Source organism: Arthrobacter sp. 3Tela_A, assembly GCF_049311025.1.
In the GTDB taxonomy this organism is placed as follows: domain Bacteria; phylum Actinomycetota; class Actinomycetes; order Actinomycetales; family Micrococcaceae; genus Arthrobacter_B.
Genome location: NZ_JAXIOM010000002.1, coordinates 56631 through 114301 on the forward strand (window position 1 = coordinate 56631; position 57671 = coordinate 114301).

47 protein-coding genes and 1 pseudogene (2 of these 48 cut by a window edge) are annotated in these 57671 nt (G+C 64.9%); 21 read left to right on the top strand and 27 right to left on the bottom strand.

Going from position 1 to position 57671, the window contains the following annotated elements; translation table 11 throughout:
* The 3 genes in view from sufD to TVC13_RS01340 are tightly spaced (each overlapping or abutting the next) and all read right to left on the bottom strand, a layout consistent with a single transcriptional unit that may run on beyond the window.
* Window positions 1-1326, bottom strand: the 5' portion of a protein-coding gene (gene sufD, locus TVC13_RS01330; RefSeq protein ID WP_422399440.1) for a Fe-S cluster assembly protein SufD. The gene continues 30 nt to the left of window position 1, outside the view; only the first 1326 of its 1356 coding nucleotides appear in the window; the start codon lies at window positions 1324-1326; its stop codon lies off the left edge, out of view.
* Window positions 1326-2798 (bottom strand): Fe-S cluster assembly protein SufB, encoded by a 1473-nt coding sequence (sufB, locus tag TVC13_RS01335; protein ID WP_422399441.1) that lies wholly within the window; start codon window positions 2796-2798, stop codon window positions 1326-1328. The genes sufD and sufB overlap by 1 nt, the downstream gene beginning before the upstream one ends.
* On the bottom strand, window positions 2798-3607 hold the full coding sequence (locus TVC13_RS01340; protein ID WP_422399442.1) for a helix-turn-helix transcriptional regulator: 810 nt from the start codon (window positions 3605-3607) through the stop codon (window positions 2798-2800). Before TVC13_RS01340 ends, sufB begins: the two co-directional genes overlap by 1 nt.
* Before the next feature lie 116 nt (window positions 3608-3723).
* Between TVC13_RS01340 and TVC13_RS01345 the strand changes: the two genes are divergently transcribed.
* Genes TVC13_RS01345 through TVC13_RS01355 form a run of 3 tightly spaced genes read left to right on the top strand, consistent with a single transcriptional unit; the run spans window position 3724 to window position 6424 of the window.
* Window positions 3724-4683 carry an ABC transporter ATP-binding protein gene (locus TVC13_RS01345; protein ID WP_422399443.1) on the top strand — a complete coding sequence of 320 codons (960 nt, stop codon included), beginning with the start codon at window positions 3724-3726 and terminating at the stop codon, window positions 4681-4683.
* Entirely contained in the window at window positions 4680-5423 is a 744-nt protein-coding gene (locus TVC13_RS01350) for an ABC transporter permease (protein ID WP_422399444.1), read from the top strand. Before TVC13_RS01345 ends, TVC13_RS01350 begins: the two co-directional genes overlap by 4 nt.
* Window positions 5424-5428: 5 nt before the next feature.
* Window positions 5429-6424: a COX15/CtaA family protein gene (locus tag TVC13_RS01355; RefSeq protein ID WP_422399445.1), complete on the top strand. Its 996-nt coding sequence runs from the start codon at window positions 5429-5431 to the stop codon at window positions 6422-6424.
* A gap of 504 nt (window positions 6425-6928) precedes the next feature.
* On the opposite strand, the gene TVC13_RS01360 is transcribed toward TVC13_RS01355, so the two are convergent.
* Complete coding sequence (locus TVC13_RS01360; protein WP_422399500.1) at window positions 6929-7828, bottom strand: heme o synthase; 900 nt, start codon at window positions 7826-7828, stop codon at window positions 6929-6931.
* A 420-nt stretch (window positions 7829-8248) separates the two neighbouring features.
* Between TVC13_RS01360 and tkt the strand changes: the two genes are divergently transcribed.
* From tkt to pgl, 6 genes are read left to right on the top strand one after another with little or no spacing between them, the layout of a single operon-like run.
* A complete protein-coding gene (gene tkt, locus TVC13_RS01365) occupies window positions 8249-10438 on the top strand; it encodes a transketolase (protein ID WP_422399501.1) in 2190 nt (729 codons plus the stop codon).
* A gap of 22 nt (window positions 10439-10460) precedes the next feature.
* The gene (tal, locus tag TVC13_RS01370; RefSeq protein WP_422399446.1) at window positions 10461-11576 is read left to right on the top strand and encodes a transaldolase; all 1116 of its coding nucleotides are present in this window, start codon (window positions 10461-10463) and stop codon (window positions 11574-11576) included.
* 5 nt (window positions 11577-11581) lie between these two features.
* Entirely contained in the window at window positions 11582-13198 is a 1617-nt protein-coding gene (locus tag TVC13_RS01375) for a glucose-6-phosphate isomerase (protein WP_422399447.1), read from the top strand.
* A gap of 3 nt (window positions 13199-13201) precedes the next feature.
* Window positions 13202-14746 (top strand): glucose-6-phosphate dehydrogenase, encoded by a 1545-nt coding sequence (gene zwf, locus TVC13_RS01380; protein WP_422399448.1) that lies wholly within the window; start codon window positions 13202-13204, stop codon window positions 14744-14746.
* The gene (locus TVC13_RS01385; RefSeq protein ID WP_422399449.1) at window positions 14743-15678 is read left to right on the top strand and encodes a glucose-6-phosphate dehydrogenase assembly protein OpcA; all 936 of its coding nucleotides are present in this window, start codon (window positions 14743-14745) and stop codon (window positions 15676-15678) included. Before zwf ends, TVC13_RS01385 begins: the two co-directional genes overlap by 4 nt.
* Window positions 15675-16496 (top strand): 6-phosphogluconolactonase, encoded by an 822-nt coding sequence (gene pgl, locus TVC13_RS01390; protein ID WP_422399450.1) that lies wholly within the window; start codon window positions 15675-15677, stop codon window positions 16494-16496. Before TVC13_RS01385 ends, pgl begins: the two co-directional genes overlap by 4 nt.
* Before the next feature lie 104 nt (window positions 16497-16600).
* On the opposite strand, the gene secG is transcribed toward pgl, so the two are convergent.
* The 15 genes from secG to TVC13_RS01465 all read right to left on the bottom strand — a co-directional run bounded on the left by secG (window position 16601) and on the right by TVC13_RS01465 (window position 34691).
* Window positions 16601-16852 carry a preprotein translocase subunit SecG gene (gene secG, locus TVC13_RS01395; RefSeq protein WP_422399451.1) on the bottom strand — a complete coding sequence of 84 codons (252 nt, stop codon included), beginning with the start codon at window positions 16850-16852 and terminating at the stop codon, window positions 16601-16603.
* Between the two features lie 53 nt (window positions 16853-16905).
* Window positions 16906-17721: a triose-phosphate isomerase gene (gene tpiA / locus TVC13_RS01400; RefSeq protein WP_422399452.1), complete on the bottom strand. Its 816-nt coding sequence runs from the start codon at window positions 17719-17721 to the stop codon at window positions 16906-16908.
* 89 nt (window positions 17722-17810) lie between these two features.
* Complete coding sequence (locus TVC13_RS01405) at window positions 17811-19037, bottom strand: phosphoglycerate kinase (RefSeq protein ID WP_422399453.1); 1227 nt, start codon at window positions 19035-19037, stop codon at window positions 17811-17813.
* Window positions 19038-19073: 36 nt separating this feature from the next.
* Complete coding sequence (gene gap / locus TVC13_RS01410) at window positions 19074-20078, bottom strand: type I glyceraldehyde-3-phosphate dehydrogenase (protein WP_422399454.1); 1005 nt, start codon at window positions 20076-20078, stop codon at window positions 19074-19076.
* Between the two features lie 221 nt (window positions 20079-20299).
* Complete coding sequence (locus TVC13_RS01415) at window positions 20300-20926, bottom strand: superoxide dismutase (RefSeq protein WP_422399455.1); 627 nt, start codon at window positions 20924-20926, stop codon at window positions 20300-20302.
* A gap of 107 nt (window positions 20927-21033) precedes the next feature.
* Complete coding sequence (whiA, locus tag TVC13_RS01420; protein ID WP_422399456.1) at window positions 21034-22014, bottom strand: DNA-binding protein WhiA; 981 nt, start codon at window positions 22012-22014, stop codon at window positions 21034-21036.
* A 10-nt stretch (window positions 22015-22024) separates the two neighbouring features.
* Window positions 22025-23050 (bottom strand): gluconeogenesis factor YvcK family protein, encoded by a 1026-nt coding sequence (locus TVC13_RS01425; protein WP_422399457.1) that lies wholly within the window; start codon window positions 23048-23050, stop codon window positions 22025-22027.
* On the bottom strand, window positions 23051-23950 hold the full coding sequence (gene rapZ, locus TVC13_RS01430; RefSeq protein ID WP_422399458.1) for an RNase adapter RapZ: 900 nt from the start codon (window positions 23948-23950) through the stop codon (window positions 23051-23053).
* Window positions 23951-24034: 84 nt separating this feature from the next.
* Window positions 24035-26038 (bottom strand): excinuclease ABC subunit UvrC, encoded by a 2004-nt coding sequence (gene uvrC, locus TVC13_RS01435; protein ID WP_422399459.1) that lies wholly within the window; start codon window positions 26036-26038, stop codon window positions 24035-24037.
* A gap of 136 nt (window positions 26039-26174) precedes the next feature.
* The gene (locus tag TVC13_RS01440) at window positions 26175-26843 is read right to left on the bottom strand and encodes a lysophospholipid acyltransferase family protein (RefSeq protein ID WP_422399460.1); all 669 of its coding nucleotides are present in this window, start codon (window positions 26841-26843) and stop codon (window positions 26175-26177) included.
* Window positions 26830-27525 carry an HAD hydrolase-like protein gene (locus TVC13_RS01445; protein WP_422399461.1) on the bottom strand — a complete coding sequence of 232 codons (696 nt, stop codon included), beginning with the start codon at window positions 27523-27525 and terminating at the stop codon, window positions 26830-26832. Before TVC13_RS01445 ends, TVC13_RS01440 begins: the two co-directional genes overlap by 14 nt.
* Window positions 27526-27618: 93 nt before the next feature.
* Window positions 27619-30513 carry an excinuclease ABC subunit UvrA gene (uvrA, locus tag TVC13_RS01450; protein ID WP_422399462.1) on the bottom strand — a complete coding sequence of 965 codons (2895 nt, stop codon included), beginning with the start codon at window positions 30511-30513 and terminating at the stop codon, window positions 27619-27621.
* Window positions 30514-30567: 54 nt separating this feature from the next.
* Window positions 30568-30945, bottom strand: coding sequence for a GntR family transcriptional regulator (locus TVC13_RS01455; RefSeq protein ID WP_422399463.1), 378 nt, complete (start codon window positions 30943-30945; stop codon window positions 30568-30570).
* Window positions 30946-31041: 96 nt separating this feature from the next.
* Complete coding sequence (locus tag TVC13_RS01460) at window positions 31042-32955, bottom strand: ABC transporter ATP-binding protein (RefSeq protein ID WP_422399502.1); 1914 nt, start codon at window positions 32953-32955, stop codon at window positions 31042-31044.
* Window positions 32956-32957: 2 nt separating this feature from the next.
* Window positions 32958-34691 carry an ABC transporter ATP-binding protein gene (locus TVC13_RS01465; protein ID WP_422399464.1) on the bottom strand — a complete coding sequence of 578 codons (1734 nt, stop codon included), beginning with the start codon at window positions 34689-34691 and terminating at the stop codon, window positions 32958-32960.
* Window positions 34692-34825: 134 nt separating this feature from the next.
* On the opposite strand from TVC13_RS01465, the gene TVC13_RS01470 reads away from it, so the two are divergent.
* Window positions 34826-35473: an MBL fold metallo-hydrolase gene (locus TVC13_RS01470; protein WP_422399465.1), complete on the top strand. Its 648-nt coding sequence runs from the start codon at window positions 34826-34828 to the stop codon at window positions 35471-35473.
* A gap of 10 nt (window positions 35474-35483) precedes the next feature.
* On the opposite strand, the gene TVC13_RS01475 is transcribed toward TVC13_RS01470, so the two are convergent.
* Complete coding sequence (locus TVC13_RS01475) at window positions 35484-36266, bottom strand: trans-aconitate 2-methyltransferase (RefSeq protein WP_422399466.1); 783 nt, start codon at window positions 36264-36266, stop codon at window positions 35484-35486.
* 84 nt (window positions 36267-36350) lie between these two features.
* Here TVC13_RS01475 and TVC13_RS01480 point away from each other — a divergent pair, with 84 nt between their 5' ends.
* The 4 genes from TVC13_RS01480 (at window position 36351) to TVC13_RS01495 (ending at window position 41987) form a co-directional block, all read left to right on the top strand.
* Window positions 36351-38891: a DEAD/DEAH box helicase gene (locus tag TVC13_RS01480; RefSeq protein WP_422399467.1), complete on the top strand. Its 2541-nt coding sequence runs from the start codon at window positions 36351-36353 to the stop codon at window positions 38889-38891.
* A gap of 10 nt (window positions 38892-38901) precedes the next feature.
* The gene (locus tag TVC13_RS01485; RefSeq protein WP_422399468.1) at window positions 38902-39384 is read left to right on the top strand and encodes a GNAT family N-acetyltransferase; all 483 of its coding nucleotides are present in this window, start codon (window positions 38902-38904) and stop codon (window positions 39382-39384) included.
* Window positions 39381-40682, top strand: coding sequence for an alpha/beta fold hydrolase (locus tag TVC13_RS01490; protein ID WP_422399469.1), 1302 nt, complete (start codon window positions 39381-39383; stop codon window positions 40680-40682). Before TVC13_RS01485 ends, TVC13_RS01490 begins: the two co-directional genes overlap by 4 nt.
* A gap of 111 nt (window positions 40683-40793) precedes the next feature.
* Entirely contained in the window at window positions 40794-41987 is a 1194-nt protein-coding gene (locus tag TVC13_RS01495) for a hypothetical protein (protein ID WP_422399470.1), read from the top strand.
* A gap of 24 nt (window positions 41988-42011) precedes the next feature.
* Here TVC13_RS01495 and TVC13_RS01500 read toward each other — a convergent pair whose 3' ends face one another.
* The 4 genes and pseudogenes from TVC13_RS01500 to coaE form a co-directional block, all read right to left on the bottom strand.
* Complete coding sequence (locus tag TVC13_RS01500; protein WP_422399471.1) at window positions 42012-42389, bottom strand: hypothetical protein; 378 nt, start codon at window positions 42387-42389, stop codon at window positions 42012-42014.
* A 426-nt stretch (window positions 42390-42815) separates the two neighbouring features.
* Window positions 42816-43811: pseudogene (locus TVC13_RS01505) on the bottom strand (TerC family protein); the annotation flags it as partial.
* A 98-nt stretch (window positions 43812-43909) separates the two neighbouring features.
* On the bottom strand, window positions 43910-45997 hold the full coding sequence (gene uvrB, locus TVC13_RS01510) for an excinuclease ABC subunit UvrB (RefSeq protein ID WP_422399472.1): 2088 nt from the start codon (window positions 45995-45997) through the stop codon (window positions 43910-43912).
* A gap of 65 nt (window positions 45998-46062) precedes the next feature.
* Entirely contained in the window at window positions 46063-46686 is a 624-nt protein-coding gene (gene coaE / locus TVC13_RS01515) for a dephospho-CoA kinase (RefSeq protein WP_422399473.1), read from the bottom strand.
* Window positions 46687-46786: 100 nt separating this feature from the next.
* Here coaE and TVC13_RS01520 point away from each other — a divergent pair, with 100 nt between their 5' ends.
* The 7 genes from TVC13_RS01520 to TVC13_RS01550 all read left to right on the top strand — a co-directional run bounded on the left by TVC13_RS01520 (window position 46787) and on the right by TVC13_RS01550 (window position 54711).
* Complete coding sequence (locus TVC13_RS01520; protein ID WP_422399474.1) at window positions 46787-47461, top strand: IMPACT family protein; 675 nt, start codon at window positions 46787-46789, stop codon at window positions 47459-47461.
* The gene (locus tag TVC13_RS01525; RefSeq protein ID WP_422399475.1) at window positions 47458-48618 is read left to right on the top strand and encodes a class I SAM-dependent methyltransferase; all 1161 of its coding nucleotides are present in this window, start codon (window positions 47458-47460) and stop codon (window positions 48616-48618) included. The genes TVC13_RS01520 and TVC13_RS01525 overlap by 4 nt, the downstream gene beginning before the upstream one ends.
* A gap of 245 nt (window positions 48619-48863) precedes the next feature.
* Window positions 48864-50192, top strand: a complete 1329-nt coding sequence (locus tag TVC13_RS01530; RefSeq protein WP_422399476.1) for an ABC transporter substrate-binding protein — start codon at window positions 48864-48866, stop codon at window positions 50190-50192.
* Between the two features lie 62 nt (window positions 50193-50254).
* Entirely contained in the window at window positions 50255-51241 is a 987-nt protein-coding gene (locus TVC13_RS01535; protein ID WP_422399477.1) for a carbohydrate ABC transporter permease, read from the top strand.
* The gene (locus TVC13_RS01540; protein WP_422399478.1) at window positions 51238-52152 is read left to right on the top strand and encodes a carbohydrate ABC transporter permease; all 915 of its coding nucleotides are present in this window, start codon (window positions 51238-51240) and stop codon (window positions 52150-52152) included. The genes TVC13_RS01535 and TVC13_RS01540 overlap by 4 nt, the downstream gene beginning before the upstream one ends.
* On the top strand, window positions 52152-53621 hold the full coding sequence (locus tag TVC13_RS01545) for a GH1 family beta-glucosidase (RefSeq protein ID WP_422399479.1): 1470 nt from the start codon (window positions 52152-52154) through the stop codon (window positions 53619-53621). Before TVC13_RS01540 ends, TVC13_RS01545 begins: the two co-directional genes overlap by 1 nt.
* A gap of 58 nt (window positions 53622-53679) precedes the next feature.
* Window positions 53680-54711 (top strand): LacI family DNA-binding transcriptional regulator, encoded by a 1032-nt coding sequence (locus tag TVC13_RS01550; protein ID WP_422399480.1) that lies wholly within the window; start codon window positions 53680-53682, stop codon window positions 54709-54711.
* Between the two features lie 35 nt (window positions 54712-54746).
* Here TVC13_RS01550 and TVC13_RS01555 read toward each other — a convergent pair whose 3' ends face one another.
* The 3 genes from TVC13_RS01555 to TVC13_RS01565 form a co-directional block, all read right to left on the bottom strand.
* Window positions 54747-55460 carry a hypothetical protein gene (locus tag TVC13_RS01555; protein ID WP_422399481.1) on the bottom strand — a complete coding sequence of 238 codons (714 nt, stop codon included), beginning with the start codon at window positions 55458-55460 and terminating at the stop codon, window positions 54747-54749.
* A gap of 153 nt (window positions 55461-55613) precedes the next feature.
* Complete coding sequence (gene rpsA / locus TVC13_RS01560) at window positions 55614-57086, bottom strand: 30S ribosomal protein S1 (RefSeq protein WP_091605081.1); 1473 nt, start codon at window positions 57084-57086, stop codon at window positions 55614-55616.
* Between the two features lie 333 nt (window positions 57087-57419).
* Window positions 57420-57671, bottom strand: the final stretch of a protein-coding gene (locus TVC13_RS01565; protein ID WP_422399482.1) for a GNAT family N-acetyltransferase. Its footprint extends 1059 nt past the window's final position; 252 of the gene's 1311 nt are visible here — the last part of the coding sequence; its start codon lies beyond the right edge, outside the window; it ends in the stop codon at window positions 57420-57422.

Here is a 57671-nt window from a genome sequence, read left to right on the forward strand (position 1 = left end):
GACGGCGGCGGTCAGGCGCTCTTCCAGTTCCGGAACCTTGATCTGCTGGATGATTTCGTTCAGGAAGCCGCGCACCACAAGGCGGCGTGCGATGTCCTCGGGGATGCCCCGGGCCATCAGGTAGAACAGGTGCTCGTCGTCGAACCGGCCGGTGGCGCTGGCGTGGCCGGCGCCCTCGATCAGACCGGTTTCGATCTCAAGGTTGGGAACGGAGTCAGCACGGCCGCCGTCGGTGAGCAGCAGGTTCCGGTTCACCTCGTAGGTGTCGGTTCCTTCAGCTTCCTTGCGGATCAGCACGTCGCCAACCCACACGGTGTGCGCGTCCTTGCCCTGCAGGGCACCCTTGTACATCACGCGGGACTTGCAGTTGGCCACGGCGTGGTCAACGAAGAGCCGCTGCTCCAGGTGCTGGCCGGCGTCCGCGTAGTACAGGCCGAACATCTCGACGTCGCCGCCGGTTGCGGTGAACTTCGAAGACGGCGTGACGCGTACCAGATCGCCGCCGAGGCTGACCGCGACGTGCTTGAAGCGCGCGTCACGGCCGATTCGGGCGTACTGGGCGGACGCGTGAACGGCGTCATCATCCCAGTCCTGGACGGTAATGACGGTGAGTTCAGCGCCGTCACCGACCAGGATTTCCACGTTCTGGGAAAGCGTGGCGGAACCCTTGTGGTCCAGCACAACGACGGCCTTGGAGAAGGCGCCGGCCTCAATGACAATGTGCTGGGCTGCGGGCTCGGTACCGGCACCGGTGATGGACAGCGTGACGGTGCCCTCTGCCTGGGTGTCCTTCGGAATGCTGACCAGGGTGGCCTCGGTGAAGGCTTCCCAGGCTGCTGCTGCAACCAGGTCTTCCGGAATGCCGGCAGTTCCGATGCGGGAGTCGTCCCGGCCGATCCCGGCCACGGTGACACCCTCAGGGGCGACGACGGCGACCTCGGGAGCGGTGCCGGTCAGCTCCTGGGTGTGCAGGCCGCGCAGGCGCTTGAGCGGGGTGAACCGCCAGTCCTCTTCGCGGCCGGTCAGCTTGCCGAAGTCGGCGCGGTTGAAGGAGGTGAGGCGCCCGGCGCGGGAGCTGTCGGGAATGCCTGCCCCGCCGCCGTGGCTGTGGGACTTGCTGCTGTCGCCGCCCAAAACGGGGGAAGAATCGTTCAGCGGGGAGAGGTTTTCGCCTTCCTCGGTGAAACCGTCAATGCGGACCCGGCGGTCCCCTGAGGGAGCCCCGATGCGTGCCTTGACGCCTTCCAATGCATTGCTGACCTTCTCGGCTACGGTTTCAGCGACGTTCTCGGCTGTGTTTACTACGGCGTCGTTAAGCTTCGACATTAACCGACGGCTCCTTCCATCTGGAGTTCGATGAGGCGGTTGAGTTCAAGGGCGTATTCCATCGGCAGTTCACGCGCGATCGGCTCGATGAAGCCGCGCACGATCATTGCCATTGCCTCGTCCTCGGGAAGGCCGCGGGACATCAGGTAGAACAGCTGCTCCTCGCTGACCCGCGAGACAGTTGCTTCGTGGCCCATGGTCACGTCGTCCTCGCGGATATCCACGTAGGGGTAGGTGTCCGAGCGGGAAATGGTGTCTACCAGCAGGGCGTCACAGCGGACGGTGTTGGCGGAGTTCTTCGCGCCTTCGCGGACCTGGACCAGGCCGCGGTACGCAGCACGGCCGCCGCCGCGGGCAACGGACTTCGAGATGATCGAGCTCTTGGTGTTCGGCGCGATGTGCACCATCTTCGAGCCGGTGTCCTGGTGCTGGCCCTCGCCGGCGAAGGCGATGGAGAGGGTCTCGCCCTTGGCGTGCTCGCCGACCAGGTAGACAGCCGGGTACTTCATGGTCACCTTGGAACCGATGTTGCCGTCGATCCACTCCATGGTGGCGCCTTCGTGTGCAATGGCGCGCTTGGTCACCAGGTTGTACACGTTGTTGGACCAGTTCTGGATGGTCGTGTAGCGGACGCGGGCGCCCTTCTTCACGATGATTTCGACGACGGCGGAGTGCAGCGAGTCCGAGGTGTAGATCGGAGCGGTGCAGCCTTCGATGTAGTGGACGTAGGAGTCCTCGTCAGCGATGATCAGCGTGCGCTCGAACTGGCCCATGTTTTCCGTGTTGATGCGGAAGTAGGCCTGCAGCGGAATCTCGACGTGGACGCCCTTGGGAACGTACACAAAGGATCCGCCGGACCAGACGGCGGTGTTCAGCGAACCGAACTTGTTATCGCCAACCGGAATGACGGTGCCGAAGTATTCCTGGAAGATTTCCGGGTGTTCCTTCAGTGCGGTGTCCGTGTCCAGGAAGATGACGCCCTGGCGTTCCAGGTCCTCGCGGAGCTGGTGGTACACAACTTCCGATTCGTACTGCGCAGCGACACCGGAAACCAGGCGGCCGCGCTCAGCTTCGGGGATGCCGAGCTTCTCGTACGTGTTGCGGATGTCTTCGGGGAGGTCTTCCCAGGTGTTTGCCTGCTTCTCCGTGGAGCGCACGAAGTACTTGATGTTGTCGAAGTCGATGCCGGAGAGGTCTGCACCCCAGGTGGGCATGGGCTTGCGGTCGAAGTACTTCAGCCCTTTCAGGCGCAGGTCCAGCATCCATTCCGGCTCGTTTTTCTTCGCCGAAATGTCACGGACAACCTCCTCGGAGAGGCCGCGGCGGGCGTTGGACCCGGCGACATCTGAGTCGGCCCAGCCGTACTCGTAGGTGCCAATGCCCTCGAGCTCGGGGTTCTTTTCCAGAATGTCTGAAATCACGGAATCGGGCACCGCAGGTGCCTCTGCCTTCCGGGTTACTTGATCCGTCATCACGGCCTTTCTTGCTGATGAGTGGATGTGGACTGGGTGGTTGCGGAGCCCACCGGCTGGTGAGGCGCAGACTTCGAACGGCCCACGGGGATGTGGGTCGTACAAACGTGCCCGCCGCGGGAAAGCGTGGACAGCCTGCGCACGTCCACCCCCAGCAGCCGGGAGAAAACTTCGGTCTCCTTGTCACAGAAGACGGGGTAGGCGCTGGCAAGCGCCTGAATGGGGCAGTGCCCCTGGCACAGCTGGATGCTCAGCAGGGTGCTGGGTGTCCGGCTGGTGCCGATCATGGTTGTGGACGCCACGAAGCCGTCCTTCGTCAGTTCGGCGGAGAGCGCCTGGGCTCGGTCCTCCAAAGAGGGGCCGGCGGCGTCGAGCACCGGGCGGTAGCGTTCTTCCATCTTCCTGAACCGTGCCGCAGCGAAAGCCTCAATCGCTTCCGGTCCCGCAGCGGCACCGAGTGCCCGCAGTGCTTCCGTGGCTATGGTCAGATAGTCGTTCCCCAGGTAGGACTGGCCCTGCTGGCTCACCACGTAGCGGCGGGCCGGGCGTCCTGCTCCCGCTCCGGGGCTGGAGACCCGCTTGACCTCGATCAGGCCCTGGCGTTCCAGTGCATCAAGGTGCCGCCGCACGGCAGCCGGCGTAAAGCCGAGCCGCTCGCCAAGCTCCGCAGCGCTGACTGGGCCATGTTCCAGTACCGAACCGAGTACGCGGTCCCGGGTGCGCTCTTCCGACTCCCTGGCAGCAGGCTGCGGGGCGGGTTTCACCGCCCCGTTGTCCGCCGGAGAGGTCTCCGTCTCTGAACTCTTCACAGAATACACAACACAATCATGACCTAATCCATTCCTCAAGGCTACTAAGGCGATGCTTCCCACGGCCCCGCAATGGGCGGCCGCGGACCGGAATGGACTACTACCTAACGTAGAATATGGGGGTGCCTAACGACGAACCCTGCCTGACTATCACCGGCCTGGTCCGGGACCTCGGTCCCGTGCCGGGACTGGACGGCAAAATGATCCGTGTTCTGGCCGGGGTCGACCTCACCGCGAGGCGGGGCCAGGTAACCGCACTGCTCGGTGCCAACGGTGCCGGAAAGACGACCACTCTGGAGTGCGCACAGGGTCTGCAGCCAATCGACGGCGGCGAAGTCCGGCTGCTCGGCGAGGCTCCCTGGGGTGCCGGCGCAGAGCTGCGGGCCCGCGCCGGTGTGATGCTCCAGGAGGGCGGGCTTCCCCCGGCTGCCCGTCCGGTGGCACTGCTGCGGCACATCGCCAGCATGTACAAGGACCCGCGCGACGTCGATGAGCTGGTCCAGCGGCTGGGCATCCATACCTTTGCCAAGACCGGCATCCGCCGGCTTTCCGGCGGCCAGCGCCAGCGGGTAGCCCTTGCGGCGGCCCTGGTGGGCAATCCCGAGGTCCTGTTCCTGGACGAACCCAGTGCCGGCCTGGACCCCCAGTCCCGCCAGATTGTCTTTGAGCTTATCCAGGAGCTGCGGGATGACGGGCTGGGGATCGTCCTCACCACCCACCTGCTCGACGACGCCCAGCGCCTGGCCGACTATGTCTACATCATCGACGACGGCCGCACCGTCGCCCGGGGCACCGTAGCTGAGCTGACCGCACGGTCCGCTGCCCACGCCTCCGGCAGGGAACTGTCCTTCGAGGCGCGCCCCGGACTCCAGCCGGCACTGCCCGGACTGGAACACCTGGCCTTTGCTGAAGACTCCCCCGGGCGTTATGTGCTCCGCGGGGAATTCACGCCCGGGGACCTGGCGCTTCTGGCCGCCTGGTGGAGTGAGGCAGGCATCCTGCCGGACAGTATCCATATGGCTTCACGCACGCTGGAGGACGTTTTCCTCGAACTCTCCGGAAAGGAGATCCGATGAGCGCCCCGGCTTCGCTGTCCGTGCGGGTCCTAAACCAGGGCAAGTACGAGGCCGAGACCATGCTGCGCAACGGCGAGCAGCTGATTCTCGCCGTCGTGCTTCCGCTCCTGGGGCTGATCGCCCTGAGCGTCACCCCCGTCCTGGATGCCTACGGCCCTTCCCGGATCGACACCGCCACACCGGGCATCCTTGCCCTGTGTGCCCTGTCCACCGCTTTTACCGGCCAGGGCATCGCCACCGGCTTTGACCGGCGCTACGGCGTACTGCGTTTCCTCTCCACCACCCCCCTGGGCCGGGCCGGCCTGATCGCCGGCAAGGTCATTGCGGTGCTGTCCGTGCTGGCCATCCAGGTGGTGCTGGTCAGCGTCGTCGCGCTCTTCATCGGCTGGCGTCCCTCGCTGCCGGGCCTGCCGCTGGCCCTGGTGCTGCTGGTCCTCGGCGCCGTGGCCTTCACGTCGCTGGGCCTGCTCGTCGCCGGAACCGTCCGGCCCGAGGCAACCCTGGCGATTACCAACCTGCTCTGGATCCTCCTCGCCGGGGTGGGCGGTATTATTCTTCCCGCCGCCGGTCTTCCGGCCGATATGGAGCCGTTTGTCCGGCTGCTGCCCTCGGCTGCGCTGGGCGACGTGATGAGATCAGCCCTGATAGATACGCAGTTCAACCTTTCCGCCACGCTCATCCTGCTGGCGTGGACAATCCTGGGCAGCCTCGCTGCTGTCCGCTGGTTCAAATGGAGTTAGTTCCCGTGTCCAACACCCCCGCACCTGCACCTGCGACCCGGAAGGACGCGCCCTCCGGCTCTCCTGCCACCGGCAGGCTGGTCCGCTCCCTGTCCGTAGCCACGCTGGTAGCCAACATCCTGATTGTGGTCACGGGCGGTGCCGTGCGGCTGACGGCCTCGGGCCTCGGCTGCCCGGAATGGCCGCTCTGCACCGCTGATTCCCTGGTGACGACTCCGGAGATGGGCGTCCACGGCATTATCGAGTTCGGCAACCGGCTGCTCACCTTCGTGCTCGCAGCCATCGCATTCGGCATGCTTGCCTCCGTGTGGAAGTCCCGCCGCACCCGGCCGGACCTCATGGGGCTTTCCGCCGCAGCGCTGGCCGGCATCCCTGCCCAGGCCTTTATCGGCGGCATCACTGTCTGGACCGGCCTGAACCCGTGGGTAGTAGGCCTGCACTTCATCGTTTCAATGGTGATCATCAGCGTGGCAGTGGTGCTGGTGAACCGGGCCTGGCTCAGCCCCGCCGGGGTCAACGCTGTCCATGCGCCCCTGGCTGACCGTCCGCTGCGTCCGGTTATCTGGGCGATCGGCATTCTCTCGGCCATCACGGTGGTACTCGGTGTTATGGTCACCGGTTCCGGCCCGCACGCCGGCGACCACGGAGCGGCCCGCAACGGCCTGAACCCGGACCTCATTACCCGCCTTCACGTGGTTCCGGTCTACTTGCTGGTCTTTGCCACAGCCGTGGCCCTGTACCTCGTTTACCGGCGGACCGCCGATAAACGCCTCCGCTCCTCGCTGGTGCTCTTCACCGCCGTCGTACTCGCACAGGCCGTGATCGGATACGTACAGCACTTCCTGCACCTGCCGGTTGTGCTGGTTGCCCTGCACATGCTCGGCGCGTCGCTGCTGACCGCTGCTGCTGCCCACGTTGTCTACACCGCGCTTTCCCGGAAGGTTCCGGGGAAGGCGCCGGCTGCTGCGAAAACTGACGCGGTGTCGGCGACTGCGAAGTAGCGGATGGCTTTTAGCGGCTGCGGGCGCCGCGGGTGACGCCGAGGCTGCGGCTGCGGGCAGCTTCCCCGCCCAGAGACCGGAAAGACCCCATGGGACCGAGGTTCCATGGGGTCTTTCGTGTTCCGGCGTGCCTGTTTATTTGCTGGAGGCCGCGTGTGGGCGGCTCTAACCGGCTGATGGGCTCGTTGCATCTCTCCACGCAGGACGGGCACCCGCCCATCCTGTGGGGAGATAACGCTGCATTGGCGGTCCCCCGCCCATCCTGTGGGGAGATAACGTCGCTAACCGCGGCTCAAAGGGACCGCAAGTCACCGAAGGATGCGCGGGACAAGCTCAGAGTGACCGCAAGTCACCGAAGGATGCGCCGTGACCGCAAGTCACCGAAGGATGCGCCGGACAAGCTCAGAGGGACCGCAAGTCACCGAAGGATGCGCCGGACCCGCCAGAGCCTGGAAGGTCTGCACTGTGATGAGGTCTGCACTGCTGGGCGGGCGGACGCCGTGCTTAGGCCAGGACCGCCCCGCCGACGAAGGGATCGACAGCCAGGGCTACGAACAGGATGGTGAGGTAGCTGATTGAGCCGTGGAAGACCTTCATGGCCGATTTGTCCGAGACCTCGCCGCGCTGGGCACGTGAGTGCAGGCGGTGCGTCTCGGCGAGGAACCAGGCGCCGCTCAGCACGGCACCGGCGGTGTAAACCCAGCCGGCACCGCCAACCGGAATCAGCAGCAGGGAGCAGGCCACGGTGGCGTAGGCGTACAGGACAACCTGCACGGAGACCAGCTTGGCGCCGGCAACGGCGCCAAGCATGGGAACCGAGGCGTTGCGGTAGTCCTCTCCGTACTTCATGGACAACGGCCAGTAGTGCGGCGGGGTCCAGAGGAAGATCACGGTAAAGAGAATGACGGCGGGCCACTCAACCGTGTTTGTCACGGCGGCCCAGGCGATCAGCACCGGCATGCAGCCGGCGATTCCGCCCCAGACAATGTTTTGGGTGGTGCGGCGCTTCAGGATCAGGGTGTAGAACACGACGTAGAGCAGGATGGCGCCCAGGCCGAGCAGGCCGGTAAGCGGGTTGGCACCGAACCAGAGCAGTGCAATGGAGACGATGCCCAGCGCCCAGCCGAAGACGAGGGCTTCGCGGGGGCTTACTTCTCCGGTGACGAGCGGACGCTTCTCGGTCCGGCGCATCAGCCGGTCCATGTCGCGGTCGATATAGCAGTTGAAGACGCCGGCGCTGGCAGCAGCCAGGGCGCCGCCGACCATGGTGGCGACCATCAGCCAGACCGAAGGCACGCCTCCGTAGGCAAAGAACATGGTGGGCAGGGTGGTGACCAGCAGAAGCTCAATGACGCGCGGCTTCGTGAGGGCCACATAGGCCCGGAGCTTACGTCCCACGCTCATTTTTCCGGCGTAAACCGGAACCTCGGCGGGGGCATGCTGCGTACTCACGAAACGATCACTCAGTCCTGTCTGGAATCCTGTCTGGGCCATAAAAGTCCACGCTCATCATAACCTCTATCCCCTGTAGAAAACGAAGCACAGACCCGCTGTCCGGGCAATTGGACCCCGCACCGGAATCCGGTGGCCTCAACAAGGCGCAGATTGCGGCGCCCGATAGGCCCAATGACGTGGGCTTCGGGATAAGGTTGAACCGGACATTTCCTGCAGGGCCGGCAGGTGAACCGCACGGCCCCGGCAGGAAATTTGTGCATGTCGGGTAACGATTGCGCACAAAACCCGGTTGTAGTGGTGAGAACAACGAACCCGGCGCGCCAAGCGCCGGTAATCCGTACAGAGAGGGGCCCGGTAAACGTGCCACATTTGGAAGAGCAGAAGCTGACCTGGAGCGAGACGGACAGCAAGGCAGTGGACACAGTCCGCGTGCTGGCCGCCGACGCCGTTGAGAAGGTTGGCAACGGCCACCCCGGAACTGCCATGAGCCTGGCTCCGGCCGCCTATCTGCTGTTCCAGAAGGTGATGCGCCATGATCCGGCTGACCCGCACTGGCTTGGCCGCGACCGGTTCGTCCTCTCCCCCGGCCACACGTCGCTGACGCTCTACATCCAGCTCTTCCTCTCCGGCTACGGTCTGGAACTGGATGACCTGAAGGCGCTGCGCACCTGGGGATCAAAGACGCCGGGCCACCCCGAATACCGCCACACCGACGGCGTCGAGATCACCACCGGCCCGCTGGGCCAGGGCCTGGCCTCCGCGGTTGGCTTCGCCTACGCACAGCGCCGCCTGCGCGGCATGTTCGACGCCGATGCCCCCGCCGGCACCAGCCCGTTCGACCACACCGTCTGGGTTATCGCCTCCGACGGCGACCTGCAGGAAGGCGTCACCTCCGAGGCATCCTCCCTGGCCGGACACCAGGAGCTGGGCAACCTCGTGGTGATCTACGACGAGAACCACATCTCGATCGAAGACGACACCGACATTGCCTTCACCGAAGACGTGCTCAAGCGCTACGAGGCCTACGGCTGGCACACCCAGCGGGTGGACTGGACCGAGAGCGGCGAGTACCGCGAAGACGTCAACGGCCTTTACGACGCACTGGCCGCAGCGAAGGCCGAGACGAACCGCCCCTCCATCATCTCCCTGCGCACGATCATTGGCTGGCCTGCCCCCAACAAGCAGAACACCGGCAAGATCCACGGCTCGGCACTTGGCCGCGACGAGGTTGCCGCATTGAAGGAAACCCTGGGCTTCGACCCGGAGAAATCCTTCGACGTCGATCCCGACGTCCTGGCGTACACCCGCGAGGTTCGTTCCCGCGGCGCCGAGGAACACGCACTGTGGAACGACTCCTTCACGGCCTGGCAGGAAACCAACCCGGAAGGTGCCCGGCTGCTGGAGCGCATCCAGGAAGGCAAGCTGCCCGAAGGCTGGGAGGAATCCCTCCCTGTCTTTGAGGCAGGCAAGGACGTCTCCACCCGAGCCGCCTCCGGCAAGGTCCTCAGCGCCATTGGCCCGGTACTGCCTGAGCTGTGGGGCGGTTCAGCGGATCTTGCAGAGTCGAACAACACGACCATTGAAGGTGCCCCGTCCTTCGTTCCTGCGGGCCGGCAGACGTCGGCCTGGTCAGGCGGACCGTACGGGCGCGTGCTGCACTTTGGCATCCGCGAGCACGCCGCAGCGGCGATCGTCAACGGCATCACGATGTCCAGCAACACCCGTGCCTTCTCCGGCACCTTCCTGATCTTCAGCGACTACCAGCGCCCGGCCATCCGGCTTGGTGCACTCATGGGCGTCCCGTCCATCTACGTGTGGACGCACGACTCGATCGGACTCGGCGAAGACGGCCCGACGCACCAGCCGGTGGAGCAGCTTGCCTCCCTGCGCGCCATCCCGGGACTCGACGTCGTCCGTCCCGCAGACGCCAACGAGGTGGCCGTAGCCTGGCGCACCATCCTTGAGAACACAGAGAACCCGGCCGGCATTGTTCTCACCCGCCAGAACGTTCCCACCTGGGAGCGCGGCACCGGCCCAGCCGGCGCCGGATCGTTCGGGTCCGCCGACGGCGCGGCACGCGGCGGCTACGTGCTGGCCGAAGCCGTACGCGACGGCAAGGCCGTTACGCCGGACGTCATCCTGATCGGCACCGGTTCCGAAGTCCAGCTGGCTGTGCAGGCCCGTGAGGCGCTTGCCGCAGAGGGTGTCGCCGCCCGCGTGGTTTCAATGCCCAGCGTGGAGTGGTTCAACCGCCAGGATGAGGAATACCGCCAGTCCGTCCTGCCCCGCTCGGTCAAGGCACGTGTATCGGTGGAGGCCGGCATCGCCCAGGGCTGGCGCGAATTCGTCGGCGACGACGGCCGCATGGTCTCCCTGGAACACTTCGGCGCCTCCGCCGACTACAAGACCCTGTTCAACGAGTTCGGCATTACTGCCGACGCCGTGGCCCAGGCAGCGCGGGATTCCCTCGCCGCCGTAAACGGCCGGGACGCAGCCCCCGCGGGCACTCCCGCAGCACCTTCCGGCGCGGACTCCACCGAGACCGGCGACCAGAAGTAAACGTTAAAAAGGAGCACAAAACATGACTTCCACACCCACCGCAGCGCTTTCCGAAGCCGGCGTATCCATTTGGCTTGACGACCTTTCCCGGGAGCGCATCACGTCCGGTTCCCTCAAGGACCTGATCTCCTCCCGCAACGTCGTCGGCGTCACCACCAACCCGAGCATTTTCGCTGCGGCCCTTGCCAACGGCGAGTCCTACGCAGCCCAGGTCCAGCAGCTCGCTGACACCGGAGCCGACGTGGACAAGGCTGTCTTCGAGATCACCACCGACGACGTGATCCAGGCGTGCGACGTCTTCGCCCCTGTTTTCGAAGCCACCGGCGGAGTTGACGGACGGGTTTCCATCGAAGTGGATCCCCGCCTGTCCCGCGATACCCAGGGCACCATCAACGAGGCCAAGGAACTCTTTGACAAGGTTGGGCGCAGCAACGTCCTGATCAAGATTCCTGCCACCGCGGAGGGCCTGCCGGCCATCACAGCCGTGCTGGCCGAAGGCATCAGCGTCAACGTGACCCTGATCTTCTCCCTGCAGCGCTACCGCGAGGTCATCAACGCCTTTATGGCCGGCATTGAGCAGGCCAGGGAGAACGGCCACGACCTCTCCAAGATCCACTCCGTGGCATCCTTCTTTGTCTCCCGCGTGGACACCGAGATCGACAAGCGACTGGACGCCGCCGGAACCGACGCTGCCAAGGCCCTCAAGGGCAAGGCAGGCCTGGCCAACGCACGCCTGGCCTACCAGGTCTTCGAGGAGTCCTTCGCCTCTGAGCGCTGGCAGGTCCTGGCCGCAGCGGGGGGCAATGCGCAGCGTCCGCTGTGGGCTTCCACGGGCGTCAAGGACCCGGCACTGCCGGACACCCTGTACGTCACCGAACTGGTGGCCTCCGGCGTCGTGAACACCATGCCGGAAAAGACCCTCGAGGCAACGGCAGACCACGGCGTCATCACCGGTGACACGATCACCGGGACGTACGCCGAGTCCGCTGCCCTGCTCGACGAGCTGGACGCCGCGGGCGTGGACTACAACGACGTCGTGGAGGTCCTGGAGACGGAAGGCCTGGAGAAGTTCGTTGTCTCCTGGGGCGAACTGCTGGAAACCGTAACCGCCGCACTGGAAACCGCACGGAAGGCATAGCACCCATGACGACCCTGTCCTTTGAAGCCGCAGGAGCCGCCCGCGATGCGGTGGAGGCGCATGTCCCCGCCCTGGTCCGCGACGAGGTGGCCACACGGCTCCTCGCCCAGGACCCGACGCTGTGGGGGCCGGACGCCGAGGCCGAGGCCTCGATCCGGCTCGGCTGGCTGAACCCGGCACCGGCTTCCCGGCCGCTTCTGGGACAGATCCGGGCGCTGCGCGAAGAACTCGCTGCCGACGGCGTGGACCGGGTTGTCCTGGCCGGCATGGGCGGTTCCTCGCTGGCCCCGGAGGTCATTACCCGCACTGCAGGCGTGAACCTGACGGTGCTTGATTCCACTGACCCGGACTCGGTTGCGGCCGCCCTGGCGGAAGACCTTGCGTCCACCGTCCTGGTGGTTTCCTCCAAGTCCGGGTCCACAGTGGAAACGGACTCGCAGCGCCGTGCCTTCGAGGACGCGTTCACCAGGGCCGGTATCGACGCAGCCTCGCGGATCGTCGTCGTCACCGACCCGGGGTCGCCGCTGGACGCAGCCGCCCGGGAGGCCGGCTACCGGGCAGTGTTCAACGCCGATCCCAACGTGGGCGGGCGCTACTCGGCGCTGACAGCCTTTGGACTGGTTCCTTCCGGCCTGGCAGGCGCGGACATCGAAGAACTCCTCGACGCAGCCGAAGACACGGCCGAAATCCTCAGCGACAATGCCGAAGACAACATCGGCCTGGCCCTGGGCGCGGCGCTGGGCGGAACCAATCCGCTGCGCAACAAGATCGTGATTGTGGACGAAGAATCCGGCCTCGCCGGCTTCCCGGACTGGGCCGAGCAGCTCATCGCCGAATCCACCGGCAAGCTGCAGACGGGCATCCTGCCGGTTGTTGCCGAGGCGGGCGCTCCCGAAGTGCTTGGCGGCGCGCCGGACGTCCTGGTGGTCCGCATTACTGCCCCCGATTCCGAAGCCATGCCCGAGGGCGACCAGGTGGTGGTCTCCGGCAGCCTGGGTGCCCAGATGATGCTCTGGGAGTACGCCACTGCCGTAGCCGGACGCCTGCTGGGCATCAATCCCTTTGACCAGCCCGACGTCGAGGCCGCCAAGAAGGCTGCCCGCGGCCTGCTCGACGCCCAGCCCGAGCCGGCAGCGCCGTCGTTCGTCGACGGGTCCATTGAGGTCCGCGGCGACGCCGCCCTCCTGGGCGGGGCAACTACCCTGGCCGATGCGCTGCAGGCGCTGCTGGGCCAGCTGGGCGAAGACAGCTACCTCAGCGTCCAGGCCTACCTGGACCGGGCAGCGCAGTCCGAACTCGAGCAGCTGCGGCCGGAACTGGCCCGCGTTACCGGGCGGCCGGTCACCTTTGGCTGGGGACCGCGCTTCCTGCACTCCACCGGTCAGTTCCACAAGGGCGGCCCCGCACAGGGCGTCTACCTTCAGCTGACCGGTAATTCGGAACAGGACGTTCCCATCCCCGGGCGTCCCTTCACCTTTGGTGAGCTCATCGCGGCACAGGCAGCCGGCGACGCCCAGGTCCTCGCGGACCACGGCCGGCCCGTGCTGCGCCTGAACCTGCTCGAAAGGAAAGCCGGGGTGGCGCAGCTGGCCGCAGCGGTCGCGGACCTGGGTGGTAAATAACTGATGTTCCATGAGCACGACAACGCATCGGCATCCCCGCTGCGGGATCCCCGCGACCGGCGGCTGAGCCGGATCGCGGGGCCGGCCTCGCTGGTGATCTTTGGTGTTACGGGAGACCTGGCACGCAAGAAACTGATCCCTGCCGTCTACGACCTGGCCAACCGCGGCCTGCTGCCTCCGAGCTTCTCGCTGGTGGGGTTTGGCCGGCGCGAATGGAGCGACGCCGATTTCGTGGACTACGTCAAGGAGGCTGTCCAGAACGGTTCGCGCACCAAGTTCAGTGAGAGCGTGTGGGACCAGCTGGTGGAAGGCATCCGCTTTGTCCAGGGCGGCTTCGACGACCATGGCGCCTTCGACACCCTGCGCAGCACGCTGCAGGACCTCGATGAAAAGCGCGGGACCCGGGGCAACGTGGCGTTCTACCTGTCGGTGCCGCCCAAGAGCTTTGAACAGGTCTGCCAGCAGCTCTCCAGCCACGGCCTGGCCGAGTCCAGCGACGGCCGCTGGCGGAGGGTGGTCATCGAGAAGCCGTTCGGGCACGACCTGCAGTCCGCGCGGGACCTGAACGACGTCGTCGAATCGGTCTTCCCGGCAGACTCGGTGTTCCGCATCGACCATTACCTGGGCAAGGAAACCGTCCAGAACATCCTGGCGCTGCGCTTCGCCAACCAGCTTTTCGAACCGATCTGGAACGCCAACTACGTTGACCACGTCCAGATCACCATGGCCGAGGACATCGGAATCGGTGGCCGGGCAGGCTATTACGACGGCGTCGGCGCAGCGCGTGACGTCATCCAGAACCACCTGCTGCAGCTGCTGGCCCTCACTGCGATGGAGGAACCGATTTCCTTCGACGCAGCGCACCTGCGGGCGGAGAAGGAAAAGGTCCTGGCCGCTGTCCGGCTGCCGGAGGACCTCTCCCGGCATTCCGCCCGCGGACAGTACACCGGAGGCTGGCAGGGCGGCGAGAAGGTAACCGGGTTCCTTGAGGAAGAGGGCTTTAACCCCGACTCCCGGACTGAGACGTTCGCCGCGGTCCGCCTGGACATCAACACCCGCCGCTGGGCCGGTGTGCCGTTCTACCTGCGGGCCGGAAAACGTCTGGGCCGCCGGGTCACGGAAATCGCCGTCGTTTTCAAGCGTGCCCCCAACCTGCTCTTCCGCGACCATGCCGAAGACGACTTTGGCCAGAACGCCGTCGTCATCCGGGTCCAGCCGGATGAGGGCGCAACGATCCGCTTCGGCTCCAAGGTTCCCGGTACGCAGATGGAGGTGCGTGATGTGTCCATGGACTTTGGCTACGGTCACTCTTTCACTGAATCCAGCCCGGAGGCCTACGAACGGCTGATTCTGGACGTGCTGCTCGGTGAGCCGCCGCTCTTCCCCCGGCACCAGGAAGTTGAACTTTCCTGGAAGATCGTGGACCCGTTCGAGGAGTACTGGGCTTCCCTGGACGAACAGCCCGAGCCCTATGCCCCCGGAAGCTGGGGACCTGCCTCCGCCGATGAACTGCTTGCCCGCGACGGAAGGACCTGGAGAAGGCCGTGATAGTAGACCTGCCGGACACCACCACGTCCAAGGTGTCCAAGAAAATCGTCGCGATGCGGGACAAGGGCGGCGTCATCGCCCTGGGCCGGGTGCTGACCCTGGTCATCGTGACTGAGCCCGATTACGTCGAGGAAGCCATCGAAGCTGCCAACGACGCAAGCCGGGAACATCCCTGCCGGGTGATTGTACTGGCGGCAGGCTCAGCAGAAGAGCCGTCGCGCCTGGACGCACAGATCCGGGTCGGTGGCGACGCCGGTGCCTCCGACGTGATCCTGCTCTACGGGTACGGGGAACTGGCTGCTGAAAGCGAATCGCTCGTCTCGGCGCTGCTGCTGCCTGACGCTCCGATCGTGGTGTGGTGGCCGCATGGCCTCCCCCGCTCCGCGGCCTCCACCCCGCTGGGCCGCATTGCCCACCGCCGCATCACTGACGCCGCGAACGAGCCCGATCCCAAGCAGGCGCTGCTTGACCTCAGCAAGAGCTATGAAGCCGGTGACACGGATCTGAGCTGGACCCGCCTGACCCACTGGCGGATTCAGCTTGCGGCCGTGGTGGAGCAGTACGGTGCCGAGGGGATCACCTCCGTTGTGGTGGAAGGGGCGTCCGATTCGGCCAGTACCTTCCTGCTGGCGGCGTGGCTGAAACACGCCCTGAAGGTTCCGGTTGAGATCATCGAGGACCCGGCCGGCGCGGGAATCCGGAGGGTACGCATTGAGCGTGAAGGCGGAGCGCTGGAACTTCGGCGCCCCGAGGGCAGCACCGCTTACCTGACCCAGCCCGGACAGCCGGAGCAGCGCATTGCACTGCCGCTGAGGAACCTGCATGAGTGCCTCGCGGAAGAGCTGCGCCGGCTGGACCCGGACGAAGTATTCGGAGAAGTACTGACTCAGGGGCTGGCCGCGTGCCTGGCCCCGGAAGGGAACGCCGCATGAGGCACTCCCCCAAAGGCGTGACGATCCACCCTGACTTTGATGCCCTGGTTAAGGCCACCGCAGCCCGGCTTGTCACCAAGCTGGTGGACGTGCAGAGCAGGCGCGGGGAAGCCACTGTCGTCCTTACCGGCGGCAGCGCCGGCACCGCCGTACTGGCTGCAGTGGCCGCCGGGCCGGCCCGGACCGCAGTGGACTGGACGCGGGTTAATTTCTGGTGGGGAGACGAGCGGTTTACAGCCCCGGATTCCCCTGACCGCAACGCCCTGGGCGCACAGGAAGCGCTCCTGCGCCCGCTGGGCGCTGACCCGGCGCGTGTCCATGAGATGCCCTCCACAGCTGACTTCGCCACCGTGGAAGAAGCGGCAGACGCGTACGCCGCCGAGCTGGCCGGCGCCGCGGAAGCCGAGGTCCTGGCAGAGGGCTTCGAGGCCGCGGATCCCCGCCTCCCGCGCTTTGACGTGCTGCTGCTTGGTGTGGGACCGGATGCCCATGTGGCCTCGCTCTTCCCGGAGATGGCCGGCATCCGCACCACGGGCCAGACCACGGTCGCCGTAAGGAACTCCCCCAAGCCTCCGCCCGAGCGGGTGTCGCTTACCCTCGAAGCCATCAACAGTGCCGAGGAAGTCTGGCTGACGGTGTCCGGCGAAGACAAGGCCGGTGCAGTGGGACTGGCCCTGGCCGGGGCGGGCCCGGTCCAGGTACCTGCCGCAGGTCCGCGGGGCCAGCTCAAAACCCGCTGGCTGATTGACCAGGCCGCTGCGTCGCAGCTGCCCGGCCGGCTGCTCGAAGAGCAGGAAACAGAAGAAGCCGGCAGCTAGCTTCCCTCCTGCGGCTCAGGAAACAGCACACACCATAAGGAAGGCCCCGGTCCAGCGACCGGGGCCTTCCTTTTACGTCTTGGTTTGTGCGCCTGCCGGCGGATCTACGATTCGCCGGAGAACCGCTGGATGAGCCCCAGGGCAACAATGATCAGGCCCCAGGAGATACCGAGGATCACGGTAAAGCGGTTGAGGTTCTTCTCAGCGACGCCGGAGGAACCCATGCTGGTGCTCATGCCGCCGCCGAACATATCCGACATGCCGCCGCCACGTCCCTTGTGCAGGAGGATCAGGAGGGTCAGCAACAGACTGCTCAGCCCCAGCAGGACAAGCAGGATGATCTTCAGAATTTCCACTTACGGCCTTTCACGGGTGACACATGAGATTGGAGACCTTGCCGCTGTGCAGGTCAGTCGGTCACCAGATGTTCTTCAAACCTGACAATATTAGCAAATTCGGCAACATCCAAACTCGCCCCGCCCACCAGCACGCCGTCCACATCGCGTTCCTTGAGGATGCTGGCAGCGTTGGCGGCCTTGACCGAACCGCCGTAGAGCAGGCGCACCTTCGCAGCGACGGCGTCGTCGTACAGGTCTGCCAGTTCGGTGCGGATGGTGCTGCACATTTCCTGGGCATCATCCGGGCCGGCTACCTCGCCCGTGCCGATGGCCCAAACGGGTTCGTAGGCAATGACAAGCTTGGAGACTTCCTCCGCGGAGAGCCCCACGAGGTCGTTGCGGACCTGCCGGAGGGTGTGGAGCAGGTGCTCGCCGGCCTGCCGCTCGGCGAGGCCTTCCCCGACGCACAGGATGGGAGTCAGGCCGTTGCGGAACGCTGCCTTGAGCTTGGCGTTGAGGAGCTCATCGCTTTCCCCGTGGACACTGCGGCGCTCACTGTGACCCACCAGCACATAGCTGCAGCCGAGCTTGGAGAGGAACTGCCCGGAAATGTCACCCGTGTAGGCGCCGGAGTCCTCCGGGGAAAGGTCCTGGGCTCCGTAGCCGATCTTCAGCTTGTCGCCCTGAACCAGGGTCTGGGTGCTGCGCAGGTCGGTGAACGGAGGGAAAACCACTACCTCGACCCGGCTGTAGTCATGCCGGGCATCGCTCAGGGTCCACGCCAGCTTCTGCAGCAGCGTGATGCCCTGGACGTGGTCCATGTTCATTTTCCAGTTGCCCGCGATCAGCGGTGTGCGGTCATACTTGCCGTTGGTCGAGGTGGTCATCTCTGCTCCGGTTTCGTTGTGGTTTGGATAAAGTTTCGCGGACACGCAGACGGGGCCGCCGGAGCAGCTCCGGCGGACCCGTTCGCGGCCTACTTGTCGAGGACGGCGATCCCCGGAAGTTCCTTGCCTTCAAGATACTCCAGGCTCGCCCCGCCGCCGGTGGAGATATGCGAAAAGTCGCTGTCGGAGAAACCAAGTTTCCGCACGGCGGCGGCGGAATCTCCGCCGCCGACCACCGTAAGTCCGGTGCACTCCTTCAGGCCTTCCGCTACTGCCCGGGTGCCGCCTGCAAAGGCATCGAACTCGAAAACACCCATCGGGCCGTTCCAGAAGACGGTTTTGCCCGAGCGGATGCGGTCGGCGAAGGCCGCGCCGGAAGCGGGTCCGATGTCCAGGCCAATTCCGGACGCGCCGAACTGGCTGTCTTCCATCGCATCGGCCGGAACAACCTGGTGCCCGGCGTCGGCGGCGAACTTGTCTGCCACCACAATGTCGGTGGGCAGGACGAATTCGCAGCCGACGTCCTTGGCGCGCGCCAGATAATTCCTGACGGTCTCGATCTGGTCCTCTTCCAGCAGGGAAGCCCCCACCTTGTGGCCCTGGGCCGCGAGGAAGGTGAAGACCATCCCGCCGCCCACCAGCAGGTAGTCGGCGCGGGTCATCAGGTTCTCGATGACGGCCAGCTTGTCGGAGACCTTGGAGCCGCCCAGGACCACCACGTACGGCTTCTCGGGATCCTGGGTAAGGCGGGAGAGGACCTCCAGCTCGTTGCGGACCAGGTTGCCCTCATAGGCGGGGAGGGCTTCGGCGATGTCGTAGACGCTGGCATGCCTGCGGTGAACCGCGCCGAAGGCATCGTCAACGAACGCTCCGCTGCCACCGGTCAGGGAAGCCAGCTCGCGCGCCAGCTCCTGCCGCTGCGCGTCGTCCTTGGACGTCTCCCGGGGGTCGAAGCGGATGTTCTGCAGCACCAGCACGCTGCCGGAAGCCAGCGAACCCGCCAGCTCCCTGGCACTGGAACCCACGACGTCCTCTGCGAATTCAACGGCAAACGGAGCGAGTTCATCCAGCCGGTCCGCGGCGGGGCGGAGGTTGTACTTCTCATCCGGCTTGCCCTTGGGGCGGCCCAGGTGTGCCATGACGATTACCTTGGCACCGTGCTCAACCAGCAGCTGCAGCGTGGGAATGGAGGCACGGATCCGGCCATCGTCGGTAACGCGCCCGTCATCCAGGGGCACGTTCAGGTCGGAGCGGACCAGAACGTACCTGTTGTCAACGCCGTCGCTGATCAGTTCGTCGAGTGTCTTGATTGTCATGTCAACCTTTGTTTCTTAGCCGTTCGGGCGGGGGTCCTAGAGCTTCGAGGCTACGAGCGTGGTGAGGTCCACCAGCCGGCAGGAGTAGCCCCATTCGTTGTCGTACCAGCCAACAACCTTGACCTCATTGCCCATCACCCGGGTGAGCGGGGCATCGAAGATGCAGGACGAAGGGTCGGTCACGATGTCGGAGGAGACGATTGGTTCGTCGGAATAGCGCAGGTATCCGTTAAGGTTCCCCTCGCTGGCGGCCTTGTACGCGTCGTTGATTTCCTCGACGCCGGCCTCGCGCGCCAGGGTGACGGTCAGGTCCGTGACGGACCCGGTGGGAACTGGGACACGGAGGGCGAAGCCGTCCAGCTTTCCGTCGAGTTCGGGAATGACCAGGCCGATTGCCTTGGCGGCGCCGGTGGTGGTGGGAACAATGTTCAGCGCTGCGGCGCGGGCCCGGCGCAGGTCCCGGTGCGGGCCGTCCTGCAGGTTCTGGTCCGCCGTATAGGCGTGCACCGTGGTCATCAGGCCGCGCTCAATGCCAAACGCATCATGGATGACCTTGGCCAGCGGTGCCAGGCAGTTGGTGGTGCAGGAGGCGTTGGAGACGATGCTGTCAGTTGCCGGGTCGTACTCGGAGTCGTTCACGCCCATGACGATCGTGCGGTCCGCTCCCTTGCCCGGAGCGGAGATCAGGACTTTCTTGGCCCCGGCGTCGATGTGCTTGCGTGCGTCATCCGCCTTGGTGAAGAATCCGGTGGACTCAATGACAATGTCCACGCCCATGTCTTTCCAGGGCAGGTTGGACGGGTCCCGCTCGGCGAGAACCCGAATGGTCTTGCCGCCGACAACAAGGTTGCCGTCCTGTACCTCGACGCTTTCGCCGATGCGCCCGGTGATGGAGTCGTACTTGAGCAGATGGGCGAGGGCCTCGGGACTGGTCAGGTCATTGACTGCGACAATGTCCAGGTCCGCGTTCTGCTCGAGTGCTGCCCGAAAGTAGTTGCGTCCGATACGCCCGAATCCGTTGATTCCAACACGAGTAGTCACTTTTCTTCTCTCCTTGATAGCGGTCGTTCGAGAATCAGTGACCTCAGTGGTAAAAGGCCACTTCAGTTGACTTCACAGGAGCGGCGCATTCCGGACCTGCATCAGCGCACGGATTGCCGGTCAGGCACTGCATGAGCCGTTGCTTCATCTTACGCGCAGGTGCCGCCGGCGTGTGACCGGCGGCACCTGATAATCGGCGTCGTGGACGCAATTAAGGCGTGTTACGCGGGCAGGATCAGCCCGGCTGCGCCGGTGCGTGCAGCGTCGAAGCGGGCTGCGACGTCGGCCCAGTTGACGATGTTCCAGAAAGCCTTGACGTAGTCGGCCTTGACGTTGACGTAGTCCAGGTAGAAGGCGTGCTCCCACATGTCCAGCATCAGCAGCGGGATGGTGCCAACGGGGATGTTGCCCTGCTGATCGTAGAGCTGCTCGATGACAAGGTTTCCGCCGAGGGGCTCGTAGGCCAGGATGGCCCAGCCGGAACCCTGCAGGGAGTTGGCCGCTGCGGTGAACTGGCCGCGGAAGGCATCGAAGGATCCGAAGAAGTCGTCGATGGCTGCCGCCAGCTCGCCAACCGGCTTGTCGCCGCCTTCCGGGGACAGGTTGTTCCAGAAGATGGAGTGGTTGGTGTGTCCGCCGAGGTGGAAGGCGAGGTCCTTGGAGAGCTTCGGGATGTTGCCGAACTCGCCCTTTTCGCGGGCTTCAGCCATCTGTGCCAGTGCGGTGTTGGCGCCGGCGACGTAGGTGGCGTGGTGCTTGTCATGGTGGAGTTCCATGATGCGTGCGGAGATGTGGGGCTCAAGGGCTGCGTAGTCGTACGGCAGTTCCGGCAGTGTGTATTCGTTCACGAAAATCCTCCGTTGATGCTCGGATCCATATTTCCGGATGGCGGGTCCATCCGGACGTTTGATAGTGCTGCATAAATCAGCACGCTTAGTCCATCCTATGCAAGACCCTACTGGTCTAGCATTTCAGGGGTCACATTGGCTTCAGTACCGGGGATGCCCAGTTCGGCAGCACGCTTGTCCGCCATGGCCAGCAGGCGGCGGATCCGTCCGGCAATGGCGTCCTTGGTCATGGGCGGATCGGCCAGCCGTCCCAGTTCATCGAGGCTTGCCTGCTTGTGTGCCACCCGCAGTTCACCGGCGTAGCGCAGATGGTCCGGTACATCTTCACCGAGGATTTCCAGGGCACGGTCCACACGGGCGCCGGCAGCAACGGCAGCCTGCGCCGATCGCCGCAGGTTCGCGTCGTCGAAGTTTGCCAGGCGGTTGGCGGTGGCGCGTACTTCCTTGCGCATCCGGCGCTCTTCCCACACCATCAGGGCGTCATGGGCGCCCATGCGGGTCAGGAGCGCGGCGATGGTGTCCCCGTCGCGGATCACCACGCGGTCCACGCCGCGTACTTCCCGGGCCTTCGCCTGGATTCCGATGCGGCGGGCGGCGCCCACCAGGGCCAGGGCGGCCTCCGGTCCGGGACAGGTCACTTCGAGGGACGAGGAACGGCCGGGTTCGGTGAGGGAACCGTGGACCAGGAACGCGCCGCGCCAGACTGCCTCGGCGTCGGCGGCAGAACCGTTGACGACGACGGACGGCAGTCCGCGGACAGGCCGCCCGCGGGCGTCCAGCAGGCCGGTCTGGCGGGCGAGGGATTCACCGTCCTTCACCACGCGGACCACGTACCGGTTGCCCCGCCGCAGGCCGGACCCGGAAACCACCACAATGTCGCTGGCATGGCCGTAGACCTCCGCTATGGCGGCACGCAGCCGCCGCGCGGTGGAGGCCAGGTCCACCTCCGCCTCGATCACGATCCGGCCCGAGATGATGTGCAGGCCCCCTGCAAAGCGCAGCATTGCCGATACTTCGGCTTTACGAACCGAGGATTTCTTCACGCTCAGGCGCGAAAGTTCCTCTTTGACTGCAGCAGTCAGCGCCACTAAAACACTCCTAGTTTTCCCCGAAAATATCGTGATAGGCGGCCGCCAGCCGCAGCGGATCATGGATCGGCCGCCGGGCCGCTGCCCCTACCTTACCGAAGACGGCACGGGCCCCCATTTCCGCGGCCGCGGCAGTGAAGGAGTCCTTGTCCTCCACGACGGCCGGGTCGGCCAGCACTGCGTCCACCTTGAAGCCCGGCGGGTAGCGCGGGATGGCATGCAGATGGTCGATGGCGCTCATGCCCGCCGTCTCTTTGGTTTCATTGCGCAGGTTCATGGTCAGGCAGCGGCGGGCACCCGTGGCGCACAGCGCGTCGCGCATCTGCGGCAGCAGCAGGTGCGGCAGGACTGAGGTGTACCAGGAACCGGGCCCCAGGATCACCCAGTCCGCCCGTTCAATGGCGGTGATGGCGTCCTGGCAGGCGGGAGCATCCGAGGGCAGCAGACGGACGTTGACCACATTGGAGCTGGTGCCGGCCACGGCAAGTTCGGCCTGCCCGGTAACCGTCTCGTGGCGCAGTCCGGTCTCGGTCTGCCGCAGCACATCACCCTGGATGGTCAGCGGCTGCGTGGACATCGGCAGGACCTGGCCGCGGGCACCAAGCAGCGCTCCGGCCCACTGCAGGCCGGCCACCGGATCCCCCAGCAGCTCCCAGAGCGTCACTATCAGCAGGTTGCCGAGGGCATGGTTATCCAGTGACCCTTCCACACCCCGCTTGGACTGGAAACGGTGCTGCATAACGTCCCGCCAGGTACGTCCCCAGTCGGTGTCGTCGCAGAGCGCAGCCAGCGCCATCCGGAGGTCGCCGGGCGGCAGAACATCGAGTTCCTCGCGCAGCCGGCCGGAGGAGCCCCCGTTATCCGCTACCGTGACCACTGCGGTGAGATCGGTGGTGAGCAGGCGGAGGGCAGAGAGAGTGGCCGAAAGCCCGTGCCCGCCGCCAAGCGCGACGACGGCCGGAGGCTTGGTTCCGTTCGGTGTTGGCAGGTTGGTTCCGTCGGGAAGAACCGGGATGGGCCCGGTCAGGAACCCCACTTACTCCCGCCCCAGGTCACGGTGGTGTGCGCTGACAGTCACATGCGGGAGCTTGGCGAGCCGCTTGGCCAGCTCCTCCGTGACCGCCACGGAGCGGTGCTTGCCGCCCGTGCAGCCGACGGCGATGGTGGCGTAGTGCTTGTTTTCCCGGCGGTATCCGTCAATGACCGGTGCCAGCGCTTCGACGTACCGGTCGAGGAAGTCAGCGGTGCCGTGGGCGCCCAGCACGAAATCGCGGACGTCGGCGTCCTGTCCCGTGTGGGGGCGCAGCTGGGGAACCCAGTGCGGGTTTGGAATAAAGCGGACATCGGCCACGAAGTTCGCGTCCACCGGCAGCCCGTACTTGAAACCGAAGCTCATGACATTCAGCCGCAGCACAATGGGCCCCTGCTCCGTGAAGAGTTCGGTGATCGCCGTGGCCAGGGCGTGCACGTTGAGCTTGGACGTGTCGATGATGATGTCGGAGGCGTCCCGCAGTTCCTTCACCACATCGCGTTCGGCGGCAATGCCGTCAAGGATCCTGCCGTCGCCCTGCAGCGGGTGCGGCCGGCGGCCGGATTCGAAGCGCTGGACCAGCGTCTGGTCGGAGGCATCCAAGAAGAGGACCCGGTAGGTCACGCCGGCGGCACGCAGGTTGTTCAGTGCCTCACGGATGTCCTGGAAGAGCCCCTTGCTGCGCACATCCATAACGACGGCGAGCTTGGGGATCGAGTGCGGCATCCGGGAGACGAGCTCGGTCAGGGTGCCCAGCATCAGCGGCGGCAGGTTCTCCACTACGTACCAGCCGTGGTCTTCCAGTGCGTTGGCAGCAGTACTGCGGCCGGCACCGGACATGCCGGTGACAACAAGCAGCTCGGACTCGGCAGGCTTGACGCTTTGCAGCCCGTCCACTTCAGTCATCTTTTCCTTGTTCCCGTCACTCGCGAGGGCCCCGTAAGCCGGGCAGCGGCCTGCATTCGCCGCAGTCCGGCCTTCCCAGCCTAACTAAGATTCAACTATTTCGCCGGTTGCCATGTTCACGGCCGGCGCCGAGTCCGCACCGGCGTCTGCCAGCGCTGCCTGCAGTGCGGCGGCCATCGACGGTCCGATTCCGGGGACTTCCTGCAGCTGCGCGGCATCGGCCTGCTTCAGCCGGCGCACAGAGCCGAAATGCTTCAGCAGGGCCTTCTGCTTGGCCGGACCCAGGCCGGGCACGGAGTCCAGCACCGACGCCGTCATGGACTTTCCGCGCTTCTGGCGGTGGAAGGTGATGGCAAAGCGGTGTGCTTCGTCGCGGATCCGCTGCAGCAGGAACAGGGCCTGGGAGGATCGGGGCAGGATCACCGGGAAGTCACTCTCCGGGACCCACACTTCTTCAAGCCGCTTGGCCAGGCCCACGACGTACACATCAGTGATGCCCAGGTCCTCCAGCGCGCGGGAAGCAGCCGTGACCTGGGGCTTGCCGCCGTCGACCACCACCAGATTGGGCGGGTAGGCAAACTTGGCCCTGGGGGCAGCCGTGAGCGTATCCGCCACCGGTGTACCAGGCTCCTGTACCTCCGGACCGGATCCGGGTTCGGCGTCGGGCACCTGCGCGGCAGGATCAAAGTTCTCGGCAAGATAGTGCTTGAAGCGCCGGGAGATGACGTCGTACATCGACGCGGTGTCGTCCCGCGCCGCCTCGCCGGTGATGGAAAAGCGCCGGTAGTCGGACTTTTTCATCAGTCCGTCCTCGGCTACCACCATGGAGGCCACCACGTTGGTGCCCTGGACATGGGAGATGTCGTAGCACTCGATGCGAAGCAGCGGAACCGGCAGTTCCAGGGCTTCCTGCAGTTCGGAGAGCGCGGCCGAGCGCGTGGTGAGGTCCCCGGCACGGCGGCTCTTGTGCAGCCGCATGGCGTCTTCGGCGTTGCGGGTGACCGTTTCCATCAGGGATTTCTTGTCCCCGCGCTGGGGAACCGAAATCTTCACCTTGGATCCCCGCAGCCCCCGGAGCCAGACCTGGAGCTCCTCGGCGTTCTCGGGCAGCACCGGCACCAGCACGCGGCGTGGAATGCTGTCCGCCATGGACGCTTCGCCGTAGACCTGCTGGAGCAGATGCTCCACGATCTCACCGGTGTCCATGTCCTCCACCTTCTCCACCACCCAGCCGCGCTGGCCGCGGATCCGGCCGCCGCGGACGTGGAAGACCTGGACAGAGGCCTCAAGCTCGTCCTGGACCATTCCAAAGATGTCAGCATCGGTATCTTCGGCCAGAACCACGGTGTTCCGCTCAAAGACCTTCTTCAGTGCTGCGATGTCATCGCGCAGCCGTGCGGCCGATTCATAGTCAAGGTCCGCGACGGCGGCCTGCATCTGCTTCTCCAGGTCGTGGATGAAGCGTTTGCCTTCACCGGACATAAAGGAGCACAGCTCCGCGGCCAGCGCACGGTGGTCTTCGGCGCTGATACGTCCGACGCAGGGGGCGGAGCACTTATCGATGTAGCCCAGGAGACACGGGCGGCCGGTGCGTTCTGCACGCTTGAAGACGCCGGCACTGCAGGTGCGGACCGGAAAGACGCGCAGCAGCGTATCCAGGGTCTCGCGGATGGCCTTGGCGGGGTAGAACGGACCGAAGTACCGGGTGTCCTTGCGGCGTTCACCGCGCATCACCTGCGCCCGGGGGTACTTCTCCCCCATGGTCACCGCCAGGTAGGGGTAGGACTTGTCATCCCGGAACATGATGTTGAACCGGGGATTGAATTCCTTGATCCAGGTGTACTCGAGCTGCAGCGCTTCGAGCTCGGTGCCCACCACCGTCCATTCCACGCTGGTGGCGGTGAAGACCATGGCGCGGGTCTTGGGCATCAGCTGCCGGGGGCTGGCGAAGTAGGAGTTCAGCCGGGACCGGAGGTTCTTGGCCTTGCCTACATAGATGACCCGCCGGTGTTCATCGCGGAAACGGTACACCCCGGGTTCGGTGGGGATTTCCCCCGTCCGGGGCCGGTAAGTTGCTGGATCTGCCACTTTTCCATCCTACGGCCCCGCCTCCCGCAGCCGGGGCCGGGTTCGCCCCCCCCCCCAAGCCCCGCCCCCCGGGGCCCGGGGGGGCGAGGGGCGGCCCGCCCCGCCCCCCCCCCCCGCCGGCGGGAGCCGGGCGGAGCTAGGCGCCGTCGGGCTTGTTCTGGTTGTAGCTGCCGGCACGTTCCTGGCCCGAGAGCTCGGCGATTGCGTCCATGACCTGGTCAGTGACCCGGCGGCGTTCCGGCAGGGCGTGCGCCGGCCCGGTCTTGGCGAAGTACAGCGGGCGCCCCACGCTCATGGTGAAGGAATGCGGCTTGACCCATTTCTTGCCGGCCGGTTGCAGGCGTTCCGTGCCGATCAGGCCCACCGGAACCACTGGCGCACCGGAGGTCAGCGCGAGCCATCCCACACCCGTGCGGCCGCGGTACAGCAGGCCGTCACGGGACCTGGTGCCTTCGGGATAGATGCCAATGCCGCCGCCGGTTTCCAGGACATCAAGGAGGGACTTGAGGGCGGCCACGCTGGCCGCCTGCTGCCCGCGCTCCACCGGAATGGACCCGACGCTCTCAAAGAAGTTGCGCATGGCAGCGCCCTTCAGGCCCGGAGTGGTGAAGTACTCCGCCTTGGCGAAGAACCCGACCCGGCGCGGCATCAGGGCTTGGATGAGCACACTGTCCAGGAAGGACAGGTGGTTGGCGGCCACGATAAACGGCCCGCTGGTGGGAACGTTTTGAAGGCCGGTGATGGTGGGCCGGCAGAGGGAGATCAGTCCCCGCGTGCTGGAGCGGGTGAGGTTATAGAGGCCCATGGGCACCTGCCGGATGTGCGGCCGCGTGGACAGCGGCCGGAAGCTCCGCAGCTGACTGTACGACGGCGGCGGCACCGGCCGCTTCAAGCTCACCGTCCTGAGCGAAGCCCCAGGCAACGCCAATGCAGGGAATGCCGTTGGCTGCGGCGCCGTGCACGTCGTGGGAACGGTCACCGATCATCACGGCTGCGGAATACCGGCCGTTGTGCTCAGCCAGAGCGGCCCGGACGATTGAGACCTTGCCGTCCGAGGCTGCCTGGCGTTCATCAGCCGGGGATCCGTGGATGGAATCAAACAGGGTGTCCAGGCCCTGGACGGCGAGCAGTTCACGGGCAATCGGTTCAGGCTTCTGGGTAGCAACGGCCACCAGGGCGCCGTCCGCCCGCAGCCTCCGGACAGTGTCGGCAATGCCGGGGTAGGGCCTGCTGGCTGCCATGCCGGTTTCCCGGTAGGTCCGGCGGTAACTGGCAATCACGGTTTCAAGCTGCTCGGCGGGCACACCGGCAATACCGGTCAGTGAGTCCTTCAGCGCCGGTCCGACCATTGCCTGCAGGTCCGTGGCCGGCGGAACCGGAAGTCCGGAGGCGGCCAGGGCGGCTGCGATGCCTCCGGTGATGCTGCCGGCGGGGTCCACGAGGGTGCCGTCCAGATCAAAGAGGACCAGGAGCCTTGAATTCGTCACCGGGCAAGTTTCGCACAGAGAACCCAGCCAGCGTAAAAACGTATTACCGCCGGAGAATATGTCTGCCGGATTTGCCGGACGAACCGTCGCGCCCTAGCCGAGGATCTCGGCCAGGAACCTGCCGGTGTGGCTGTCCGGTGACTTGGCGACCTTCTCCGGGGTTCCCTGGGCAACAACCATGCCGCCGCCGGTACCGCCGTCGGGCCCCAGATCGATGATCCAGTCTGCACTTTTGATGACGTCCAGGTTGTGCTCGATGGTGATCACGGTATTGCCCTTCTCCACGAGCCCCTGCAGCACCAGCAGCAGCTTGCGAACGTCTTCGAAGTGCAGGCCAGTGGTCGGCTCATCGAGGACGTAGACGCTGCGGCCGTTGGACCGCTTCTGCAGCTCGGCCGCGAGCTTTACCCGTTGGGCTTCGCCGCCGGAGAGCGTAGTGGCCGGCTGGCCCAGGCGCACGTAGCCAAGTCCGACGTCCACCAGTGTGTTCAGGTGCCGGGCAATCGGCGCAAAGGCCGCGAAGAACTCGGCGGCCTCAGCGATCGGCATGTCCAGGATCTCGGCAATGTTCTTGCCCTTGTAGTGGACCTCAAGGGTTTCCCGGTTGAACCGCGCACCGTGGCAGACTTCGCAGGGCACGTAGACGTCCGGGAGGAAGTTCATCTCGATCTTCAGGGTGCCGTCACCGTGGCAGGCTTCGCAGCGCCCGCCCTTGACGTTGAAGGAGAAGCGGCCGGGGAGGTAGCCGCGTACCTTCGCCTCCGTGGTCTCGGCGAAGAGCTTGCGGATGTGGTCGAAGACGCCCGTGTAGGTCGCCGCGTTGGAGCGCGGCGTACGGCCGATGGGGCTCTGGTCCACGTGGATGACCTTGTCCAGGTGTTCCAGGCCGTCCACCCGGGTGTGCCGGCCGGCAACGTGCTTCGCACCGTTGAGCTTGCTGGCCAGGACGCGGTACAGGATGTCATTGATCAGCGTGGACTTGCCGGAGCCGGACACGCCCGTGACCGCCGTAAAGACGCCCAGCGGCACGCTTACGTCGATGTTGCGCAGGTTGTTCTCGCGTGCGCCCACAATCTTCAGCTGCCGTGACTTGTCCACCTTGCGCCGCTTGGCGGGGATTTCGATCTTCCGCCGGCCGGAGAGGTAGTCGCCGGTCACCGAACGCGTGTTGGTGAGCAGCTCGGACAAGGGCCCGGAGTGGACGATCTCGCCGCCCTTCTCCCCCGCCCCGGGTCCGACGTCGACAATCCAGTCGGCTTCATGGATGGTGTCCTCGTCGTGCTCCACCACAATCAGCGTGTTGCCGAGGTTGCGCAGCCGGGCCAGGGTTTCGATCAGCCGGCGGTTGTCCCGCTGGTGCAGGCCGATCGAGGGTTCGTCCAGGACGTACAGCACACCCACCAGGCCGGAACCGATCTGGGTGGCCAGGCGGATGCGCTGGGCTTCGCCGCCGGAGAGCGTTGCAGCCGGACGGTCCAGGGAGAGGTATTCCAGGCCGACGTCGAGCAGGAAGGTCAGGCGGGCCTTGATCTCCTTGAGGACCTGCTCGCCGATCTTGGCCTCACGGTCCGTCAGTTCGAGGTTCTCGAAGAAGGCAGCTGCCTCGCGCAGCGGCATGGCGCTGGCTTCGGCGATGTTGCGCTTGTTGATCAGCACCGACAGGGACGCAGGGTTCAGCCGGGCGCCGCCGCACTCGGGGCACGCGATTTCCCGCATGTACTCCTCGTACCGGTCCCGGGAGCTCTCGGACTCGGTCTCCTGGTGCTTGCGCTTGATGTAGCCGATGACGCCTTCGAAGCCGGTGGTGTACTTCCGTTCCCGGCCGAAGCGGTTGCGGTACTGGACCACTACCTTGTGGTCCTTGCCGTGCAGTACGGCCTCGCGGGCCTTGGCCGGCAGCTTCTTCCAGGGAACGTCCATGGAGAAGCCCATGTCCTTGGCAAGGCCAGCCAGCAGGCGGTTCCAGTACTCGGTGGTGGCGGTGCCCATGGACCACGGCGCAATGGCGCCGGCGGCGAGGCTGAGGTTCGGGTTGGGAACCACCAGCTCCTCGTCCACCTCCAGCCGGGAGCCGATTCCGGTGCAGACGGGGCAGGCGCCGAACGGGTTGTTGAAGGAGAAGGACCGCGGCTCGATCTCATCGATTGCCAGCGGGTGCTCGTTCGGGCAGGCCAGGTGTTCGGAGAAGCTCCTGGTCCGCTCAGGGCTGTCCTCGGGCAAGTCAACGAAGTCTGCCAGGACGCGGCCGTCGGCCAGCCCCAGGGCGGTTTCCACCGAGTCTGTGAGCCGCTGGCGGATGCCGTCCTTGGCTACCAGGCGGTCGATGACCACTTCGATGGTGTGCTTGTACTGCTTGCCGAGCTTGGGCGGATCGGAGAGCTGGACGGTCTTGCCGTCCACCTTGGCGCGGGAGTAGCCCTTGGCTGCGAGGTCCTTGAACAGGTCGACGAATTCGCCCTTGCGTCCGCGCACGACCGGCGCCAGGATCTGGTACCGCGTGCCCTCTTCGAGTTCGAGCAGCTGGTCGGTGATCTGCTGCGGGGTCTGCCGGCTGACCGGCTCGCCGCAGACCGGGCAGAAGGGGGTGCCCACGCGCGCCCAGAGCAGGCGCATGTAGTCGTGGATTTCGGTAATGGTGCCGACCGTGGAGCGCGGGTTCCGGCTGGTGGACTTCTGGTCGATGGAGACTGCCGGGGACAGGCCTTCGATGAAGTCGACGTCGGGCTTGTCCACCTGGCCCAGGAACATCCGGGCGTAGGAGGACAGGGATTCAACGTAGCGCCGCTGGCCTTCGGCAAAGATCGTGTCGAATGCCAGGGAGGACTTCCCGGAGCCGGAAAGCCCGGTGAAGACAATCATGGCGTCGCGCGGAAGGTCAAGGTCCACGTTCTGCAGGTTGTGTTCCCTTGCACCCTTGACCACGAGGCGGGAAAGATCGCCGGCGGTATGGGGATTCTGGCCAGAAGTCAGTGAAGTCGCGGTAGACACGCTTTCCACTCTAGATCAAAGCCAATTCGAAGACGTATTCGAGGGCGGGTGTGTTCACCGCTGGCGTAGGGCCGCCTGGACGTAGGCCACTGCATCGCTGTGGTCCACGCCGTTGGCCCGGACCGTTTCGGCGAAAACCCGGGCGGCTTCAGCGACGCGCCGCCGTCCGTTGTCTCCCGCAGCGGCCACGACGGTGCCTGCCCGGGAACGGGTGGTCACAACTTCGGCCTGCTCAAGTTCGCGGTAGGCGCGGGCTACGGTGTTGACCGCCAGACCCAGCCGTGCGGCCAGGGCACGCACCGGAGGCAGCCGGGTTCCCACCGGTAGGGTGCCGTCATTTGCGGCGTCGAGGATCTGCAGCCGGAGCTGCTCAAACGGGGGCACCGAACTAGCCGCATCGATCCGTACCCAGGAGAGCACGCCGTCGTCCATGCCACCGCTTTCTTAGTCCCTGCTGCCCGAACGCGTGTGCGGCCGGTTCGGAATCCATCTTGCCACGGACCGGGCGCGTACGCCGGGACGGCGGCGCTATTCGGCGGCGTCTGCGCCGGCAGCAGGTTCGCTGAACTGGGACTGGTAGAGCTGGGCATAGAATCCGCCCGCGTCCAGGAGCGCCTCATGGGTCCCCTGCTCCACGATCCGGCCGTCCCGCACCGCCAGGATGACGTCGGCATCGCGGATGGTGGAGAGCCGGTGGGCGATGACAAAGCTGGTGCGCGCCTCGCGCAGCGCTCCCATGGCCAGCCGGATGGCAACTTCCGTACGTGTGTCCACCGAACTGGTGGCTTCGTCCAGGACCAGAATGGACGGGTTGGCCAGCCAGGCGCGGGCAATGGTGATGAGCTGGCGCTGCCCCTGGCTCAGTGACCCGCCGTCGGCGCTCAGGACGGTGTCATAGCCCTCCGGAAGGGACCGGACAAAGTGGTCCACGTGTGTGGCCTTCGCTGCCTCGACTATCTGTTCGTCCGTTGCGTCGGGAGCCCCGTAGGCCAGGTTCTCCCGCACGGTGCCTTCGAAGAGCCAGGCGTCCTGGAGGACCATGCCGATGCTGCGGCGGACGTCGTCGCGGGTCATGGTCATGGTGTTGACGCCGTCCAGCAGGATTTCCCCGGAGTCCACATCGTAGAAACGCATCAGCAGGTTCACCAGGGTGGTCTTCCCTGCTCCGGTGGGCCCGACGATGGCCACGGTCTGGCCGGGTTTCGCCTCGAAGGAAAGGTCCTGGATCAGCGGTGAGTGCGGCGAGTAGGAGAAACTGACGTGGCGGAAGGCGACGTCGCCCCGCACCCGGCCCAGCCGCACCGGATCCCTGGGGTCGGGTTCGATTTCCTTCGCGTCGAGCAGGGCGAAGACGCGTTCCGCGGAGGCAAGGCCCGACTGGAGCATGTTGATCAGTCCGCCGAGCTGGCCCAGCGGCTGGCTGAACTGCCGGCTGTACTGCACGAACGCCTGCACTCCACCGATGGACAGGGCGCCGCCGGCGACCTGGATGCCGCCCACGACGGCAACTGCCACATAGTTCAGGTTCGCAATGAAGGTCATGGTGGGCATGATGACGCCGGAAACGAACTGGGCCCGGGAAGACGATTCATAGAGCCGTTCGTTGCCCGGATGGAAGCCTTCCACCACACGTTCCTGCTGGCCGAAGGCCAATACCGCGTCCTGGCCGGTGAACATCTCCTCGATGTAGCCGTTCACCTCTCCGGTGGTCTTCCACTGTGCCTTGAACTGCACCTGCGAGCGCCTGGCGATCAGGACCGTCACCAGCGCCGAGACGGGGACGGTGAGCACGGCGATCAGGGCCAGCAGCGGGGAGATCCAGAGCATCATGCCCAGTACCCCCACAATCGTCAGCACCGACGTGATGACCTGGGTGATGCTCTGCGAAAGGGTCTGGGCGAGATTGTCGATGTCATTGGTGACCCGGCTCAGGACATCTCCGCGGGACTGCTGCTGGAAATGGGACATGGGCAGCCGGAACAGTTTGGCATCCACCTCCCGGCGCAGGCGGTACATGGCGTTCTGCACAATCCGCGCCGTTACCCGCGCCTGTGCCCAGCCGAAGAAGAAGGAGGCCAGGTAGATGGCCAGCACTGCCGTCAGCAGCATGCCCAGCGAGGAGAAGTTGATCCCCTCACCAGGCACCGCGTCCATGGCGGCGAGCATGTCTGCCAGCTGGGTCTCCCCCGCAGCCCGCAAAGCCTCCACCTGGTCCGCCTTGGAGACCCCCGGAGCCAGGGAAGCGCCGATCACGCCGTCGAAGATCACGTTGGTGGCATCGCCCAGGACTTTCGGAGCGGTGACTGCGAGCGCCACGGAGACAACACCAAAGAGCAGTACCGCTGCAACGCGCCAGGTGTCCGGTGACAGCAGCCTCAGCAGGCGTGCCGTGGCGGCCTTGAAGCTGGCGGGCTTTGCTGCCGGAGCCCCGCGCCCGTGCATGCTCACCGTGCCTCCTCCGGGGTGTACTGCGAGGAGACGATCTCGCGGTAGGCGGTGTTGGATTCAAGCAGCTCGGCATGTGTGCCTATTCCGGCGATCCGCCCTTCCTCCAGGACGATGATCCGTCCCGCGTCGGTAATGGTGTTGACCCGCTGGGCCACCACTATCACCGTGGCGTGCGCAGTGCGCTGTTTCAGGGCTGCCCGGAGGCGGGCGTCCGTGGTGAAGTCCAGTGCGGAGAAACTGTCATCGAAGAGGTAGATGTCCGGCTGGACCACCAGTGCCCTGGCAATGGCCAGCCGCTGGCGCTGTCCGCCGGAGAAGTTGCCGCCGCCCTGCTCCACTTCATGGTCCAGCCCGCCCTCTGCGGCCCGGACAAAGTCGGCAGCCTGGGCAATCTCCAGCGCTTCCCACAGTTCCTCATCCGTGGCGGCGGGCTTGCCGAAACGCAGGTTGGAGGCAATGGTGCCGGAGAAGAGATGGGCACGCTGCGGCACCAGCCCGATGCCGGAGCGCAGGGAGTGCAGGGTGACCCCGGCCGTGTCCTGCCCGTCAATGCTGATGCTTCCCCCGGTTGGATCCAGCAGCCGCGGCACCAGGTTCAGCAGCGTGGACTTCCCTGCCCCCGTGGAGCCGATGATGGCGGTGGTCTGTCCGGGCTCGGCTTCGAAGCTGATGTCCCGGAGAACCGGATCCTCGGCACCGGGATAAGTGAACCCCACCCCCGTAAAGACGAGCCGGCCGCCGTCGTACACCAGCTCGCTGGCATCCGGGGCGTCCCGGACGCTGGTACGGGTATCCAGCACCTCGTAGATCCGTTCCGCGCAGACGGCGGCCCGCGGCAGCATCATGATCATGAACATGGACATCATCACGGCCATGAGGATCTGCATGATGTAGGCGATGAACGCCGTGAGGGCGCCGATCTGCATCTGCCCCGCGTCGATGCGGAAGGCTCCCAGCCAGACCACGGCGACCGTTGCCAGGTTCGCCACGAGCATGGTGGCCGGGAACAGCAGCGCCAGATACTGGCTGACCCTCAGCTGCGTGCCGGTGAGGTCCTGGTTGGCGCCGTCGAACCGCTGCTTCTCGGTGCGTTCGCGCACGAAGGCGCGGATGACGGCGATTCCCATGATCTGTTCGCGCAGGACGCCGTTGACCCGGTCAATCTGTTTCTGTGCCCTGCGGAAGAGCGGAACCAGCCGGCGCAGCACCAGCCCGATGATGATGACCAGGACCGGGAGGATCAGCAGCAGGATCCCGGAGAGCGGGATGTCCTGGTTCAGGGCCAGCAGCACCCCGCCCACACCCATGATGGGAGCGGACACCATCATGGTCATGGTCAGCAGCAGGGACATCTGCACCTGCTGTACGTCATTGGTGGTCCGGGTGATGAGCGACGGCGCACCAAAGAGGCCTATCTCCCGCCCGGAGAAGGTCTCCACGTTGGTGAACAGGGAACGGCGCACGTTCCGTCCAACGCGCATGGCGGTGCGGGCAGCGTAATAGGTGGCGGCAACGGAACACACCACCTGTGCCGCCGTGACAGCCAGCATCCAGGCGCCGATGTTCATAATGGTGGCCGTGTCCCCCTTCACTACGCCCTGGTCAATGATGTCGGCATTGAGGGTGGGTAGGAACAAGGTGGCGGCGGTCTGCAGGAACTGCAGGATTACGACGGCGGCGACCGCACCTTTGTACGGGGCCAGGTTTTCGCGAACGAGCCGAAGAAGCACGTATCCTCCCGGAACTGCCGGGGCGTTCCGGCACCATCTGAACGTACGCCGGGCACGGCCCGGCGGCAAGGGATCACCGGACACGCAGCGCTGATGCCCTGCGGTGGGAAGCTGCCGCCGTTTAGACTGGCGCCATGCTGGATACCAGGAACGTTTCGATACGCAGTGCCTCCGTCGGCTCCATGGACAACAATGTCTACGTCCTGACGGCCAAGAACTCCGGGGCGCAGGTCCTCATTGATGCCGCAGATGATTTCCCGCGCATTCAGGAACTGCTCGACGCCGCTGCGGCGGACCTCTACGGCGGCTCGGGCGAGGCGTCGGTGCAGATGATCATCACGACGCACAGCCACTGGGACCATGTGCGGGCGCTCGCTGAAGCCAAGGCAGCCACCGGCGCACGCACTGCTGCGGGAGCTCCGGACACCGCGGACATCGAGGTGCCCACGGACGTCCCGCTCTCCCATGGGGATGTGCTCGACTTTGACGGGTTTGACCTGGAAGTCATTGCCCTGCGCGGCCACACCCCCGGCTCCGTTGCCCTGGTTTACCGGGATCCCGAGGGTCCGGCCCACCTGTTTACCGGCGATTCCCTCTTCCCCGGCGGGGTGGGCAACACCCAGAAGGATCCCGACCGCTTCAACGCCCTCTACAACGATGTAGTCGAACGTATATTCGAACAGTTCCCGGATGACACCCTGGTCCACCCCGGGCACGGCGCCGGAACCACACTCGGCGCGGAGCGGCCGCACCTGGCCGAATGGAAGGAACGCGGCTGGTAGCACCGGTCCCCTACGGCTTGTGCGCCACCATAAAGATCCGGCGGAACGGCATCACGGTTCCCCACGGCTTTGGTGGATACGCCTCCCGCAGCAGTGCACCGTACGCGGATTCGAATGCCGGGTATTCTTCCGGATCCAGGGCTGCCATGACGGGACGCAGGGCGGTGCCGCGCACCCAGTCAAGCACGGGGTCCGGGCCGGTGAGGACCTGCGAGTAGCTGGTTTCCCAGACATCGGCGTCGAATCCGGCGTTCAGCAGCAGCTCCAGATATTCCTCGGGCTCTGCCACGGAATCGGTACCCCGTAGAACGCCTGCGAGCGCCCGGGCATACCGCGGGCTGCCGGCCAGTTCCCGCATGAGGGCGTGGGACGGGGCTCCAAAGTTCCCCGGTACCTGTACAGCGATCCAGGAGCCGGAGACGAGTGCCCTGGCCCACCGGGCGAGCAGTTCCTCGTGGCCCGGCACCCACTGCAGGGCGGCGTTGGAGAGCAGGACACCGGCTCCTGGCGCAGGCTCCCAGTCCTGTATGTGCCCTTGGGTGAAGCTGAGGTTGTTCCCGGAGCGGGACTTCGCTTCACGGATCATGTCTTCTGAGGAGTCGATGCCGGTTACCGGGCTCCCCGGCCAGCGTTCGGCCAGTACCGCAGTGAGCGCCCCAGTCCCGCAGCCCAGGTCGGCGACCCAGGCCGGGTCCCTGACCGGTTCTCCGGCTCCGATCCGGGCGGCGAGGTCGAAGAACGGCCTGTCGCGGTGGTCCGCGAACTGGATGTAGCGCTCGGGATCCCATTTCATGCCCGCGAGCCTAGCAGCGCCGTCATACGCTCCCCTGGAGGCAATATCGGTGATTTTTGCTGCCGGGCTAGGCTGGTAGGTGAGATGAAACTACTTGATCAGCTGCCTGCTGCCGCCGCCGGAACCACAACCATCGACCCCGACGAGGTCTACACCTCCTTCCTTGAGTGGGTGGAAGGCCGCGGGATGTCCCTCTACCCTGCCCAGGACGAGGCAGTAATGGAGCTGGTCACCGGAAACAACGTAATCCTGGCCACACCCACCGGTTCGGGCAAGTCGATGGTGGCAATCGCCGCGCACTACTACGCCATGGCCCTGGATGAGCGCAGCTACTACACCGCACCCATCAAGGCCCTGGTCTCAGAGAAGTTCTTTGCCCTCTGCGACATTTTCGGGGCCGAGAACGTGGGCATGGTGACCGGTGACTCCTCAGTGAACAAGGACGCCCCGATTATCTGCTGCACCGCGGAGATCCTGGCCAACATCGCCCTGCGCGAAGGCGCGGACGCTGACCTGGGCACGGTCATCATGGACGAGTTCCACTTCTACTCCGATCCGCAGCGCGGCTGGGCCTGGCAGGTGCCGCTGCTGGAACTGCCGCAGGCACAGTTCCTGCTGATGTCCGCCACCCTGGGCGACATGACCCGCATCGCCAACGAACTCAGCGAGCTCACCAACCGGGACACCGTCACGGTCTCCTCCGTGCAGCGGCCCATCCCCCTGCACTACTACTACGTGGAAACGCCCATCCAGGAATCCCTGGAAGAGCTGCTGGCCACCAAACAGGTCCCCGTCTACGTGGTGCACTTCTCCCAGATCGAAGCGATCGACCGGGCCCAGGCGCTGATGAGCATCAACGTCTGCACCCGTGAGGAAAAGGACCGCATCGCCGAGCTGATCGCCGGGTTCCGGTTCGCGCCCGGGTTCGGCAAAACACTCAACCGGCTGGTGCGCCACGGCATCGGCGTGCACCACGCCGGCATGCTGCCCAAGTACCGCCGCCTCGTGGAACAGCTGGCGCAGGCCGGGCTGCTGAAGGTCATCTGCGGCACCGACACGCTGGGTGTGGGTATCAACGTCCCCATCCGTACGGTGCTGATTACCGCCCTGTCAAAGTACGACGGCACCCGCACCCGGCCGCTGAAGGTCCGCGAATTCCACCAGATCGCGGGACGTGCCGGCCGGGCAGGCTACGACACGGCCGGGACCGTCGTCGTGCAGGCACCGGAACACGTGATCGAAAACGCCAAGGCCATGGCCAAGGCGCAGGCAAAGTTCGGTGACGACCAGAAGAAGCTGCGCCAGGTGGTGAAGAAAAAGCCGCAGGCCGGTTTTGTGTCCTGGGGCAAACCCACCTTTGAAAAACTCGTAGACGGCACCCCGGAAGCCCTGACCTCCAGCTTCAACATCACCCACTCCATGCTGCTGAACCTGCTGGAACGCCCGGGCGATCCGTTCGCCGCAGCGAAGAAGCTGCTGACCAGCAACCACGAGACACGCTCCTCACAGCTGGCCCTGATGAAGAAGGCGCTGAGCATCTACCGCGAGCTGAAAACCGCGGGCATCGTGGAGGTGCTGCCCGAACCGGACGCCGACGGCCGCACCGTCCGGCTGAAGGTGCACCTGCAGCCCAACTTCGCCCTGAACCAGCCGCTGTCCCCGTTCGCGATGGCGTCCCTGGAAATCCTGGACCCGGAAAGCCCGTCCTATGCCCTGGACGTCGTCTCGGTGATCGAGGCGATCATGGAAAAGCCGCGCCAGGTGCTCTCCGCCCAGGAGAAAAAGGCCCGCGGCGAAGCCGTGGCGGCCATGAAGTCCGAAGGCATCGAATACGAGCAGCGGATGGCGCTGCTCGAAGAGGTCACCTATCCGCAGCCGCTGGCCGAGCTGCTGGAACAGTCCTTCGAGGTCTACCGTTCCGGTGCCCCGTGGCTGGGCGAATTCGAACTCAGCCCCAAGTCGATTGTCCGGGACATGTACGAACGTGCCATGAGCTTCGGCGAGTATGTGGCCTTCTACTCGCTGGCGCGCTCCGAGGGTGTGCTGCTGCGCTACCTCTCCGACACCTACAAGGCCCTGCTGCACACGGTCCCCCCGGAACGGCTGCGCGAAGACCTCTCCGACATCATCGAATGGCTGGGCGAGCTGGTGCGCCAGACCGACTCCTCCCTGCTGGACGAATGGGAGGAACTGGCCGCAGGAATCGATTCGTCTGCGGGCAGCGAACCGGTCCTGCCGCCGGCACCGGAAAAGCTCACCGGCAATACCCGGGCCTTCCGCGTGATGGTCCGCAACGAGATGTTCCAGCGGGTGAAGCTTTTTGCTGACGAGGACGACGCCGCACTGGGCGCCCTGGACGGCGGTGCGGGCTGGGACGCCGACCGGTGGGCAGATGTACTGGACGCATACTTCGAAGAACACGACGACATTGACGACGGCCCCGACGCCCGCGGCCCATCGCTGCTGATCATCAAGGAACTGCCCGGCAAATGGGAGGTGCGGCAGATCTTCAAGGACCCGGCCGGGCACCTGGACTGGGGCATCAACGCCGAAGTGGACCTCGCCGCCTCCGATGAAGCCGGCACACCCGTCATCCGCGTGATTCACGCCGGACGGCTGGACTAGGCTGGAAGCCATGCAAATTCGAGCTGCACGCAGAGACGATGTTCCGGTAATCCTTGAGCTTATTCATGAGCTGGCGGTCTACGAGAAGGAACCGGACGCCGTCCGGAACACCCCGCAGGCGCTGGAGCAGCACCTCTTCGCCGAGCACCCCGCCGTCTTCGCACACGTGCTGGAGGAGGAAGGCACCATTCAGGGCTTTGCCCTCTGGTTCCTGAACTACTCCACCTGGGAAGGTGTGCACGGCATCTGGCTGGAAGACCTCTACGTCCGCCCCGGGGCGCGCGGACGCGGCTACGGCAAGGCGCTGCTGCGCGCCCTGGCGCAGACCGCCGTCGAGCGCGGCTACGCCCGCGTTGAATGGACCGTCCTGAACTGGAACGAACCCTCCATCCTGTTCTACAAGTCCCTCGGCGCGCAGCCGATGGATGAGTGGACCACCTACCGCCTGACCGGTGAAGCACTGGAGGACTTCGGCACCCCCGGAGCAGCATGAGCGTCCCGCACACTGCCTCGGAGCCGCTGAACATCCGCGGCATGCGCGTGGTGGAGCACCGGTTCACCGTCCCCCTGGACCACTCCGTGCCCGGCGGCGAGCAGATCACCGTCTTTGCCCGCGAGTACTCAGACCCCGAAGTGGCAGCCGCCGGCGACCTGCCCTGGCTGCTGTACCTGCAGGGCGGACCCGGCGGAAAAGGCAACCGGCTGCTGCAGTTCGGCGGCTGGACGAAGGCAGCCTCCCGGCATTTCCGCATCCTGATGCTGGACCAGCGCGGCACCGGACTCTCCACCCCGGCCAACCGCCAGACACTGGCCGCGCGCGGGGACGCCGCGGCGCAGGCGGAGTACCTCACCCACTTCCGCGCGGACTCCATCATTGCCGACGCGGAGCTTATCCGCGCTGCCCTCGGTTCCGGGCCGTGGAGCATCTACGGCCAGTCCTACGGCGGATTCTGCGCCCTGACTTATCTGTCTTTCGCACCTGACGGCCTGAAGGAAGTCCTCATCACCGGCGGGCTGGCACCCCTGTGGGGTCCCGCCGACCGGGTGTATCAGGCCACCTTCGCCCGGGTCGCGGCCCGGAACGCCGAGTACTTCGCCAAGTATCCCGGGGACCGCGAACTCACTGCGCGGATAGCCCGCCACCTCGAGTCCGTGCCCGAATACCTGCCCGACGGCACACGGCTCACGCCCCGGCGGTTCCAGATGGCAGGCTCCTACCTCGGCGGAAACACCAGGATGGACGGCCTGCACCACCTGCTGGAGGAAGCTTTTCTCCAGACCGCCGAGGGCCCGCGGCTCTCCGACACTTTCCTGGCGGCGCTGTGGCAGCTCGCGGAGCGCTCGACCAACCCGCTGTATGCCCTGATGCATGAATCGATCTACGGCCAGGGGCAGGCCACGAACTGGGCAGCGTGGCGCGTCCTTGAGACCAGGCCTGATTTCAAGCCCGACGCGGCGGAACCGCTGTACACCGGCGAAATGGTCTACCCCTGGTACTTCGAAGAGGATCCGGCCCTGCGTCCCCTGCAGCAGACGGCGGATCTCCTGGCCGCGAAGTCCGACTGGCCGGACCTGTATGACCGGGCGCAGCTCGCAGCCAATACGGTTCCCGCCGCGGCCGCCGTGTACACGGACGACATCTACGTGGACCGGGACCTTTCCCTCGAGACCGCTGCGGCGGTCCGGGGGCTGCAGGTGTGGGAAACGGACGAGTTCCACCACGACGGAATAGCGGACGACGGCGAAGGCATCTTCAACCGGCTGCTGGGCATGGTGCGCGGGGAGAAGTGACCCCGGGCTGCCCTGATCCATCCGGACGGGATTTGCAGGCGGGCCATAGCCGGTGCCCGATTGGGGGAATATCCTGACGGGAAGCAGCTAACAGCGGCGGAAGGCCAACTCATGGCACCCAGTACGCGTTACGGCCCTGATCCCGGAGCCGGCGTCCGCACGCCAAAAGCACCACCCTGGCGCCGGGTCACTTCCATCGTCCTTGGCATCCTCGCCGCGCTGCTGCTCGTAGCTTCCGTGGCCGCCGGGTACGCAGGCAGCCTTGTGGCGAACACTGACCGTTACGTTGCGGTCATTGGTCCGGTCATCCAGGACCCGGCGGTCCAAGCTGACCTTTCCGAACAAATCGGCGACCAGGTGACAAGCCGGCTCGACGTGAACACAGCCGTCAGTGATGCCCTGTCCAACCTGGACGACTCCCGGGCCTCACAGGCGCTCTCCGCTGCGCTGGCACCGGTAATCGCCGAACGCACGAACTCCCTGATCGATAACACCGTTTCCCGGGCGGTCTCCAGTCAGGCCTTTGCCACGCTGTGGGTGGACGCGAACCGCGAGGCACACGAGCTGCTGGTCCGTGCCGTCGAGGATGATCCGGGAGGGATGGCCTCGATCGCCTCCAACGGAGATGTCACTGTCTCCACCACCGCGATGATCGCGGAGGTCAAGTCACGGCTTCTGGCGCAGGGAGTGTCTGCGGCTTCGGTGATTCCAGACGACGCCGGCGGAGACTACACGGTTTTCAATGCTCCCGGCCTGGCTGCGGCACTGTCCGCACTCGACACACTGGGAAGGACGGCTGCGGTCCTGCCCTGGCTCGCAGCAGCTGCAGCCGCGGCTGCGGTCCTGATTGCCCCCAGGGGCCGGCGGCTTCGGTCCGGCCTGGTCATCAGCATTTCCAGCGCCGCAGCGTCTCTGGCGGCAGTACTTGTGCTGCGGTTCGTCCAGCAGGCCGGGGTCGACTCGGTCGGCTCAAGCGCCGCCGTCTCTCCGGATGCTGCGCTTGCCCTCAGCAATGCCTTCCTGGACCCTCTCGCCGGTGCGCTTCGAACGGTGTTCGTCCTTGCCCTCCTGGCCGTTTTGGTGCTCTATGCTGCGGGCAACCCGTCGCACTGGCAGCCCTGGGCCATGCGGCACCAGCGGGTTTACCAGGCAGTCGCTGCCGGGATCACCGTGCTGGTGCTCTTCCTTCCGGGTCTGAGCGCGGGCATAACTGCCGGCATCGTCCTTGTGCTGGTGGGATTCATCGTGGTCCTGGAGGTGCTGGGCAGAAGAACGCGGACACCGCTTGGCGCGGTGCCCGCGTAAAGCCGGAACGGGTTTCAAGTTCCGTCAGGCCAGGGCTTTCTCCTTGAGGCGCCCGAACTCGTCGTTAGTGATCAGCCCTTCGTCAAGAAGCGACTTAGCCGAGCTGATTTGTTCTGCGGCGTTCGGGGTTCCCGCCGTGCGGCGAATGTAGGCGGAGGCCTGTTCCTCGGATTCACTGGCTCGGCGGGCGCTGCGGGCAGCCATGCCGCTGCCTCTGGCAATGACGTACACCAGTGCGGTGAGGTAAGGGACAAAGAGCAGGAAGAAGATCCAGACTGCCTTCGCCCAGCCGTTCAGGGTGTCATCGCGGAACAGGTCCACGAAGATCTGGAACAACAGCATGAGGTATGCGAAAACGAAGAAAACCGCAACGATCGACCATAGTACTTCGAAGAAGTTCATGGCTGCTCCTTTGGAGCGTCAACGGAAACGAGATAACCCCAAAGGGCCGTGGATTTCCCCTCCGGAGAGGGACGGTGGATCTACTGGCAGGCTAGCACCAGGCACGGAATCCTGACCCGGCGCGCACAAACTGCCACCCGGACACGAGGGAGGCGGCTCCCCTGCCGGAATGGCTGGAAAGCCGCCTCTGGTGCGCGCACCGTATGGGTTGCTGCGGGGAACCTACTGCTCGGTACCCGGCTTGCGCGGGTCAGACGCAAGGAACCTGGCGCGTGCCTCATCCGTGATCTCGGGCAGTTCGACATCGTCCCGGGTTTCGGCGGCCTTCTCGGCTGCCCGATAGGTCTTGGTGACGTCGTCGTAGGCCTGCGCGCGTTCGGCGTGCGGGGCATCCTCACCCAGGTTTCGGTACACCTTCAGGGCGGTCTCAAGCGACGCGACGGCCTGGACTGCTTTTGCCTTGGGGCTCAGCAGGCTGGCCACGGTCGCAACCACGATGGTGCCCAGGATGACGGCCAGGGAGACGAAGGTGGGGATCTCCGGTGCCCAGGCAACGGACTCTCCGCCGTTGATAAACGGCAGTTCATTCACGTGCAGCGCGTGCAGGATCAGCTTCACACCAATGAAGGCGAGAATGACGGAGAGTCCGTGCTTGAGGTAGATGAGCCGGTCCATCAGTCCGCCGAGCAGGAAGTACAGCTGGCGCAGGCCCATCAGGGCAAAGATGTTGGCCGTGAAGACGATGAACGCGCTCTGCGTCAGGCCGAAGATCGCCGGGATGGAGTCGACAGCGAACATCAGATCGGTGACGCCGATCGTGATGAACACGATGATCATCGGGGTGAAAACCTTCTTGCCGTCCACCACGGTGCGGATCTTGCCGCCGTCGAAGTTCTCGGTCATGGGCAGGAAACCGGTGAGCTTGCGGACCAGTTTGTTGTCGCTGCCGCCCTCCTCGTCTTCACCGTTGTCGGTGGCCTGCTTCCAGGCGGTCCAGAGCAGGAAGGCGCCGAAGAGGAAGAAGACCCAGGAGAAGTTCTCGATCACGGCAGCGCCGACGATGATAAAGATGCCGCGGAGGATCAGGGCAATAATGATGCCGAACATGAGCACTTCCTGCTGGTACTTACGGGGTACCGAGAAGCGGGCCATGATGATGATGAACACGAACAGGTTGTCGATGCTGAGGCTGTATTCGGTCACCCAGCCGGCAACGAACTGGCTGCCGTATTCCGGTCCCGTGAAGATAAACATCATCACGGCGAACAGAAGCGCCAGGCCAACGTAGAAACCAACCCACAGGCCGGCTTCCTTCATGGACGGTTCGTGCGGCCGCTTGACGACCAAGAGCAGGTCGAAGAGCAGTACCAGCCCCAGGACAATGAACGTACCGACCTCAAAAGCGAGGGGTAATGCGGGCATGGGGAACAGACCTTTCAGAGCACGGAAAAAGGCGGGGAGTTCCCGTAACCGCTACGGAACTGCCCCACCGCCGCCAAGCAGTCTACCCCACGGCGTGCCTAAGCGTGCCCGGCGTTCTGCATTTGCCGCAGTTCCTTTTTCAGATCCCCAACCTCGTCGCGCAGCCTGGCCGCGAGTTCGAACTGCAGCTCTGCTGCCGCAGCGTGCATCTGTTCGGTCATCGACTCGATCAGCCCGGTAAGGTCCTCCGCGGGCGCAGCAGCCAGTCCATCCTTCCGGATGGTCTTCGCGCCCTTGCCTTTGCCCTTGGTCTTCTTCTTCGCGGCTTCCTCAAGCAGTGCCTTCGTGTCTGCGTCTTCGCGGGCCAGGGAATCGGTAATGTCCGCGATCCGCTTGCGCAGCGGCTGCGGGTCAACGCCGCGTTCCTTGTTGTAGGCCACCTGGATCGCACGCCGGCGGTTGGTCTCGTCAATGGCATGGGCCATGGAGTCAGTGATCCGGTCCGCGTACATGTGCACCTGGCCGGAGACGTTACGCGCGGCGCGGCCGATGGTCTGGATCAGAGACGTGGAGCTGCGCAGGAAACCTTCCTTGTCGGCGTCGAGGATTGACACCAGTGAGACCTCCGGAAGGTCCAGGCCTTCACGGAGCAGGTTGATGCCAACCAGCACATCGAAGGTGCCCATTCGAAGCTCGCGGAGCAGTTCAACGCGGCGCAGGGTATCGACGTCGGAGTGCAGATACTCGACCTTTACGCCGTTCTCCAGCAGATACCCGGTCAGGTCTTCGGCCATGCGCTTGGTAAGCGTGGTGACCAGTACGCGCTCGTCCTTCTCGGTGCGGGTGCGGATCTCTGCCAGCAGGTCGTCGATCTGGCCCTTGCTGGGCTTGACCACCACTTCGGGATCCACCAGGCCGGTGGGACGGATGATCTGCTCTACCACGCCGTCGGCCTTGCCGAGCTCGTACTTGCCCGGGGTCGCGGAGAGGTAGACCGTCTGGCCGATCCGCTCGAGGAATTCATCCCACTTCAGCGGGCGGTTGTCCATGGCCGAGGGAAGCCGGAACCCGTGTTCGACCAGGGTCCGCTTGCGGGACATGTCACCTTCATACATGGCGCCGATCTGCGGAATGGTGACGTGTGATTCGTCCACCACCAGCAGGAAATCATCCGGGAAGTAATCAAGCAGGCAGTGCGGTGCGGTGCCTGGCCCGCGGCCGTCGATCCAGCGTGAGTAGTTCTCGATGCCGTTGCAGAAGCCCATCTGCTGCATCATTTCCAGGTCATAGGTGGTGCGCATGCGCAGCCGCTGCGCTTCGAGCAGCTTGTTCTGCCCTTCGAGCTCAGCCAGCCGCTCGCGCAGCTCATCCTCAATGCCCTTGATGGCGCGGTTCATGCGCTCCGGACCGGCCACGTAGTGCGACGCCGGGAAGACGTACATCTCCTGCTCGTCACGGATCAGGTCGCCGGTGAGCGGGTGCAGGGTCTGGATGCTCTCGATCTCGTCGCCGAAGAACTCGATCCTGATGGCCTGTTCCTCGTACATCGGAATGATCTCCACGGTGTCACCCCGGACCCGGAAGGTGCCGCGGTGGAAGTCCATGTCATTGCGGACGTACTGCATCGAGACGAATTTGCGCAGCAGGTCGTCGCGGTTCATTTCCATCCCGCGGCGCAGCGTCACCATGCCCTGGATGTACTCTTCAGGGGTGCCCAGGCCGTAGATGCAGGACACCGTGGCGACGACGATGACGTCCCGCCGGGTGAGCAGGGCGTTCGTAGCGGAGTGCCGCAGCCGCTCCACTTCCTCGTTGATGGAGGAGTCCTTCTCGATGAAGGTGTCCGTCTGCGGAACGTAGGCTTCGGGCTGGTAGTAGTCGTAGTACGAGACAAAATACTCGACGGCGTTGTTCGGCAGCAGCTCACGGAACTCGTTCGCCAGCTGGGCAGCCAGGGTTTTGTTCTGCACCATCACCAGCGTGGGCCGCTGCACCTGCTCCACCAGCCAGGCGGTGGTGGCGCTCTTACCGGTACCGGTGGCACCCATCAGGACAACGTCCTTCTCGCCGGCGTTGATGCGCTCGGCGAGTTCCTTGATGGCCGTCGGCTGGTCACCGGCGGGCGAGTATTCGCTGACTACTTCAAAAGGGGCAACAACACGTTTGATGTCCTGCGCAAGACTCATGGTTCAACGCTACTCCGGCTCGCGGTCAGGTGCTGTCCGTATTGCTGACGGCATAACGGCTGCGCCTATCCTCCTGCCGCACGCAGCCGTTCCTGGTTCAGCGGCACCAGACGGGAATTCCAAAGCTCCCGCACTGCTTCGACAAGTTCATCCGGGGTACCCGTGTTCTCGAGCACTGTGTCGGCCACTGCGGCACGTTCGGCGGCCGTTGCCTGGGCGTCTATCCGGGCCTGGGCGGCTGCCGGATCCATCCCCCGGTCCCGCACCATGCGCGCCAGGCGCTCCTCGACGGGAGCCTCCACCACCAGCACAAAATCGAAGTTCCCGGCCTGCCCGGTTTCCACCAGCAGCGGGATGTCCTGGACCAGGATGCCGTCTTCGGGAACCTCGGCGGCAAGCTCTGCTGCCCGGGCCCGGACCAGCGGATGGATGATCGAATTCAGCGAGTTGCGCTTCTCCTCACTCCCGAACACGATTGCAGCCAGGGCCGGGCGGTCCAGGGTCCCGTCCGCAGCAAGCACCTGGGGTCCGAACGCGTCGACGACGGCGGCCAGCCCGCCGGTGCCGGGTTCCACCACCTCACGGGCCAGGGCATCGGCGTCAATCAGCGAGGCGCCGCATTCCACCAGGGTGCGGGCCACAAGAGACTTTCCGGCTGCAATTCCGCCGGTGAGACCTACCTTCAGCATGGCCACCACCCTACCTTCCCGGAATCCCGTGCACGTGTTTTACGCCCACAGGTGCGCAGCGGCGTCGGGTACGGGATTCCGCGGCAACTAGACTGGCAGGGTGAGTGAAATCCAGGCAGCGTCGGGACGCTACACGACCATCGCCGGGGACCACCGCACTGAACTCGAAATCAAGCGCTCGCGGTTCATCACCGTGCTGCGGCGATCCGAAACCGAGGATGAGGCCCGCGGGCTTATCGCCGAACTGCGCCGCGAATTCCACGACGCCCGGCACCACTGCAGTGCCTTCGTCCTGGGCCCGGAACGGGAAGTCCAGCGTTCAAGTGACGATGGAGAGCCCTCCGGCACTGCCGGGATTCCCATGCTCGAAGCTCTCACCAAGCGGGAAACGTTCGACGGCGCCGCGGACCTCAGCGACATCACCGCAGTCACGGTCCGCTACTTTGGCGGAATCCTGCTCGGCGCCGGCGGCCTGGTGCGCGCCTATTCGGAATCCGTCTCCTCGGCACTGAGCACCGCTCCGCTGCTGCGCCGGCGCCGAATGCAGCTGTACGCCGTTCCGGCCAGCCATGCCGGTGCCGGACGGCTCGAGAACGACCTGCGCAGCGCCGGTTACACCGTGCGCGGCACCGAGTACGGCGCAGGCGGAGCCGTGATTACCGTAGCCCTGCCGGATGTTCCCGGCAGCACAGCGAACTTCCAGGAGCACCTGGCCTCCCTTACTGCCGGAGACACTTCGGCCGAACTCCTTGCCACTGAATGGATTGACCTGTGAGCACTGACGCCCCTGCCTTTGATTTTTCCCTGCTCGGGCGCGCCCCTGATGTCGAAGCGGAGAACCTGCAGGCGTTCGATGCCGCAGACAGACTCCTGCTGGATACGGCCTCCGGCGATCTCGCGGAAGCTGCCGGCGAGGACGCCGGAGCAGTCGCGGTCATTGGAGACTCCTACGGTGCCCTCACGCTGGGGGCCGCTGCACTTCATTCGGTGCACGGAATCCGGGTGCAGCAGGATCCGTTGTCCGGCCAACTGGCACTGGACCGCAACGCGGAACGGCTGGATCTGGCCGGCGCCTACACCCACTGCGGCCTCTCCCCGGAACTGGTGAGCGGTGCACGGCTTGTCCTGCTGCGGCTGCCGCGTTCGCTGGATGCACTGGAAGAAATTGCCCGGCTGGTCGCCGTCCACGCTTCCCCGGACGTCCGGATTTACGCCGGCGGCCGCATCAAGCACATGACCACAGCCATGAACGAGGTGCTGGGCCGGTACTTCGGATCAGTCACGGCAGGGCTGGCCCGGCAAAAATCCCGAGTCCTGACCGTCGGCAGTCCGCTGCCGGAGGACAGCCTTCCGCTGCAGCGCTTTCCGCTGGAGGCAGCGTACGACGTCGGCCTGCCAGTGCCGCTGCAGCTGAGGGCCCGCGGCGCAGCCTTCGGCGGAGCGTCGCTAGATCCCGGCACCCGGTTCCTGCTGCCCTTCCTGGCCCAGGCGCGTGCCTCCGACGAAGCGGTGGACCTCGGCTGCGGCAACGGGGCGATCGCTGCATACCTGGCACTGTCCCGGCCTGTCCTCAGGGTCCTCGCGTCCGACCAGTCCGAGGCGGCCGTTGCTTCAACCGGCCTGACACTGGCCGCCAATGGTGTGGCAGACCGCGCCGTGGTGCGGCGCGCCGATGCCCTGAGCTGGCTTCCGGATGCCTCCCAGGACTTGGTGGTGCTGAATCCCCCCTTCCATATTGGTGCCAGCATCCACACCGGTATTGCGTTCAAGCTCTTTGCCGATGCGGCCCGTGTGCTGCGTCCGGGAGGGGAGCTCTGGACGGTATGGAATTCGCATCTGGCCTACAAACCAGCCCTAAACCGCCTGGTGGGCCCCACCAGGCAGGTCGGCCGTAACCCCCGATTCACCGTCACGGTAACCACGCGACGCTAAGGTTTCCACTCCCTCCACCAAGCGCTCGGAGAAACGCAGAGAGCGCTCTCTTGACAGTGTGCCCCGTCACATCTAGGCTCTCAGCAAGATCAGAGAGCGCTCTCTGGAGCGGTTCGGGAGTTTCGAACCGCAACGGGCTCTCTGGATACAGGATCCACAGTTAGCGTCCCGTCCCAGGACAAGCCCAGTTTCCATTCGGCACGGTCCTCCCCCGGGATATCAACCGGCAAGACACACACAAAGGAGTGACCGTGAAAAAGTTCCGAAATTCAGCAGCTGTCGTGGCGGGTGCTGCGGCAGTCGCACTGCTCGCCGCCGGCTGCGGCGGAGGCAGCAGCAACAGCGGCGAGCCCGCCTCGGAGGAAAACCCGATTGAACTCTCCGTCACCACGTTCGGAACCTTCGGCTACGACGATCTGTACGCGGAATACGAAGAGGCCAACCCCGGCATCACCATCAAGCCCAACAACATTGACACCGGCGGAAACGCACGGACTGACCTCTTCACGAAGCTTGCCGCAGGTTCAGGCGTCAGCGACGTGGTGGCCATTGAAGAGGGCTGGCTAGGCGCCATCATGGAGGTTTCGGACAAGTTCGTGGACCTGAACGAATACGGTGCAGAGGACCTTAAGGACAACTGGGTCGATTGGAAGTACAAGCAGGGCACCGACCCCGACGGCCGCGTCATCGGCTACGGCACAGACATCGGACCGCAGGGCATCTGCTACAACGGAGACCTCTTCGAAGCTGCCGGCCTGCCGAGCGACCGCGAAGCCGTCGCTGAACTCCTGGGCGGGGAAGACGCCACGTGGGAGAAGTACTTCGAAGTCGGAAACCAGTACAAGGACGCCAGCGGGAAAGCCTGGTTCGACCAGGCCGGCTTCGTATGGAACTCCATGGTGAACCAGATGGAGGAGGGTTACTACACGAAGGACGGCGAGCTGAACATCGAGGGCAACGATGCGATGATCGCAAACTTCAAGATGCTCTCCGGTTCCATTGACGACGGACTGTCCGCGAACCAGGAAGAGTGGAAGTGGAACAACGGCCAGTCCTTCCTGGACGGCACTTTCGCCACCATGGTCTGCCCCGGCTGGATGCTCGGAAACATCCAGGGCGGTATTGAAACCGCAGGCGGCTCCACTGACAGCGGCTGGGACTTCGCAGACGTGTTCCCCGGCGGTGCCTCAAACTGGGGCGGCGCCTTCCTCTCGGTACCGGAAACCTCGGACCACAAGGAGGAAGCTGCCAAGCTCGCTGCCTGGCTAACGGACCCGGAACAGCAGATCAAGCAGTCCGCAGCGGCCGGCAACTTCCCCAGCACCCTCCAGGCGCAGGAACAGCTTGCCTCCGATGCAACTCCGAATGAGTGGTTCAACGATGCTCCCACCGGAGCGATCCTGGCCTCGCGCGCCGAAGGCGTAGAGGCGCAGTTCAAGGGTCCGGATGATTCAGTTATCCAGGAAAAGGTCTTTGGCCCGGCCATCGATGACCTGGAGACAGGTACCGCGAATGCGGACCAGGCATGGGAGAAAGCACTGAAGCTCCTCAACGACCTGGTCATCAACAACTAGCAGCACCGCACGCGGGGGGGCCCTGGGGGGGGGCCCCCCCGCCCGGAGCACGGGAGTCTGCCATGACCGCTACACTGAACCGGCCTGTCCAAAAGCAACCGGTTAAGCCGCGGACAACGTTCCGCCAGCGCCTTTCCAAATGGGATATGAAGGCGTCCCCTTACCTCTACATTTCACCGTTCTTTATCCTCTTCGGCATTACCGGTTTGTTCCCGCTGGTGTATACGTTCTGGGTGTCACTGCATGAATGGCACCTGCTCAAGGGACAGGGCGACTTTATCGGGCTGCAGAACTTCGCCAGTGTGCTGGGCGACACCCGATTCTGGGGTTCGCTCTTCAACACCTTTTCGATCTTCCTGCTCTCTGCGATCCCCCAGCTGGTAGTAGCCGTTTTCCTGGCCGCTATCCTGGATCAGCATCTGCGGGCCAAGACTTTCTGGCGGATGTCGGTGCTCCTGCCCTACGTTGTAACGCCCGTGGCGGTGGCACTGATCTTCTCCAAGATGTTTGCCGAGAACAACGGACTGCTGAACAACCTGCTCGGCAACTTCGGGGTTGACCCGATCATGTGGCAGACAGGCACACTCCCCAGCCATATTGCGATCGCCACCATGGTCAACTGGCGGTGGACAGGCTACAACGCCCTGATCCTGCTGGCGGCCATGCAGGCCGTCCCCCGCGACCTGTACGAATCGGCAGCGATCGACGGTGCCGGCGCTTTCCGGCGGTTCTTCAGCATCACGCTCCCGAGTATCCGTCCCACCATGATCTTCGTGATCATCACCGCCACCATCGGCGGACTGCAGATCTTCGCCGAGCCAAAGCTCTTTGATCCGGTCAATGCCGGAGGGATCCAGGGCCAGTTCCAGACGACTGTGCTGTTCCTGTGGGACATGGGCTTCCAGCGGCAGAACTTCGGCAAGGCCTCCGCCGTGGCCTGGCTGCTGTTCCTGATTATCGTGCTGGTGGGCCTGGTCAACTTCCTCATTTCCAAGCGGATCGCCACCGGGGATTCCCAGCGGCCGCGAGTTTCAAGGAGAAAGTCATGAGCGTCCTGCAGCGAGCCCGGGCAGTCCCGGGAACCGGGACCGGGTCAGGGGCCGGGAAACCGATCCGCAAACGGCGCCAGGGGCAGTCTTTCGGGAGCGGCCGGCGTCCGGGCTTCCTGACCTACGGGATCCTCCTGGTCTTCCTGTTCTGCTCCGCGTATCCCCTTTGGTGGTCCGTTATTATCGGCAGCAACGGGAATCCCGCGCTCGGACAGGAATGGCCTCCCCTCCTGCCCGGCGGGCGGTTCTGGAGCAACGTCTCCGAGGTCGTAAACACCGTGCCGTTCTGGCAGGCGCTTGCCAACAGCGTGATCATCTCCGGCACGATAACCGTCTCCGTGGTGATCTTCTCGACGCTGGCAGGCTACGCGTTTGCGAAGCTCAGGTTCAGGGGCCGCGGGGTCCTTATGGTGGCGGTGATTGCCACCATGGCCATTCCCACGCAGCTGGGCATCATCCCGCTGTTTATGGTGATGCAGAAACTCGGCTGGACCGGTGAACTTGGTGCGGTGATCGTGCCCGGGCTTGTTACCGCCTTCGGTGTGTTCTTTATGCGCCAGTACCTGGTGGATGTCATTCCCGACGAACTCATCGAATCCGCCCGGATGGACGGGGCCAGCATGCTTGGAACGTTCCGGCATGTGGCGCTGCCGGCGGCGCGGCCCGCCATGGCCATCCTGGGTCTGTTCACATTTATGACAGCGTGGACCGACTTTATGTGGCCCATGCTCGTGCTGGCAGACAACCCCACTCTGCAGGTGGCATTGAGCCAGCTCCAGTCGGCCCGCTATGTCGATTATTCAATTGTGCTGACCGGTGCCGTGCTGGCGACCGTTCCGCTGCTGATTCTTTTCGTGGCAGCAGGCAAACAACTTATTTCCGGAATTATGCAGGGAGCAGTGAAGGGCTAATGACGAACAACACCTCTACGCGGAAGCACCGCAATTTCCCGCCCGGTTTTATCTGGGGATCAGCAACTGCTGCCGCCCAGGTAGAAGGAGCGGCCAGGGAAGACGGCAAAGAGGATTCGGTCTGGGATGCCTTCGCGGCCGTACCCGGGAACGTCCTCAACGGAGACACCCCAGCCGTGGCGGTGGACCATTACCACCGGATGCCGCAGGACGTTGCCCTGATGAAGCAACTCGGCCTGGACTCCTACCGTTTCTCCACCAGCTGGGCACGGGTGCGGCCCGGCGGCGGGGCAACGAATCCCAAGGGCCTGGATTTCTACTCCCGGCTGGTGGATGAGCTGCTTGAAGCAGGAATCCTCCCCTGGCTCACGCTCTACCACTGGGACCTTCCCCAGGGGCTCGAGGAGAAGGGCGGCTGGACCAACCGCGACACTGCGTGCCGTTTTGTGGAGTACGCACAGGATGTCTACGCCGCACTGGGTGACCGGGTTCGGCACTGGACCACCTTTAACGAGCCCTTCTGCTCATCCCTGCTGGGGTACGGCTCAGGAGTCCATGCGCCGGGCCGGCAGGAACCGCGTGCAGCAATCGCGGCAGTGCACCACCAGCACCTTGCCCACGGCATGGCAGTCACTGAACTGCGGAACCTGGGTGCCGAGCAGATCGGCATCACGCTGAACCTGAGCAACTCCATTCCGAAGGATCCGACGGATCCGGTGGACCTCGAGGCGGCACGCCTCTTCGACTCGCTGCAGAACAGGATCTTCCTGGATCCGATCCTGCGCGGCGCCTATCCGGAGGATTCACTGCGGGATCTGGAGCCCTACGGTCTGCACGACCTGATTTTCCCCGGCGATATGGAGCTCATCGGCACACCCATCGATTTCCTCGGCGTCAATCACTACCACGATGACCAAATCAGCGGACACCCGGACACAACAGGAGAGGATGGGCACGGCGGTGGCGGCGTCCTGCCGAAGGCGTCGCCCTGGGTTGGAGCCGAACACATTACGTTCCCATCCCGCGGGCTGCCGCGGACCGGAATGAACTGGGAAGTGAACCCTGATGGCCTTCGGAAGCTCCTGGTCCGCCTGGGCAGGGAATACCCGCAACTGCCGCCGCTGTACATTACGGAGAACGGCGCAGCCTACGACGACGAAGTGACGGAAGACGGTGCGGTCCAGGACACCGAACGCACCAGCTTCATCATGGACCACGTCAGCGCCGTCGGCGAAGCCATCGCTGAAGGGGCCGACGTCCGGGGTTACTTTGTCTGGTCGCTGCTGGACAACTTCGAATGGTCCTGGGGATATGACAAGCGCTTTGGGATCATCCACGTGGACTACCAGACCCAGGAACGCATCATTAAGGACAGCGGGCTGGCCTACAGCAGGTTCGCTGCAGAGGTCCGGCAGGCAAACGGGCCCGGGGCTTACGACGGCTCCCCCGCAGCGGCCGGTGTGGGCTAAGGGTAACTAGGATTGATAGCTGAGCTTGGCATCGGACAACGGCAGAGGACACCAGGAAATGGAGATCCCATTGGGCACTGACACGGGCCAGGTGCGGCCTGCGCCCACCTTGGAAATGGTGGCTGCGCTGGCAGGAGTTTCCCGGGCCACCGTCTCGCGTGTGGTCAACGGCTCCACGTCCGTGGCACCTGAACTCGTTCACAGCGTGGAACAGGCCGTCCGGACGCTGAACTATGTACCGAACCGGGCTGCGCGGACCCTGGCGAGCCGGCGGACGTACACCATTACGCTGCTGGTTCCAGAGTCCACGTCCAAGGTGTTCGCCGACCCCTTCTTCGCCACGGTGGTGGAAGGGGTCGCGAAATACCTGAACTCCACGGACTACATGCTCAACATGGTTACCTCTTCGGAGGCGAATCCGGGTAAGACGCAGCGCTACCTGATGGGCGGGAACGTGGACGGCGTGCTGGTGGTCTCCCACCACAGCGGCGACCATTCCTGGGAACATCTCAGCGATGCCCTGCCCATTGTCTTCGCAGGACGGCCGCTGCTGAATGCTGCGGACAGCTATTACGTCGAGGTTGATAACGAAGAAGGCGCCCTGGCTGCCGTCCAGCGCCTCATCTCGACCGGACGGCATCACATTGCCACGATTGCCGGCCCGCAGGACATGCCGCCTGGAGTGGACCGCCTCGCCGGCTGGCGCGGCGGTCTGCACCAGGCGGGACTCAGCGATGCGCTGGTGGAGTACGGCGACTTTACCGTTGCCTCGGGTGCGGCGGCGATGCAGCGGCTGCTCGCCCGGGGAAAGCCCATAGACGGGCTCTTCGCAGCCAATGACCAGATGGCGGCGGGTGCCCACGCGGTCATCCGGGAACACGGGCTGCGGATCCCGGAAGACATCGCCCTCGTGGGTTTCGACGACGACCAGTTCGCCACCCGGGTCTCCCCCGCGCTGACCACTGTCCACCACCCGATAGCCGAGCTGGGCGAGAAGATGGCACGGATGCTTGTTGAGCTCATTGAGGGCCGGGCAGCGGAGCGGGTCTGCCGGCTGCCGACCTCGCTGGTAGTGCGGGAGTCGGCCTAGGCCGGCTCCCGGGTTCCGGCAGCGCCCGGCCCGGCTCAGGCCGTGGTGTAGCGGATGCCGGTGTAGTCTTCCTCGGCCCAGAGCGTACTGCGGCGGTTCCGCCGGTCCCAGCGCGACTCCAGGATCTGCAGGGCGTCCTCCCACTGGGCTGCGTCGGGTTCCCGTTCGCGTATCTGTGCCGCAGCCGCAGCTTGGGAAGCACAGCGCCAGACGGAGTGCGCTGCGAACTTCGGATCGATGAAGACGCCCTTCCACAACGGGCTGCGGCGCTTCTTGATCAGCTGACTGCCAAGGACCATTAGTCCTGCTGCCAGTGCTGCACCCCAGAAAAACACGTCTCCGGAAATGAGGCCGAACGGCTTGGCCGCAATGACAGCTGCCAGCAGGGTTCCCCCGGCGTTGCGGATGCGGCCGGCGTTGGAAGCAGCGAAAGTATCAGCTTCCCGGGCCAGCCTCAGCTGCTCCCGGCGCCAGCCGCGGAACCGGCCAAGGTCAGATTCTGCCTCGGATTGTTTCACCGCTTCTGCAGCCTCAAAGTAGTCCGGGAACCTGGCATGCAGGTCTCTCACGCGGTCTTCAGCAGCCTTGAGCACCTCCCAGGATTCAGCTTCGCGCTCCTCCTCCGCGACCCCGTTGATGAGGTTGGCGGCCTGGCTCGGAGGCAGATGCCGGGCGAATGCCTGTGTCCGCCGGCGGATCTGCTCCTGAAGTTCATGGCTGCTGCCTGAAAACGGTTCCCTGGCCTGCATATCTGTCCCCCCGGAGTCACGTGTCTGCCTGTAGCCAATGACGGCGCCACCCAGCCTACCAACAGCGGATGAACGCTTGTGACATAGCAAAAGGCGGGTCCCCACCGAAGTGGGAACCCGCCTTTTAGGCAGCTAGCGCCTTAGCAACGGAACTTAGTTGCCGGTCAGCTTCTCGCGCAGTGCAGCAAGTGCCTCGTCGGATGCCAGGGTACCGGCAGCGGACTCGGATGCAGCAGGCTCGGAGGAGTAGCTGGTGGAGCTGGACTCAGCGGAGTCCGATGCAGCAGCAACGTCCTCGGAGTTGTGCTGGGCAACCTGCTTCTTGTGAGCTTCCCAGCGGGCCTGGGCGTCAGCGTACTGCTGCTCCCAAGCGGCGCGCTGGGTCTCGTAGCCCTCGAGCCATTCGTTCGACTCGGGGTCGAAGCCTTCGGGGTACTTGTAGTTGCCGGCTTCGTCGTACTCTGCGGCCATGCCGTACAGAGCCGGATCGAACTCGGTGCCTTCGGGGTCGACGCCCTCGTTCGCCTGCTTCAGCGACAGGGAGATGCGGCGGCGCTCGAGGTCGATGTCGATGACCTTGACGAACAGTTCATCACCAACGGAGACAACCTGCTCTGCCAGTTCTACGTGGCGGACAGCCAGCTCGGAGATGTGGACCAGGCCCTCGATGCCGTCTTCGACGCGAACGAACGCACCGAACGGAACCAGCTTGGTGACCTTGCCCGGCACAACCTGGCCCAGGGCGTGGGTGCGGGCGAAGGTCTGCCACGGATCTTCCTGCGTAGCCTTCAGCGACAGGGAGACACGCTCGCGGTCGAGGTCAACTTCCAGAACCTCAACGGTGACTTCCTGGCCAACTTCAACGACCTCGGAGGGGTGGTCGATGTGCTTCCAGGACAGCTCGGAAACGTGGACGAGACCGTCTACGCCGCCAAGGTCCACGAATGCACCGAAGTTGACGATGGAGGAAACAACGCCCGGACGAACCTGGCCCTTTTCCAGCTTGTTGAGGAAGGTGGAACGGACCTCGGACTGAGTCTGCTCGAGCCATGCACGGCGGGACAGGACCACGTTGTTGCGGTTCTTGTCCAGCTCGATGATCTTGGCTTCGATCTGCTGGCCGATGTACGGAGCCAGGTCGCGGACGCGACGCATCTCCACGAGGGATGCGGGCAGGAAGCCGCGCAGCCCGATGTCGAGGATAAGACCACCCTTGACAACCTCGATGACGGTACCGGTAACGACGCCGTCTTCTTCCTTGACCTTCTCGATGTCGCCCCAGGCACGCTCGTACTGTGCGCGCTTCTTGGAGAGGATCAGACGGCCTTCTTTGTCTTCCTTGGTGAGGACCAAAGCTTCGACCTGGTCGCCCACGGAGACAACGTCCCCGGGATCGACGTCGTGCTTGATGGAAAGCTCACGGGAAGGAATGACACCCTCGGTCTTGTAACCGATGTCGAGCAGAACCTCGTCGCGGTCAACCTTGACGACGGTACCTTCGACGAGATCGCCGTCGTTGAAGTACTTGATCGTTGCGTCAATGGCGGCGAGGAAGTCCTCGGCAGATCCGATGTCGTTGATGGCGACCTGCGGGGTACCGGACTTCTCGGTGGTGGTGATGGTCATGTAGTTGGGACTCCGATGTGGAAGTTGTAGTAATTCCGGATGCACTCCCACCGGCTCGCATGCAACCCAAAAGACTCAGGTTCAAGACGGTGCTTGGTTGTCCGGAGATGGACAGAATGTTAATAATGTTGTGCCCGACCTGCGCTTGGAGGCGGCCTCCAGAAATTTTGAGGACCGAACCAGCACGCGTGACGCGCCTGTTCAGTCTAGCCGGAGGCTCCAAGTCAGGTCAAAGCCGTACGGGGAATCCAGTAGTCCTTCATCCTTGTTCCTGCTAACAGGCACAGGCCGCCCGTAATTCCCGGCCCCAAAACCGCTGGAGCCTCCAAACTGCTAGAAGTGCGTGCTGCAGTACGGCGGGCGGGCCACGTCAAAGAGCCGGCCAAGGGCGCGGACGGCTTCCGCGCTCCCCCGGATCCCGCCGGCGGAGGCCAGCACCGAAGCCGCCGCACCGCCCAGGTAGAGGGATGCGAAGGCGGCGGCGTCCGCTTCCAGTACAGGCACATCCTGGGGCAGCTCGTTTCCCAGTTCGGTGACCACGGCTGCTGAACCGCTGACCTGGAGCAGCCACCGCCCCTGGGCTAG

Excerpts from the sequence above, each read along its gene's own strand:
- sufB (WP_422399441.1), bottom strand. The coding sequence starts at position 2,798 with ATGACGGATCAAGTAACCCGGAAGGCAGAGGCACCTGCGGTGCCCGAT.
- TVC13_RS01345 (WP_422399443.1), top strand. The coding sequence starts at position 3,724 with ATGGGGGTGCCTAACGACGAACCCTGCCTGACTATCACCGGCCTGGTC.
- TVC13_RS01350 (WP_422399444.1), top strand. The coding sequence starts at position 4,680 with ATGAGCGCCCCGGCTTCGCTGTCCGTGCGGGTCCTAAACCAGGGCAAG.
- TVC13_RS01360 (WP_422399500.1), bottom strand. The coding sequence starts at position 7,828 with ATGAGCGTGGGACGTAAGCTCCGGGCCTATGTGGCCCTCACGAAGCCG.
- tal (WP_422399446.1), top strand. The coding sequence starts at position 10,461 with ATGACTTCCACACCCACCGCAGCGCTTTCCGAAGCCGGCGTATCCATT.
- TVC13_RS01375 (WP_422399447.1), top strand. The coding sequence starts at position 11,582 with ATGACGACCCTGTCCTTTGAAGCCGCAGGAGCCGCCCGCGATGCGGTG.
- zwf (WP_422399448.1), top strand. The coding sequence starts at position 13,202 with ATGTTCCATGAGCACGACAACGCATCGGCATCCCCGCTGCGGGATCCC.
- pgl (WP_422399450.1), top strand. The coding sequence starts at position 15,675 with ATGAGGCACTCCCCCAAAGGCGTGACGATCCACCCTGACTTTGATGCC.
- tpiA (WP_422399452.1), bottom strand. The coding sequence starts at position 17,721 with ATGACCACCTCGACCAACGGCAAGTATGACCGCACACCGCTGATCGCG.
- TVC13_RS01405 (WP_422399453.1), bottom strand. The coding sequence starts at position 19,037 with ATGACAATCAAGACACTCGACGAACTGATCAGCGACGGCGTTGACAAC.
- rapZ (WP_422399458.1), bottom strand. The coding sequence starts at position 23,950 with ATGACTGAAGTGGACGGGCTGCAAAGCGTCAAGCCTGCCGAGTCCGAG.
- TVC13_RS01440 (WP_422399460.1), bottom strand. The coding sequence starts at position 26,843 with ATGGGCCTCTATAACCTCACCCGCTCCAGCACGCGGGGACTGATCTCC.
- TVC13_RS01455 (WP_422399463.1), bottom strand. The coding sequence starts at position 30,945 with ATGGACGACGGCGTGCTCTCCTGGGTACGGATCGATGCGGCTAGTTCG.
- TVC13_RS01460 (WP_422399502.1), bottom strand. The coding sequence starts at position 32,955 with ATGCACGGGCGCGGGGCTCCGGCAGCAAAGCCCGCCAGCTTCAAGGCC.
- TVC13_RS01470 (WP_422399465.1), top strand. The coding sequence starts at position 34,826 with ATGCTGGATACCAGGAACGTTTCGATACGCAGTGCCTCCGTCGGCTCC.
- TVC13_RS01475 (WP_422399466.1), bottom strand. The coding sequence starts at position 36,266 with ATGAAATGGGATCCCGAGCGCTACATCCAGTTCGCGGACCACCGCGAC.
- TVC13_RS01480 (WP_422399467.1), top strand. The coding sequence starts at position 36,351 with ATGAAACTACTTGATCAGCTGCCTGCTGCCGCCGCCGGAACCACAACC.
- TVC13_RS01485 (WP_422399468.1), top strand. The coding sequence starts at position 38,902 with ATGCAAATTCGAGCTGCACGCAGAGACGATGTTCCGGTAATCCTTGAG.
- TVC13_RS01490 (WP_422399469.1), top strand. The coding sequence starts at position 39,381 with ATGAGCGTCCCGCACACTGCCTCGGAGCCGCTGAACATCCGCGGCATG.
- TVC13_RS01495 (WP_422399470.1), top strand. The coding sequence starts at position 40,794 with ATGGCACCCAGTACGCGTTACGGCCCTGATCCCGGAGCCGGCGTCCGC.
- TVC13_RS01500 (WP_422399471.1), bottom strand. The coding sequence starts at position 42,389 with ATGAACTTCTTCGAAGTACTATGGTCGATCGTTGCGGTTTTCTTCGTT.
- uvrB (WP_422399472.1), bottom strand. The coding sequence starts at position 45,997 with ATGAGTCTTGCGCAGGACATCAAACGTGTTGTTGCCCCTTTTGAAGTA.
- coaE (WP_422399473.1), bottom strand. The coding sequence starts at position 46,686 with ATGCTGAAGGTAGGTCTCACCGGCGGAATTGCAGCCGGAAAGTCTCTT.
- TVC13_RS01535 (WP_422399477.1), top strand. The coding sequence starts at position 50,255 with ATGACCGCTACACTGAACCGGCCTGTCCAAAAGCAACCGGTTAAGCCG.
- TVC13_RS01540 (WP_422399478.1), top strand. The coding sequence starts at position 51,238 with ATGAGCGTCCTGCAGCGAGCCCGGGCAGTCCCGGGAACCGGGACCGGG.
- TVC13_RS01545 (WP_422399479.1), top strand. The coding sequence starts at position 52,152 with ATGACGAACAACACCTCTACGCGGAAGCACCGCAATTTCCCGCCCGGT.
- TVC13_RS01550 (WP_422399480.1), top strand. The coding sequence starts at position 53,680 with ATGGAGATCCCATTGGGCACTGACACGGGCCAGGTGCGGCCTGCGCCC.
- TVC13_RS01555 (WP_422399481.1), bottom strand. The coding sequence starts at position 55,460 with ATGCAGGCCAGGGAACCGTTTTCAGGCAGCAGCCATGAACTTCAGGAG.
- rpsA (WP_091605081.1), bottom strand. The coding sequence starts at position 57,086 with ATGACCATCACCACCACCGAGAAGTCCGGTACCCCGCAGGTCGCCATC.